This is a genomic window from Vicinamibacterales bacterium, from assembly GCA_041659285.1.
GTDB lineage: Bacteria > Acidobacteriota > Vicinamibacteria > Vicinamibacterales > UBA2999 > 12-FULL-67-14b.
Map to the genome: position 1 here is coordinate 115192 of JBAZYO010000008.1, position 57374 is coordinate 172565.

Consider the following 57374-nt stretch of genomic DNA (forward strand, 5'->3'; position numbering starts at 1 on the left):
GGACTTAGCTCCGCCGGCACGTTCTCGATGAGGCGCACCAGGCGATCGGGATCCTTATAAGGAAGCGGCGTCAACAGCAGCGTGTTGACGACGCTGAAGATCGCGGTGTTTGCGCCGATGCCCAGCGCCAGCGTGAGGACCACCACCGAGCTGAACGTCGGAGCCCGCAACAAGACTCGAACCGAGTACCGCACATCCTGTCGGAGGTTGTCGCCGGCCATGCCGACCAACCCGGTCCGGGTAACGCGGCGCCACTGGCCGCTCCGCGGCCACAAGTTGGCCGGCCGCAAGTGCTCGCCGGGTCCATTGCGGATGGTATCGACGGTGGCACTCGCACACAGCCTGAGCACGCTGATCGCTCCCGATTGGCGATGCGCGTTGCGTGCCCGATCGCGGAAGGCCTCGACCATGGCGTCACCCATCTCGTCGCGGAAGCTCGAGGGGTACGCTCGCACGAGCAATCGGAACCAGCGCTCGGCGAAGACAATGACGGCAGGGTCTTTCGTCACCGCGTCTCTTTGGCGAGCAGTCCGCTCAACCGCGCTGCGCGCATCAGTGTCATCATCCGCTGGGCCTCGGCGCGGGCGAGGCGCAGACCCGTATCGGTGATGCGATAGTAGTTACGGCGCTCGTCACCCGCGTCCGGCGCCGGGCGGCGCGCCGCGGACTCGATCAATCGGTGTTCGACCATCCGCGCTAGCGCGCGGTACATGGTGCCGACGTCGGGGACAGCGGTCTCGCCGCGTTCCTGGATGTCTAGAATGATCCCGTAGCCGTGCCGCTCGCCGGCCGCGAGGCTGATCAAGATATGAAACTCGACGGCGCGAAGGGCGGCGCCCCGGTCTTTATCCATGTAAGGCCTTCTCTGTATGCGTCGCGCATATATATGCACGCCGCATGCATTCGTGTCAATCGATGTTGCGGTTTTTCAGTCTTGAGCAGACTCTGGTACGGCCATCTGCAGTGCGATACGTCGCTCAGGCATCGCTGAGGGCGTCGGTGGAATTGATCTTGAGCGCGCGCCGCGCGGGTTCGACGCAGGCAAGTCCCGCCCCAGCGACGCCTGACTTGCGGGACACCCGCCACCTTCACGCCGCTGTCACCAGCCAGTTGCGAAAATCGTCACCAAACACCCAGCCATCTCAGTTTCAGAAACCCGGTTGGCCGTCGTTGGCTCCGCGCGACAGTAGTAATGAATATGCCTCTGTTCTTTGTTAGTGGGCGTGCCGAGACCCCGTCCTTTACCAAGCGCTAGGCGCCTCGATCTGGTTCAAACCGGGCCGGAAGGTAGAATCGGGACCGAGCCGACGAAGAGCTGCCGCTCAACGGACCGTTGCGGCACCGAAGAACGCCGGGCCGACGATGAGCGACGGCCGGCCCCACGTCCGACGCCCCTACATCGACCAGGTCGTCTTCGGGCTCCCCGCCCGCTGCGCGTTGGATTCCGCGTTCACCACGAACTCCACCCGCCCGACCGTCAGCTTGTCGCCATCGCTCAACGTGGCCTTGATCACCTTGCGGCCGTTTACGAACGTGCCGTTGGTGCTGCCCAGGTCTTCGAGCTCGAGCTCGTTGGCTTCGCTCAGGGTGAAGCGGCAGTGCACGCGCGACACCAGGGCGGCGTCCACGACGAAGTCGGCGCGTGGCGCGCGGCCCATGGTCTTCAACGTGCCGGGCAGCAGGCGAAACGTCAGTTCAACGTCGGCAGGGTCGATGGATTGAAGGGTCCACATGATCGGATGTGGGCTTCAGTGTAAACGACACCGGCCGACTTGTGGTACAAGCTCGAGTAGGCTCGCTCGCCACCTTCAGTGACACCGACCGCCTTACTCACCGACCGGCTTCCCATAACCAGGCCGGTAGTTCTTGTGGCACGAGGTGCAGGACTCCATGAGCTGATCGCTGAGGGCCACGATCCCCTCGACGTTCCTGGCCTTGACCGCTTTCACGGCGGCGGCGCCGGCGTCGAGCATCAGCTTGGCGTCGGTCATCCACTGCTTCCGGTCGCGGGCGCGGCCGGGCAGCATCAGCAGGTTGGCCGACTCGGCGACCATGAGGGCCTGGCCCTCGAGCACCGTCCATTCGGCATCGGTCTTCGGCGTCCGCGACTCGATGTAAAACAGCGCGTCGGAGGCCGGGTAGATGATCTTCACCATGAGGTCGCTCATGGAGCCGACATTGCGAGTCGGCGGGCGATCCGCCGCCGGCTGTTTGGTCGCCGGCTGCCCAGGCGCCGCCGGCGCCTGCGCCAACACTGTTGCGCCAACCAGGAGCACAAGGGCCAGGGTCTTCATGCGGCGGAAGTCTAGCACCATGACCGGAGTGGACAAATACGTGGCCAACGTGCCACGCAGGCCCCACTTGAATTAATATCCGGCGTGCATATGGAGGCTCGCATGTCCCGACGGTTGCTCTCGGTCTTGATCGCGTTCGGCTGCCTGACATCCGGTTCCGTCCGGGCGCAGGTCCCGGCGCCACCGCCCGCCGCGCCGGCCGCGGTGACGGCCAACGATTACACCGACGACAAGTCGTGGCTGTGCCGGCCCGGCCGAAAGGGCGACGCCTGCGACATCGACCTGACGACAACGGTGATCGCGGCTGACGGAACGATGACGCGCGAGACGTGGGCGGCCGACCCGAAGGCGCCGGTTGACTGCTTCTACGTCTATCCCACGATCTCCACCGACCTCACCGACAACAGCGACATGACCGCCGACCCGGCGGAGCTCAACGTGGTGGCGCAGCAATTCGCGCGGTTCGCCTCCAAGTGCCGTCCCTTTGCCCCGCTCTACCGGCAGCTCACGCTCGCCGGCCTGCGCAAGCAGCTGACCGGTCCCCGCTTCGCGTTCGAAAAGGGCCTGCAGTACGACGATGTCCGCGACGCGTGGCGTTCGTACCTGCAGCGCGACAACCAGGGCCGCGGCGTGGTGCTGATCAGCCACTCGCAAGGCTCGTTCATCCTGACGGAGTTGTTGCGCCAGGAGGTTGAAGGCAAGCCGGTTCAGAAGCAGCTCGTCTCGGCGCTGATCCTCGGCGCCACGCTCGAGGTGCCGGCCGGCAAGGACGTGGGCGGCGCGCTCAAGGTGATTCCGCTGTGCCGCAAGCCGGGACAAATCGGGTGCGTCGTGAACTATTCAGCGTTCCGATCCGACGTGCTGCCGCCCGCCAACTCGCGCTTCGGCAAGGCCACCAACACCGGCATGTCCGGCTCGTGCACCAACCCCGCCACGCTGGGTGAGGGCAGCGCGCCGCTCCGGGCTTACCTGTCGGCGTCGGGCCGCACGATCACCGGAACCACCGCCGCGGCGCCGTGGGCCGCCGGAAAGACCGTGGACACGCCATTCGTGAGCGTGCCAGGGTTGCTGACCGCGAAATGCGCGGCCAACGAACACGCGACCTACCTGGAGATCACAGTGCACGGCGACCCGGCCGACCCTCGCGTCGATGACATCGTCGGCGATCTCGGCATGCGGGCCAAGCCGTTGGCGGATTGGGGTCTGCACCTGGTGGACGTCAATCTCGCCATCGGCAACCTGCTCGACCTCGTCGGCCAGCAGACCAAGGCGTATCTGGCACGACGATGACGACTCGCAACAAGGCCGCGGTTGGCCTGACCCTGGTATCCCTCGCCCTGTTGATCCCGGGGCTCGCGCAGCCGGCGCTTACGATCGTGGCGTCGATTCCCATCTTCAACAAGCCAACGGAGATCTACCGCCAGACCCAGAACGTCGTACAGGCCGTGCGCAGCCTGTATGAATCGGGCAACTACTTCGTCTCGGGCCTGGTGCTGCTGTTCAGCATCATCGTGCCGTTCATCAAGGCCGCGCTGCTGGGCGTGATTCTCGCCGCCAAGTCTCCGGCCACGAGGTATCGGCTCTACCTGTTCGTGCGATCGATCAGCAAGTGGGCAATGGCCGACGTGTTCGCCGTCGGTGTGTTCATCGCATTCCTGGCGGCGAAGGCCACCGACAACCTCGACGCGGTCGTCGGCTCAGGCTTCTACTTCTTCGTGTCGTACTGCCTGGTGTCGAACCTGGCGTTCCAGTTCCTGGAAGTGCCGCCGCCCGACCAGGCGCCGACCACCATCGTGACGCCTTAACAGGAGTCCAGGAGTTAACAGGAGTTCTAGTCTCCTGTTACTTCTTCGTCTCGTAGTACTGCTTGTACATTCCCCGCCGGAAGATGAACCCGCCGAGGGGGCCCAGCCAATCGAGCACGTAGTGCATGTAGCCGAGGTCCATCAGCTCGATCAGGTTGCCGTCGCAGTCTTTCGCGAAGAAGAACGTGTGGCCGCGCGGCGACTTCTCGGGCTTCGACACCACTTCCACGCCCTTGCCGACCAGGTAGTCGTACCACTTCTGCGTGTTGCGGACGTTGAGGCTGAAGTGGGTGAGGCCGACCTTGTTCCACGGCCCCGGCACCAGCGGCTGCTGCGGCTGGAATTCGAAGATCTCGAGCACGGCGCCGCCCGGCACGCGGATCCAGCCGATCTTGCAACTCGGGGCGGGAGCGTCCACCCCGAAGAAACTCCGCACGCGGTCCGGCGGCGTGTCGGACACCCCGACGAGCGGGCAGCCGAAGACATCCCAGTAGAAACGGACAAAGGTGTTGAAGTCCCGGACCGTGATGCCGACGTGGCTGAACGAGCGCGCTTTCATGCCTCCTATTATCTCGTCTGTGCCTTCAGATTGGTACGGACTAGCTGCCGGCGCAGCGCGACACGAGCCTGGCCCAGTCCTCCGGATTCGACCGCACCCAGGTGGTGAGCAGATCGACGGCCGCGCGATCCTGGACCACGGTGCCGATCGGCGGCATCTGGGAGGACGGCCGCCGCGAGCGGACGCGTTGGACCAGGGCACTCAATTCCGGCTTGCCAGGATTGATCACGCGCGACTCGTCCGGGCTGGCAGGGACCACCCAGTGGCCCTTCTTGCCGACGGTGGTCGCGAGCGCGGGCGAGCATTCCGCGGCTGTTGCCGCGCTCTGCTTCAGGAACAGGCCGAGCGACGCGATCGTGCTCTCCTGGTTGTGGCAGCTGCCGCAGTTGGTTGACAGGTAGCCAAGTGCGGCGCGCGCTTGCGGCGTGCCGGCCTCGATGCGCGGCGGCGCGGTCATCAACTCGGTGCGCCGCGGGTGGATCAGGCTTTCGCCCACCAGCGTGCGCAGCGTGACCATGTCGGCCGTCAACGGATCGGCGTGAAGGGCGTTGGGGTCGCGGTCGGTCGAGAGCTGCAGGGCGTTGAAGCCGAGGATCTCAGTGCGCGACGAGTCGTGGCACGAACGGCACTCCGTCACCGACGGGATGCTGTGGCGCTTGCCGGGCGCGACCTCGGCGACGTCCGGCCGGCCCGCCTCGGGCACCAGCTCGGCGTCGGTCTGTGCGGTATTCCAAGCGTACGAGGCGAACACCCAGTTGCCTTCGCTCACTTTCCACAAGAACCGCGTTTCCACTTTATGTCCGTCAAATTCAAACTCCTTCCAGAAACGTGTGCCGACCGGGAAATTCCAGCGGTCAACGTTGCTGACGTCGATGCGCGAGCCGGCCGGCAGTTGGACCCATCGCCGCTTGCCGGCGCCGTCACTCCAGAGCGGGTACTGCGGTGCGAAGGCGCGGTTGCGAACGTCCACAACGCGCGTGCTACCGCCCGCATACAGCCCGGTCTGGGACAGCAGACGCGGCGCCACCGGCGCCGGCGTCTCGGTGTGAGAGAGACCGGGTGCCCCCATGAGCGCCACGAGTGCGCCCGCAAACAGCCATCGCGATTTCATGACAACTCTCCGGCGCCACTAAAGTGGCGCCCTACTGGCGGCCCTCGGGCGGATCGATGGGCTGCGGAACGCGGTTCTTCATCGGCGGCACCGACTGCAGGTAGGCGAACATGCTCGCGATGTCTTCATCGCTCAACTTGGCGAGATTGAAGTACGGCATGGGCGGCAGCAGCGCGCGGCCCTTGCCGCGATCCTTGCCGGTCTTCATGGTCGCGATGAACTGCTCGAGCGTCCAGTCGCCGAGTCCGGTCTCCTTGTCGGGCGTGAGGTTCATGGTGTAGCTGACGCCCCAGGGGCCGGCCCACGCGGTCATGGTGGCGGCCGCCGTTGCCATCCACGGTCCGGGCGGTAGCGCGGGCGCCGGCGGCATCACCATCTGTTCCGGGTGGCCCGACAGTGCGCGCGTCATGTCCATCTCTGGGCCCTTGGGTCCCATCTTCCAAGGCGTGTGGCAGTCGTGGCAGCCCATGACGTCCACGAGATACTTGCCGCGAGCGACCGTCGAGGCATTCGCGGGATTCTGTGCGGTGGCGGTCGCGCCCACGGTGGTGGTGGCCAGCACGCTGGTCAGGATGACTGCGGCGGCCATAAGGACGGTGGTCAGGATGAAGTCGGTCTTTTTCATGTGTGTTTCTCTCTCCACACACCTTTGACGGCGGGCCGGCGCCGCGGAACCCTAACCCCTCATTAGCAGATTCTTAAGAAAATCCTAACGGGCTATACTCGGTGGTCTTCACCCCATGATTGACGTGGTTTTGGCCGAATTTCTTCAATCTGGCTTGGGCATCCATTTCGGAACGCGCAACGAGCGGCTGGAGCCCAGTGGATGCCGAGTCACCGCCGTCAAGGTCGAAGACGATGGCCGGCACCTGGTGGCATACGTGCCGAAGGCGGCCTTTCCGCAGGTGTTCGAGAACCTGCGCACCAACGGTCGCGCCGCGGTCTCTTTTGCCCGCCCGGCCGACGATCGGGCCGTCCAGGTCAAGGGCCTGATGCTCTTCTCGTGGGATGCGACGCCGCCTGAAGAGGCGTTCGCGCGCGCGCAGTGGGCCGGCTTTCTCGGTCAGCTCGACACCATTGGCCTGCCCGGCGCCGCGACCACCTCGTGGAAGGTGTTTCCGTGCGTGGCCGTCCGCATCAAGGTCACGGCCGTGTTCAACCAGACCCCGGGCCCCGACGCTGGAGCCGCGCTGTCATGAGCCTCGGCCTCGAGCAGCTCACCTCGTGCTTTCAGGGCATCATCCCGGCGATGCTCTACACGTGCGCCCGGGACGGCACGCCCAACGCCGCGTACTTGAGCCACGTCGAATACGTCGATCCCACGCACGTCGCGCTCTCGTTCCAGTTCTTCAACAAGAGCCGCCGCAACATCGAGGAGAACCCGCACGCCGTCGTGCACGTGGGCGACCCGGACACCGCGCAGGGCTGGGCGCTGCGCCTGACCTACGAGCGATCGCAGACGTCGGGGCCGATCTTCGATCGGATGTTCTGGCGCATCGAGGCGATCGCCTCGTACTGCGGGATGAAGGGCGTCTTCAAGCTGCTCGCCGCCGACATCTACAAGGTGGAGTCGGTCGAACGGGTCCCCGAAGAGGACGGCCAGACCGACCGCTCGGCCCCGCCCCTGCGCGCCCGGCCGCCGGACCCGGTGTTCACGATGAAGGCGCTGCAGGATCTGTCGATGCAGATCAACACTGCCGAGAGCCTGGAGCACCTGCTCGATTCGATCGTCGTCGGGCTCAAGCAGCATTTCAACTTCAGCCATTCGATGATCGCGCTGACCGGCGAGAAGCCGGACACGCTCGTCATGATCGCGAGCCGTGGCTACCAGGAGGGCGGCGCCGGCGCGGAGGTCCACTACGGCGAGGGCATCATCGGCCTGGTCGCTGAAGCGAAGAAGCCGATCCGCATCTCCGGGCTGCTGCGCGGCATGTTGCACGCCCACGCGGCGAGGCGGCGCGCCGAAGAGAAGGGCTGGTGTTCCGACGACCGCCGGGTGCCGCTGCCCGGGCTCGAGAACCCGTCCAGCCAGCTGGGCGTGCCGCTGATGGTGCGCGGGGAACTGATCGGCGTGCTCTGCATCGAGAGCGAAACGCCCTATCGCTTTCACGAGGAAGACAAGACCTCGATCGAGTTGCTCGGGTCGTACCTGGCCATCGCGATCCAGAACATGCAACTTCGGGAGCAGGAAGACGCGCCCGCAGGGACCGGTGTTGAGGTGCCTGTAGGGCCGCACTTTAGTGCGGCCGTTGAGCCGCGCGTCGCAAAGCGCGAAGTGGCGTACTACAGGGGCGAAGAAGTCGTCATGCTCGATGGCGAGTATCTGATCCGCAGCCTCCCGGCGCGCATCCTCTGGAAGCTGCTGCAAGCGTACCAGCAGGACGGCCGCGCCGAATTCACCAACCGCGAGCTGCGGCTCGACAAGTCGCTCAACCTGCCCGACTTCAAGGACAACCTCGAGACGCGCCTGCTGCTCCTGCGGCGGCGCCTCGACCAGAAGGGCGGCGACCTCCGCCTGGTGCCGAGAGGGCGAGGCCGCTTCGCCCTTGAAGTAGCCGGCGAGGTGGAGCTGGTGGAACGAGACTGACGCGGTGAACCCTTCGCGAACAGCGAGGGGTATGATCCGCGCATGACTCACCGCCATCCCCTGGTTGTCGCCGCGCTGGTCACCCTCCTCGGCATCGCGGCCGCGTGCCGGGCGACGCCGGAGACGCCGGCGCCGGGTGGCTCGATCGATTCGGATCTCCTCGATGTCACGGTGCCTGGGCTGCACCGCCTCTACTCAGAGAGGAAATACACCGTGACGCAGGTCGTGCAGTGGCACCTCGATCGCATCGATCGCTACAACGGCGTCTACGGCGCAATCGAAACGGTGTTTCGCAGCGAGGCCCTCGCCGAGGCCGCGCGCCAGGATGCCGATGCCGCGATGGGCGGCGGCACGCGAGGGCCGCTGTGGGGCGTGCCGATCGTGATCAAGGCGAACACCTCGATCAAGGGACAGGTGACATCTGCCGGCTGGGCAGGCTTCACGCGCAAGGGCCACGAACTGGTGGCGCCGCAGGACGCCACGATCGTCGCCAAGTTCAAGGCCGCGGGCGCCATCATCGTCGGTCACACCAACATGCCCGACCTGGCGAACAGCGACACCAATCGCAGCAGCTCGTTCGGCCGGACCGGCAACGCCTACGACGTGCGCTTCTCGCCGGGAGGATCGTCCGGCGGCACCGTGACGGCGGTGGCCGCGAACATGGCGGTGCTGGGCAACGGCACCGACACCGGCAACTCGATTCGCATGCCGGCGGCCACCAGCGCGCTGGTGGGCGTGTTTCCGACGCGTGGCCTCGTGAGCATCGCCGGCATCGCCCCCCTGGATTGGTTGCTCGACAACACCGGACCCATTGCGCGCACGGCCACCGACGCCGCGATTGCGCTGGCGGTGATGGCCGGCGAGGATCCGCTCGACTCGCGGACCGTGGGCGCACCGGGCTCCGCGCAGCGAGCGCCTTTCGAGCCATATCTCAAGGCCGATGCGCTGACCGGCAAGCGGTTCGCCGTGCCGGCCTTCATCCTCGCCGGTGACGGCATTCCATTTCACGGCATTCCCGCGGATGTGCCCGCGGCTGAAGCGGAGAAGCTCCGCGTAGCCGCAAACATGGCGCTGCGGCCCGAGACCCGAGAGGCCTTCATGAAGGCGGTCGAGGCGCTGCGCGCAGCGGGTGCCGAAGTGGTGTTGGACGAGAGCATCTTGCCGGTGGGCTTCGCGAAGGCGGCGAGCCGCGTCGCCACCTACGCGTACATGGAGGACGGCACCAACCGCTTCCTCGCGGCATTCGGTCCAGCCTCGTATCACTCGGCGGCGGAGTATCTGAAGGCAGTTGGCGCACCGCTGTTCACCTCGTCGATTGGCACGGAGGACGGCTTCCGGAACATGGGCGGCGTCCGGATCACGCAACGGCCACTCGACGGCGATCGCGACGCCGAGCGCCTTTACCATGGGCCGCGGCGCGCGATGCTGTCGGCGTATCTCGAGCCGCTCGATCGCCTGAAGCTCGACGGCTACGTCTACCCGGCGATCCAGATGCCGCCGCCCGACGAGACCATGCCGCAGGACGGTGGCGTCAGCGGCGGGCCGCATTCGAACACCAGCTGGGTCAACATGATCGGCGTGCCCGCCGTCGTCGTTCCAGCGGGTTTCTACGCGAGCGGCCTGCCATTCGGCCTGGAGTTCTCGGCGCGCCCATGGACCGACGGCGATCTGCTGGCCATTGCCTATGCGTGGGAGCAGGCGACGCGCCTGCGCAGGCCGCCAACGCTGGTGGAGCAGGGGTTGCTCCCTGTGACGCCGGCGCGGGCATCGCGGCGCGACTGAGCCGTTCGCGCCCAGGCTAGCCCGGAGGTCGGCGCGTCAGCGGCGAGGGCCGTAGATCGGCAACGGTTGACCGGCTTCCAGCGCTCCGAGATCGGGCGCCTTCCCCGCAAATCCGTCGTTGATGTTCGGCAGCGCCACGCCGCGATCGATCGCCCTCGAGCTGGGCCGCAGGCGGAAGTCGAGGTCCTTGAAGTCGTATAGGCGCTGCACGCTCTTCGGATCTCGATCGAGCTTGGGCACCTTCACGAACACGTCGTAGTCGAGCGTGACGCTGTTCAGGTCCTGGCGGGTTGTCCTGATGTAATCCGTGAACGTCGCAAACCCTGGGGTGACGGCCCGGGCGGCCGCCGGACCTCGACCTGCAGCCGCGGCGGCTGGTGGTGCCGGGGCCACCAATGGCGCCACGTTCCACTGGAACGACACCGCGGCGCCTGGATTCGGCCGGAAGCCGTTGTAGTTCGACGAGCTGTAGCTGGTCATGGTGTTCACACTGAAGATGGCCGGCGCGGTGTCCTGGCCGAGCATCAGGTTGTTGCGCCAGTGGGCGTTCGCGGACGACCCCGCGCTGGTCTCGGTGGTCACCGTGTTGTGGTAGAAGAGCACCCCCGGCGACCCCGCCGTCATCCGGGTTGATCCGCCGGGTGCGTGGTAGACGATGTTGCGAATCCAGTAGATTGGCCCGCCGGCCGACGGCTGCGTCGACATCGGGTGCGACGCCGAGTTGATCAGCACGTTCCGCATGATGCGGATGTTGTGCATGCTGCCGTCCATCTCGATCGAGTTGTCGTGCGCATTGGTGATGTAGTTGTTGTAGATGTCAATCGACACCGGCCGCCGATCCCAGAACTCGCGCGGCGGATACTCCGGGCCTTCGTTGGCGTGCGAGCCGTCGGGCATGCCGTACATCTCGGTGTCGATGCCGTCGTGGAAATCCGCCACGTAGTTGTGCGCCACGACGTGGCCGGGGCCGTAGAGCCTGATCGCGGTGTACGACGCCATGACCGGCGGAAAGGTCGGCCCGTCGACGCCGTTGAACTGTTCCCAGAAGGCGCCGTTCCATCCCGTGAGGTGCCTGGAGTCGTTGCGGCCGAGGAACACGCTGTCGGCAATGTAGAAGTTGCTCGAGCCCGAGTAGTTCGAGAACACGCCCATGCCGACCTGTTCGAACCGGCAGTGCTTGACCGTCAGCCCTTTCGAGCCGGCGATGAACTGCGTGCCCGCCCAGATCGCGATGTCGGTGTTCCTGAAAGTGATGTCTTCGAAGTAGTTGTGGTCGGCGGCCTTGACGTTGAACAGGTTGAAGTTGCCGCGTCCGTCGATGACGACCTCGCCGTCGCCCGCCGCCTTGATCACGATCGGCTTCTCGGGCGTGCCGTCGGCGGTGAGGTAGTAGGTCCCTTCGAACGTGGTGGTGGCGTTGATGGTGGTCTGGTTGGCGTAGATCTCGTAGCGATACGCGTAGGTGCCGGCATGGACCAGGATGGTGTCGCCCGGCTTCACGCGCGGCCGTCCGCCCGGCGCGGTGTCGCCGGCGCCGCAGTAGTAGTTGTAGGCGCACATGATGCCGGTGAACGCCGGTTCGGTCTTGGCGCCAGTGTAGCCGACCGGATAGACGTGATAGACCTTGCCGCCCTCCTTCGCTGAAGCTTCTGAGGGTGAACCCTTCCAGGGCATCGGTTCGGGTCGAGTGCGGACGGTGACCGTCTTCGTCGCGTTCGCGGCCGGACCGCTGACGCCGTCCGGATCGGTGAGCACGAAGCGCGCCTCGTAGGCGGTGTCGGGCTCGAGGTCGAGGATGCTGCCGGCGAACATGTTCGGCGAGACCAGGTTGAACACGTTCGGTTGCGTCACCCGCTCACCTTGCAGCCGCAGCAGCGGCATGCCGGTCTTCCACGCGCCGTCCCCTGTCTTCCGGTACGACACGTCCACCTTCGCGTTGCGATTGGCATCGCCGTCGATCAGCCACTCGAAGCCCAGGTTGATCAGCGTCGGCGGATCGACGATGAACTCGCCGGGGGTGACCCCGGGAGTGGTCACCGCCGGCGGCGCCTGCTGGGCGGAACCGATGCCGCCGAGCAGGACTGCGAGGCACGCCGTGGCAATTCGATGCATGGCTGACATGGGGGGATTCTAGTTCCATCCAGCCTGCGCGGCGAAGCGGCGCGCCGAAGAGAAAGGCTGGTCTACCGGCCGGCCAGACGAACCGTCTTGTCGTCGCGCTCGCCATCGAAGTACGTGTCGAGCAACCGCTCGAACACCGACCCGGACGGCGACACCAACGCGAAGAGAGTTGCGCACGATCGCAGCTTGATGTCGTCCGGAAACCCGAACATCTCGGCGGCCGACCGGCCCTCGACGGCCAGGGCCGCCTCCGCACACTCCAGCAACCGCGGCCCGAGAACGGGATGACGCAGGTATGCTTCCGCTTCCGCGAGGCTCTTGATGGCGTAATGCCTGGCGGTCGCGCTCGATCCCAACCCGTCGTACTGCGGAAAGATGTACCACATCCAGTGCGACCGCTTCCGGCCGCTTCGAATCTCCGACAGCGCTTGCGCGTAGTCATCCGCTTGCGCCTGGACGAAACGACTCAGGAAATGGGGATCCGGCAACGTCACCTACGGGACCCTCTTTCCCTCCGCGTCGAACACCTGCAGCCGTCTGGTCCAAGTGGACGCGGTCATAGAGGATCCTTCGCGGTAAGACTGCATCCTACACCCGCGACGATTTCTCTCCCCGCCGGTGCCGGGAATTCCCTGCAGCGGTCCGTCTACCCCACCAGACGCAACGCACCAACCCGAAAGGACCCCCGATGCCCACGCTCGTACGGTTGCTGACCCTTGTATTAGGTCTGGCCCTCCCGGCCCTCGTTTCAGCACAGACCTTCACGCCCACCGGCAGCATGGCCACCGGACGATACATGCACCAGGCGACCAAGCTCGCTGATGGCCGTGTCTTGATCACCGGTGGCGCTGATGAGAGTGCCGCCCCTGCCACCTGCCGGAGTTCCGCGGAGATCTACGACCCTGCGACCGGCGCCTTCTCGCTGACAGGTTCGATGGTGAAGGCCCGTTACGGCCACCGGGCCACGTTGTTGGCGAGCGGCAAGGTCTTGATCACCGGGGGATATGGTTGCCCCGGCTACGTGCTGGCGTCGGAGTTGTTCGATCCCGTCACGGATACCTTCACGCTGATTGGCAACCTCACCGTGCAACGGCACATGCACACCAGCACCTTGTTGCCCAACGGCAAAGTGCTGCTGACGGGTGGGGTCTACCAGGTGAGTCTGTCGGTGACCGCGGAACTCTACGACCCGATCGCCAATGCGTTCACCGCGACCGGCAACATGAACGTGAGCCGCATGGGTCACCGGGCGACAGCACTTGCCAATGGCTCGATCCTGATCACCGGGGGCTACGGCCCATCGCCCGCGCTGGCGTCCGCCGAGATGTACAACCCGGCGACCGGGGTCTTCTCATCGACCGGGAGCATGGGGGGCGCGCGCCGGGACCACCTCACCGCCCTGTTGACTGATGGGCGCGTGCTTGTCGCCGGCGGCTCATCAGACCAGTTGGGCGGGGCCGTTCTCGCCAGTGCCGAGACTTATGACTCGTCCACTGGCCTGTTCACGCCGACGGGCAGCCTGGTGACGGCGCGGTACGACGTGAACGACAGCATCGCGACCGTGCTTGGCGACGGCACTGTGCTGGTCACGGCAGCCGGGTTTGCCGCCTATGGAACGACACTGGCATCGGCGGAGATCTACGATCCGTTAGCCGGCAACTTTTCTGCCGTCGCGAACCTCGTGACGTCGCGAATGGGCCACACATCCACGCGCTTGCCGAGCGGTGACGTGCTCATCGTCGGCGGGTGGTTGTCGCCAAACTCCCTCAAGAGCGCTGAGATCTACGACGGTCCGATCGTGCCGGTCGGGATCCCGGGACCTCCGGGGCCACAGGGTCCTGCCGGTCCGCAGGGACCTCAGGGCGTTCAAGGTCCCGCGGGTCCTCAGGGGCCGCAAGGGCCAATCGGCTTGACTGGCGGGGACGGCGCGGCCGGCCCGCAAGGAACGACTGGTCCGACGGGCCCACAGGGGCCACAAGGATTGCCGGGTGCAGACGGTGCTGCGGGTCCGCAAGGCGTTGCTGGCCAGACGGGTTCCGCAGGTGCGCAAGGCCCCACCGGCAACGACGGCGCGACCGGCTCGCAGGGCCCGACCGGTCCTGCCGGTCCGCAAGGTCCCATGGGATTGACTGGCGCGGACGGTGCGGGTGGCCCCCAAGGAGCGACTGGTCCGACAGGCCCACAGGGAACCCAGGGCCTGCCCGGCGCGGATGGTGCTGCCGGTTTGCAGGGCGTCGCAGGCCCAACCGGTCCTCAAGGTGCCGCCGGTCCGCAAGGCCCGATGGGTCCACAAGGCGTTGCGGGCCCGGGCTCGCCCGCAGGCTCGTATCTCTACTTGCCTGTCGGCGTTCCAGCTCCGGCCGGATACGCGTTGGTGGGAACGTTCGTGGAAGAGCGGATCGATCCACCTGGCGCGCGCAATCGGCGGTTCCGGCTTGTGATTGCGTTGTGGCAGAAGCCGTAGCGGTGCTACGCGATCGACCGCTTGATGTGCTCCGCGGCGCGTAGCGCCTGCGCCACGATCGTCAGCCCCGGGTTCACCGCGGCAGACGAGGGGAAGAACGACGCGTCCACGACGAACAGGTTGTCGACGTCGTGGGCGCGGCAATAGGTGTCGAGCACCGACTCGCGCGGGTCGGTGCCGAACACCAGCGTGCCGCACTGGTGCGTGGTGTTCTTCGCCTTGTGCGAGTGCGTCATCACCACCCAAAAACCCAGCTTGCGCAGGATGCGCCTGGCCTCGGCAACCAGTTGCTCGTGCGCGCGCAGGTTATTCGGCTTGTACTGCAGCCGGATCTTGCCGTTCGGCTCCACCGTCACCCGGTTCTCGACGCGTGGCAGGTCCTCGGTCATTGCCAGCCAGTCGACGCCGCGAGCGACCCACGCTTCGTACGCCCAGAGCGGAATCGCCGGCGCCACCGTCTGCGCCATCACGCCGTGCGTGCGGCCCTGCGACTGGATCTGGCCGAGAGGGAAGCGGCTGCTCGGGCCCTTCAGGTAGAAGTCGTTAATCGCCACCGTCTTTTGGAACACGGTGTCGTTGACGCGGAACGGGTGAAACCCCTGCATCATGGTCGCGAGGTGCGCCATGTAGCGCTTGCCGACCAGGCCCGACGAGTTGGCCAGGCCGTCGGGATGCTTGTCGTTGGCCGAACGCAGAAGAAGGGCCGCCGAGTTCACGGCACCGCACGACACGATCACCAGCGGCGCCGACACGCGGAGGGTTTCGCCCGCTCGTTCGACCTCCACGGCCTCGATCCGCTTGCCGCTGGCATCCGTGATCAGCCGGCGCGCCGTCGCCTTGGTCCACAACTCGACGTTGGGCCGCGCCAGGGCCGGCCGCACGCCGCAGATCTCGGCATCGCTCTTCGCGTGGATCTTGCACGGGAACGAGTTGCAGGTGTTGCAGAGAATGCAGTGCTCCTGCAGCCCGAGCGGCAGCGGCGACGGGTGCAGGCCCTGCCGTTTCAGTCGTTCGACAATCTCGTCCACGACGCGGGCGTGGGGGACAGGCGGATAGGGATACGGCCCCCGCGGCGCTTCGGTCGGGTCCACGCCGTGCTGGCCGTGCACTCCGTACAATTCCTCCGCACGGTCGTAGTACGGCGCCAGCGTGTCGTAGTCGATCGGCCACGCCGGCGAGACGCCGTCCATGTGCTCGAGGGCCTTGAAGTCCTGCGGACGCAGCCGGTACATCACCGTGCCCCAGAACTTGGTGTTCCCGCCGACGCAGTAGTGCGTGTAGGGGCGGAACGGCGCGCCGCTTTCATCCAGCCAGGTTTCCGTGGTGCGGTAGCGCAGTTCCCGCCACACCGCGTCGGGGTTCCAGTTCTGGTCTTCCTGCGGGATGGCGTCGCCGCGCTCGAGCACGAGGATCTTCGCGCCGGTGTCGGCCAGCGCCCTGGCCACGGTGCCGCCGCCGGCGCCGCTACCAATGATGATGATGTCGAACTGTTGCATGGACGGTCGGACTACTGCGCGCGCTTCACTTGGGGCCGCAGATGACGCAGATGACGCAGATGCGGGCCCGACTTACGCTGCCAGGCTTTGCCTGGCAGCTCGCAGACCAGGACGTCGCTCAGGGGAATGAGCCCAGCCCCAACTGACACCCCCAACGGTTCGGCTCTTTCCCCTGAGCGACGTTCTGGTCTACGGCCGGCCATCGGCCGGCGGGCGTCGGGCCCCGGTCGTCGGCGCGCCAGTCCGTTACCCATCTGCGTCATCTGTGTCATCTGCGGCCCTGGTAAATCTCGTCCATCAATCGCTGATCGTCCATCGCCCGCTCGAGACTCATCTGAGGCGCCGTGCAAGTCAGGATCGACTGGCGGAAGTCGCGATACATCGCCTGGTAGCCGCGGATGTCGCGGAAGCCGGGGAAGATGATGCGCGGGAAGCCCGTGCCGCGCACGAGCAGCCCGAGACCGTTGGATTCGAACGTGATGATGCCGTGGCGCCCGTACAGCTTCGACAGGCGCAGACCCCTCAGCAACGACGGAATCTCGCGCGAGTAGTAGAGCGCGCCGACGGCGCCGTTGTCGTAGTTGAAGGCCACCAGCATGCTCTTCGCGCGGCGATCGGGGCCTTCGTGCGACGGCGCCGGCTTGAAGCCGGTGATGCTGGTAATGTTCGGACCGAGGCTGGCGGCGAGGTGCAGCCAGTGGATGCCTTCCTCGAAGAACGCGTCGCCGCCGGCTATGGTCTCGTCGTTACGCCAGTCGTCCGCGGTCTTCAGGCGCTTGACGATGCTGCTGAAGTGGCCGAACACCATCTCGCCGATCACGCCGTCGGCGAGCAGCTTGCGGAGGGTGATGGCGAGTGGCTTGTAGTGGTCGTTCTCGCCCACCAGCACCACGCGGCCGGCGCGGTCGCGCGCCTCTCGCACCACCTCGTAATCCGCCATGGTCGGGAAGGCCGGCTTCTCGACCAGCACGTGCTTGCCGGCCGCGAGCGCCTGCAGGGTGAGGTTCAGGTGATAGGTGGGTGGAACCGCGACCACCACCGCGTCGATGTTCGGGTCGGCGATGGCCTCGGCGTAGTCGGCGTAGCTGCCGGTGCCGCGGTACTTGCCGCAGAACTCCTCGGCCTTGGCCTTGTCGCGGCTGGCGTAGCCGCAGACGATTTCGCTCCTGAACCGTCGCAGGTTCCGGCTGTGCACTCGGGTGATGAAGCCGCAGCCGAGGAAGGCGATGCGGAGGGGTTCGGGCATCGGAGGAATCAATCATACCCGGCCTTGCCACTGCCGCCGCGCTACTGCCGGGAGACGACGATGATGACGTCGACCGTGGCTGCGGCTGCAACGTCCACACCGGCTGAGATGACGTCAGTGCGTCCATGACGCACGGCTTGAACTCGCCACTCGGGCGACAGCCCGCTGATCTGAAGTATCCGCGTGCCAAATAGCCGGTCGATTTCGAAGTGCCCGTCCGGACCGACGTCAACCTCGTCTCGTCCCAGCGGTTCGACACTCACGCCGTCGTAAACCCAGACTGCCTCGACCCGCAAGCCGTCAACTGGAGGAATGCCGCCGCGTTCAGCCACGATCCTGCCAGTGATGCGCCCGATGGGCGCCAACCGCAGCGCCACGTCGTAGCCGCCCTCGACGAGGTCGACCACCTCGAACGCGGCCACGGTGCCTCGTGGCGTCTGTGCCCTTGCGTAGACGAAGTAACGACCCTCGCGCAGTCCGTCAATCGTGCCTGTGCCTTCGGCCGACAAGTCGAGTCGCCGCGACATTCGCGGTGTCGCGGACGCCACCATCGCGGTGACGTCTGTGATGTCAGATGTCGAGGACGAGACATTCGCCGTGATGGAACTGAAGGCAATATACGGCAACACAATCGTGACGCCGGTAATCCGCTCGCCAGACGCGACCTCGAGGAATTGCCCACCCAGCGGATAGAACGCCAGCGGTGGTTGAGATGCACCAGGTGTCGCCGGTGGCTGCACCGCCAGCCGGTCTTCGCCGGGCATGAGGTTAGTCAACTCGAAGGACCCATCGCGCGCTGTGACCGCTCGATTGCCGGACGCAATGCCAAGTTGGCTGGCGACACCGGCACCGGCAACGGGGCGGCCTTCGTGATCGAGCACCACGCCCCTGATACTGGCGCCGCGCGGCATCCGAAAGTCGACTGCGGACAGCCGCTGATCGCGGACGACCGAGACGCTCACGCATTGCATCCGATATCGATCGACGGCGCCGTAACAGCTGCGTCCGTGGGTCTCGCTCGACGCGGTCACCGTGTATGAGCCATCCGCGATGCCGGCAAACTCGTAAGTGCCTTCGCTCGTGGTCTTCCGCTCGGCTGCGCGCATCGACCGCGGATCGAATAGACGCACGACGACCGCGCCCAGCGGCTCAGCGGACGCGGCATCGATCACCCTGCCTCGGATAGCGGAGGACCCGGGACCAATCGGTCCAGGCCCAGCGGTTTGCGCGGAAAGACCGGCGGTCAGGATTGCCGCGGCCATCACGATGTCAACGAGTAGGACGTGACGCATTTGGTTCGTTCGATGGACGGGGAATGGTATAACACGCGCCATGCGGCAAATCATTTGCGGGGTAGTGGTGGCGATCGGGGTTGGCTGGTCCGTGGTGGCGGCGCAGAACGCGCCCCAGGCGGCGCCTGTGGCTCCCGCGCCGGGCTCGCCCGCCACCTACAAGCCGGCGAACGAGCTCGCCGACGTGCTCAAGGCGGCGGTGGCGAACGCCGGTGGGATGACGACCTCGCCGGTGTCGAATACGGACCAGTACCGCGTCAACGTGGTCCACCGCGTGAAGCCCGCGGGAGCGCTCGCCCACGCCGGCAATACCGAACTGCACTACATCATCGATGGTTCCGCGACCGTCGTCACCGGCGGCACCATCGTGCGTGGCACGGGCGGCGCGGCGTCGGCCACCATCGCGAACGGCGTCACGCAGAAGGTGTCGAAGGGCGACGTGATCATCGTTCCCGCCAACTCCCCGCACTGGTATTCCGCCGTCGACGGTTCGGTCACCTACCTCGAAGTCCGCTGGCTCGTCCCGAAATAGGGGTCGGGGGTCGTTTTCAGGGCCGGTAGATCGTCGGCGCGGAACCGTACTCGTCCTGCCACACGCGTACCATCTCGCCGATGGTGGCCCACACGATGTCGCGCTGCGCGACGCCGTCGGCCAGTTGATCGAGAACGGTGGCGACGCTGGTCAGCAGCGTGGCGTCGTCATCCAGTTCGCACTGCTCGACCATGATGGTCGCGGTATACATGCCCGGCGCCAGCGTGCCGGCGCGCAGCCGCGCCAGCAGGTCCAGCACCCCGTCCGCCGAGAGGTGCTCGCCGGCGCCGGGGAAGTTGCCGACGTTGATCAATGGCTGCGCGGCATCGTGGGTGTGGAAGTCGGTGGCGCTCTTCGGCCGCCAGATGCCGGAGGCATTGGAGTCGCTGCGGTGACCCGCCGACGCCGCGCCCCATAGCACGCGCGCGTTCCACGTGTAGGCGTAGCGCGCCGCCGCCATCGGCTCCATCATGCGGGTCCAACTCTGGTTGGCCGTCGGGAACCACGTGAAGCCGCCGACAATGCCGCTGTCGGCGACGTTGAGGGCGGCAAGCGTGGCGGCCACGTCGGCGTAGTTGTAGCCGCGCTTCTCGTGCGAGTGCGCGTCCACCTGGATGTGCGCGGGCGACACGCGCGACAGGTATTCGAGGATGTTGAGGCCGCTGGTGGTGGCCCGGGCCGAGGCGCTGTCCCAGTCGGCCACGCGGAGCTGGTATTCCCACTCCGACTGCATGTTCCAGGCGGCGCCCCGCTCGACGATGAGGCGGGCCATGGCGAGCGTGGCCTCGCGATTGCGCAGGTAGCGGGCCTGGTCGGTGACTACCGGCTGGCAGTTCGGGTTCGAGATCGACTCTTCGTTGTGCGTGACGAAGGCGGCGTAGATGCGGGTGCGCACCGCCGCAGACTGGGCCTGCGCCGCGATTACGGTGACGCCGGCGAGCGTGGCTACGAGGGCAAGGGTGCGCATATTTCCTCCTGCCCTCTATGACCGCTGCCGCCGCGCAAAGGTTTAGAATCTACCCGTTGGCTCCCCAAACCCTGTGGTCGATGTTTGCCGATACCGTTGCGCGTTTCGGCAAGCGCACGGCCATCGAGATTCAGCGCCCCGACCGCGTTGACCGCTTCACCTACCGGCAACTGCACGACCTGGCGGTGGCGCACGGGTCGTGGCTGGTGTCGAACGGCGTCCAACCCGGCGACCGCTGCGCCATCCTCGCCCACAACGACGCGCACTGGTGCGCGGTCTACCTGGGGATCCTCCGAGCCGGCGCGACGGCCGTGCCGCTCGACACCAACTACTCGGCCAAGCAGGTCGCCACCATCCTCCGCGACTCTGGCTCGCGACTGCTGTTCGTCAGCGAGCGCCTCCGCCCGGTTGTGGCCGAGGCCCTGAACGATGGGCTGATCGACTCGGGGATCGACATCGTCGACCTGCACTCGGCACCCGGCACCAGTGCACCCCTCGCACCCGAGGCACAGTACGCACCCGAGGCACCGGCGGTGATTTTGTACACCTCGGGAACGACCTCCGATCCGAAAGGCGTGGTGTTGTCCCACGCCAACCTGCTGGCGGAGCGGGACGCGGCGTTCAAGGTCGTCACCGTCACCCATCAGGACGGGCTGCTCGGCGTGCTGCCGCTGTTCCACTCGCTGGCGCAGCTGGCCAACTTGCTGCTCCCCTTCGCCGTCGGCGCGCGCGTCGTCTACCTGGAGACCATCAACTCGACGGATCTGGTGCGGGCGCTGTCGGAGCGGCAGATCACGATCTTCTGCTGCGTGCCGCAGTTCTTCTACCTGATTCACCAGCGGGTGATGAAGCAGGTTGAGACCTCCGGTTTCGTGACGCGGCTGGTGTTCCGGGTCCTGCTGGAGTCGAGCTTCCGGTTGCGCCGGATGGGCATCAATGCCGGGCCGCTCTTCTTCGGCAAGGTCCACAAGATCATGGGCCGCAAGATGCGCCTGTTCGTGACCGGCGGATCGAAGTTCGACCCGGCGATTGGCCGCGACTTGTATGCGTTGGGTTTCACCATTCTCCAGGCCTACGGTCTCACCGAGACCAGCGCCGCCGCCAGCATCAGCATGCCGGGCGAGGCGCACATCGACACCGTGGGCCGGCCGCTGCCGGGCGTGCAGATCAAAATCCTGCCGCCCGAGGCGTCCGGTCAGGATGGCGAGATCGCCATTTGCGGACCCATCGTGATGCAGGGTTACTTCAATCGCCCTGACGCCACCGCGCAGGTGATGAAGGACGGCTGGTTCCTGACCGGCGACCTGGGCCGGTTCGACGCCGAGGGCCGCCTGCAGATCACCGGCCGCAAGAAGGAGATGATCGTGCTGGCGTCGGGGAAGAATATCTACCCCGAAGAGATCGAGGCGCACTACCGCCAGTCACCGTACGTGAAGGAGATTTGCGTGATGGGGGTGGTGGAGCCGGGCCGGCCCACCACCGAGCGGCTCCATGCCGTGGTGGTGCCGGATCTCGACCTGATGCGCGAGCGGAAGATCGTCAACGCCGGCGACATCATTCGGTTCGAGGTCGAAGGGCTCGCGGTCGGCCTGCCGGCGCACAAGCGCGTGCTGGGCTACGACATCTGGTTCGAGCCGCTGCCGCGCACCACCACGCAAAAAATCCAGCGGCACGAGGTCGAGCGGCGGGTGCGCGAGCGCCAGGCATCGGCCGCTCAGGGCGACGCGGCGCCGTTGTCGGAAGCGGACAGCTCCTGGCTGAACGACGCGCACGTGTCATCGGCGGCAGGAATGATTCAGGCGCGGCTGCGCGGCCGGGCGCGCGTGCGTCCGGACGCCAACCTCGAGCTGGATCTCGGGCTCGACTCCATGGAGCGGGTCGAGTTGCTCACCGAACTCGAGCAGCGCTTCAACGTGAAGGTGCCGCAGTCGGCCACCCACGAGATCTTCACGGTGCAGCAGTTGGTGGAGGCGGTGCGGCCCGGGTCCAACAACGACCGCCTCGTCGCCTTCGCGCAGGGCGCGGGACCCTCTGACGAATCCTGGGCGGTGATGTTGCGCGATCTTCCGCCCACCAGCGACCCGGCGCTTGGCGGATTGCTGGAGCGACGGCCCATCGCGACGCCGATCATGTTTGCGCTGTCAAAGGTCGTTCGCGTGGCGCTCGGCCGGGTGCGCGTGTCCGGACTCGACCAGCTGCCGAAAGACGGCGCCTTCATCATCAGCCCGAATCACCAAAGCTATCTCGACCCGCTCTTCGTGGTCGGCGTGTTGCCGTACCGCGTCTGGCGCAACCTGTTCTACGTCGGCGCGGTCGAGTACTTCGAGAGCCCGTTCACGCGCTGGGTGGCGCGGACCATCAACCTGGTGCCGGTCGATGCCGACTCGAACCTGGTGCCGGCGATGAAGGCCGGCGCGTTCGGCCTGGCGCACGGCAAGACCCTGGTGCTGTTTCCGGAAGGCGAGCGGTCGATCGACGGCACCGTGAAGCGGTTCAAGAAAGGGTCGCCGATCCTGGCGCAGCACCTCGGTGTGCCGATCGTGCCGGTGGCGATCAAGGGGATCTACGAACTGTGGCCGCGCAACCGGCCATTGAACTGGAAGCTCCTGCTGCCGTGGAGCGGCCACCGCGTCACCGTCGCGTTCGGCGAGCCGATGACGTTCGCGGAAGGGGAGAACTACGGCGAGGGCGCCATGCGACTCCGCGAGCGCGTCGCCGGGATGTGGAACCGGGAGTCCTGATCGGGTCGCGCCTCGCTACGTCGACCGCTGATGCGCTTCGGCGGCGCCCCCGAATCGAGTGCAGAAGGCCGCGAGGCCCGTCGAGTTCGGATTGATGAACTCCACGCCGGCCCGGTACTGGACGGTTCCGCCGGCCGGCACCGCGATCGACCACGCGACGGTCCCCTGGCACCGCATCTCGCCGCCCTCATCCGGCAACACCACGCGCACGACCTGAGAGGGGCGGAGGCGCGTCGATACCTGCACCTGCGCACCCGTCACCGACAGGTCGACGAGATGCCCCGACTCGCCGTTGACGACAACGGCGCGGCGGTTCATCGGGTAGCGCGCGGCCTGGCGCGTGCCGGCGCGATCGAGCGGGCGTGACGTCTCGAGCAGGGCGTCTTCTCCGGACAGCGTCGTCTGCGCCAGCATCAACGGCGCCCGGTCCTCGTCTTCGATCAGGACGCGAACCGCAGTGCCGATCCCGGGTTTGGACTTGAGCCCGGCGACGAGCGAGGCGCCGCGCGACGAGGCGGCGAACGTCTGGTGGATGACCAGGATCTCCGGGGGGTGGGTCTCGATCGCGGCCAGCACATGGAGTGAATCGGCGTCCGAATACACGGCCACGCGCGACGTGCTCCCCAGGCGCGCTCGCACGAGCGTCAGGTGCTCGGACCTGACAATGATGGCGGCAGTTGGAAAGTCCATGGGACGGAATCGCGGCACATCCGCCGCCAACGTGGCGTGGTAGTTACAGCATAGACGAGTTCCGTCCCAAGACGAAGATCCAGTGGGCGGCGAAATCATCTTTCTGGACTGATGTCCCGATCGCGCACGCCGATCAGATAGAGAATCCCGTCGAGCCCCAGCGACGAGATCGACTGCCCGGCGCTCGAGCGCACGAGCGGCTTGGCGCGGAACGCAATCCCCAGGCCGGCGAGCCTGAGCATCGGCAGATCGTTGGCGCCGTCGCCGACGGCGATGCATTGCTCGAGACTCAGGCCCTCGCTCGCCGCAATCACCTGCAGCATCTCCGCCTTGCGGGCGCCGTCAACAATGGGCGGCACGACGTTGCCGGTGACGACCCCGTCGCGAAGTTCGAGCGTGTTGGCGTGCAGGTGGTCGATGCCGAGGCGCTTCTGCAGCACGCTCCCGAAGAACGTGAAGCCGCCGGACAGGATGGCGGTCTTGTAGCCCAGCCGGCGCAGCGTGCTCACCAGGCGTTCCGCGCCATCGGTCAGCGGAATGCGCTCGATCACCTGCTGCAACGCCGATTCAGGGAGGCCCTTGAGCAGTCCCACGCGGCGGCGGAACGAGGCCTGGAAGTCCAGCTCGCCCCTCATCGCCGCCTCGGTGATCGCCCGCACCTGGGCGCCGACCCCGGCCAGCGCGGCCAACTCGTCGATCACCTCACCCTGGATCAGGGTCGAGTCCATGTCGAACGCGACCAGCCGCCGGTTGCGGCGGAAGATCGAATCGTGCTGGAATGCCACATCGACGTCCCCGGCCGCGGTCATCGTCGCCAGGCCGGTGCGCACGGCATCCTCGTCGACGAGGGTGGCGGCATCGGGCGAGGTGGCCGTGAACTCGACGCAGAAGCGCGGATGGCTGTCGTCCGGCAGCAGCGGCACGCGCGACGACAGTCGATCGATGCGGTCGATGTTCAGCCCGGCCGACGCCAGCACGCCCGACACCTGCGCGATGTGCGAGGCGCCAATCGCCGGTCCGAGTAGCGTGATGATGAACCGCCGGCGCGCCTGCGCATTCACCCAGGCCGCGTACTCATCCGACGTGGAAGCCGAGAACTTCACCTCCACCCCGAGACGATGGGATTCGAGGAGGAGGTCGGTGAGCAGCGCCGACGAACGCAGCTCCTCGCGGAGTTCGATCAGGATGCCGAACGCCAGCCCGTCGTGAATCACCGCCTGGCCGATGTCCAGCACGCGCACGTCGTAGCGCGCGAGGATCGAGGTGAGGGCGTGGGTGAGCCCGGGCCGATCGTGGCCCGTCACCCGAATCAGGAGGGCGCTCGCGTTGATCAATACCGTAGCGCCTTGGTCATGAAGGCGGCAATGGCCGCGCCGGCCTGAGGCGTGACCTTCGCATCGGACCCGAGCGACGGATACTCCGCGACCTCGCCGGTCTTTGCGGCCACGAACAGGTGGTTCACGCCCGGGACCTTCACCACCTCGACCTCCGCCTTGGTGTTGCGCGCCCGCGCGAACTCAGCGAGCTTGTCGGCGTGGTACGGCTTCACCTGCGTGTCCAGCTCACCTTGCAGGATCAGCACGGGCTGGCGGGTGTCGCGCATCGCCCGTTCCGGGTCGAAGGTCAGGAAGCTGTAGAACCATGGCGTGTCGGCCACTTTGCGGGCGGCCTCAGGCAGGTCCTGCCAGCCGCGGCCCGAAATCACCGCGGCGTTGATTTTCTCCTGCAGCGCCACCTTCTCCGCGCGCTGCGCGTCGTCCATCTGCATCTGCGCCAGCAGGTGCTTCTGCTGTTCGAGCACGATGGTCGAGCCGTTGGTGGCGGGTCCCGCCAGCAACGCCATGGCGCCGACCTTGCCGCGCTCGCGGGCGGCCGTGAGCATGGCCACGGCCGCGCCCTCGCTGTGCCCGACCAGTCCGATGCGCTTCTTGTCCACGCCGTCCTGCTTCTCGAGCCACACCACGACGGCGCGCGCGTCTTCGGCGTAGTCGGCGATCGCCACCGATTCGGCGCGTCCGCCGCTCTGGCCCACGCCGCGCTTGTCGTAACGAACCACGATGAAGCCGGCGTTCACGAGGTCGCGGGCAAGTTGCCCGAACACCGGGATCCCCGCCACCGTTTCATCGCGATCGGTCGGGCCCGACCCACCGATGAGCACCAGCGCCGGGAGCGGGCCCTTGGCATTCGGCGGTCGCGTGATGGTGCCGGCGAGGTTGAAGCCGAGCGCCGGGATCTTCACGGACTCGTCACCGGGAACGGAGAACGACGCGGTCCGCGACGCCGCCGAGGCGATGTCTTCGCGCGCCATCTCCAGCGTCTGCGACGGGATGCTCAACCGCAGCAGGCGGCCGTTGGGATCGGCCCACAAGCTCACCGGCAGTTCCGGCGCCGGCGGCGGGTTGACGAAGACCAGCGAGTAGCGGCTGGCATTGATCGCCGCGCGCGGCGTGTCGATGCGTTCGGTCGCCACCGCCATCAGCTTGACCGTGACTTCCGCCTGCGGCGCGATGTAGGCCTTCAGCTCCGCGCCGGGCTTCAGGCCCTGGAGCCGCATGGCCAGCGCGCTGTACGACCCGAGAAACGAATTGGGCAGCACCACCGGATCGGCCGACACCGCGTCCGCCTTCGACTGCGGCGCGCCCTGCACGGCAATGACGTTGGCGGCCTTGCCGTCGCCGAACGTGGTCTTCAGCGTGACGTCCTGCCCGCGCACGACCCCGTCCACCAGCAACGACCTGGGCCGCCACTGCGCGTCGTAGATCACTTCCGCCGTGCGCGTGGTGATGTCGATGGGCGGGCCCAGCCGGCTGGAGCCGCGGACAATCCAGCCGTCCGCCTGGCGGACCACGGTGACGTCTTCCCGCCCGATTGGCTGGGAACGGAAAAACACCAGAAACGACGTGCCCGGGTCATTGGGCGGCGGCGGCGGCAGGGCGGCCTGGGCGGCGGCCCCGGTGGCCGTGAACAGGAGCGCAAGCACAACGCCGGTAAGATGGGTGAGGGTCACACAACAGCTTAAAACATGTTTTCCCTCGACGGCTACCGGGCTCTCCGGACGGAAGGCGGCGTGGTCAGGCGCACTGACCGTGCCGTGTTGGCAATAACCGGGAAGGATCGCGCCGACTGGCTGCAGGGCCTGGTGACCAACGACGTCGCCTCGCTGGCACCGGGCGAGGCGCGTTATGCGGCCTATCTGACGCCCCAGGGCCGCATGATCACCGACATGATCGTCGTTGCCCGCGCCGACCGGTTGCTCCTCGATGTGCCGGCCTCCCTGGCATCGTCACTGCGTGATCGGCTGGACGGCTTGATCTTCGTCGAAGACGTCCAGGTGCTCGATCAAAGCGGGGCGTTGGAGGTTTGGACGGCGATAGCTCCCGGCGATCCGTCTGGAGGCGCCCTGGCCGACATGATCGTCGGCGCTGGCGAGCCCCATGGCTTCCACTATCCGGAGATCAGCCTCGACACGTTCGAGGTGGTGCGCATCGAGCGCGGTATCCCCCGGTTCCTCGTGGACATGGACACCGAGACCATTCCGCTCGAGGCCGGCATCGAGGACCGCGCCATTTCGTTCACCAAGGGCTGCTACGTCGGCCAGGAAGTCATTGTCCGCGTGACGCACCGCGGCGGCGGCCGCGTGGCGAAAAAGCTGGTGCGCTGGATGGGCGACGGGTCGCCCGCCACGGTCCCGGCGCCGGGCTCGCGCATCTTCTCGGCAGGCCGCGCCATTGGCCGCGTCACCAGCGCCGCGTTCTCGCCGGGGCGAAACGCCGTGGTCGGCCTCGGCTACGTCCACCGCGACTTCGTCGAACGAGGTACCGAAGTCACAGTGGTATGGAATGATGCGCCCATGAGGGTGGCTGTCGAATGATGTCGAGACCCCGGCTCCTGTTGCTTGCCTCCGCGCTTTTGGCCGCCGTGGCGGTCGCCGTACCCGTCGCCCAGGCCCCAAGCCCCAAGCCCCAAGCCCTTTGGTACAAGGGCAACCTGCACACCCACACCGTGAACAGCGACGGCGACTCGACGCCGGATGACGTGGTGCGCTGGTATCGCGAGCGCGCCTACCAGTTCCTGGTCCTCACCGATCACAACTACCTGACGAGCGTGGACGGCCTGAACGCCGTGCACGGCGCCGACGACAAGTTCCTGGTCGTGAAGGGCGAGGAGGTCACGGACCGGTTTGGCGACAAGCCGATTCACATCAACGGCCTGGATGTCGGTCGATTGGTGGCGCCGCCCGGCGGAACGTCCGTGCTCGACATGATGCAGCGGATGGTGGACGCGATTCGCGGCGCGGGCGGCGTGCCGAGCATCAACCACCCCAACTTCGGCTGGGCGATTTCTCCGGATGAACTCGGCCAGTTGCAGCGCACGAAGCTGTTCGAGGTGTTCAACGGCCATCCCACCGTGAACAACCTGGGCGGCGGTGGCGTGCCCGGCCTCGAAGAGACGTGGGATCGCATCCTGTCGAGCGGCAAGATGCTCTACGGCATTGCCGTGGACGATGCGCATTACTTCAAGCGGCCGGAAGATCCGGCGGCGCCGCGGCCCGGCAAGGGATGGGTCTACGTCCGGGCGCCGAGGCTCGAGCCGCGCGCGCTCCTGGAGGCGCTCGAGCGCGGCGACTTCTATTCGTCCACCGGCGTGCAGATGTCGAGGGTCGAGGCGAGCGCGTCTTCGCTCACGCTGGCGGTGAAGACCGAGCCGGCCAGCAGGTATCGCATCCAGTTTATTGGCCGCCAGGGCCGCATCCTGAGCGAGGCCGCCACGCCGGTGGCGACCTACACGTTCACTGGTGACGAAGGCTACGTGCGCGCGAAGGTGATGGAGTCCAACGGCAAGGTGGCGTGGATTCAGCCGGTGCCAGTGGGCCCCTCCGGACCGAAATGACGCCGATCGTCGTGGTGGCGGCGGTCATCGAGCAGGATAACCAGTTCCTGCTGACGCTGCGGCCGGCGGGGACGCACCTCGCCGACCACTGGGAGTTTCCCGGCGGCAAGGTCGACGAGAGCGAGAACCACGAGGAAGCGCTGCGGCGCGAGCTGCTGGAAGAACTCGACATCACCGCCCGTGTCGGCACGCTCGTCCATTCCGTCACGCACGCGTATCCGGAGAAGACCGTCGAGTTGTTCTTCTATCGCTGTGAATTCGACGGCATGCCCAAGCCGATGATGGGGCAGGGCATGCGCTGGGTCCCGCGCGCCGAGCTTGCCGGCCTGCCGTTCCCCGAAGCCGATCGCGCCCTCATCGCCCTGCTAACTTACTGACTTACAGAATCCCTTCATCGGGCACGTCGCGCACTTCGGCTTGCGCGCGCTGCAGTGCGTCGCGCCGAAGTCCATCAACGCCTGGTTGAAGTCGAACACGTGCTTGTGGGGCAGCACCGCTTCGCTGTGCGCCCACAGCCGCTTTTTCATCGCATGGCTCTTCGGGTCGCCCCTGCCGATGAAGATGCGAAATAACACGCGGGCGACGTTGGTGTCGAGAATGGCGGCGCGCTCGCGGAACGCGAAGCTGCGGATGGCGCCGGCGGTGTAGGCGCCGATGCCCTTGAACGACAGCAGCGTGTCGTGATCGGAGGGCAGCTGCCCATCGTGTTTCTCCATGGCCTGCTGCGCAATCGACTGCAACCGCTTGGGGCGGATGTTGTAGCCGAGCGGATACCAGGTCTTGGTCACCTCGGCCGGCGTCGCCTCCGCCAGCACCGCGAAGCTCGGGTACTTGCCGAGCCACTCGTGGTACTTGGGCAGCACGCGATCCACCTGCGTCTGCTGCAGCATGATCTCCGACACCAGGATGTGGTACGGGTCGCTGGTGTTCCGCCAAGGTAGGTCACGGCCGTTCTTGCGATACCAGGCGAGCAGGTTGCGCCGGAAGCGTTGCCGCAAGGGCGGCGCGGGCAGGGGAAGCGTTCGTGTGGGCGGCAAGTGTGGTGATCAGTAAGCCGCGATGTAGCCTCCGGCTTTAGCCGGAGCGGCTGCGACCGCGCCTATAATCCTACCAGTGTCCATCTACACGAAGACCGGCGATAGCGGCGACACCAGCCTGTTCGACGGCACCCGCGTCCCCAAGACCCACCCGCGCGTGGTGGCTTACGGCGACGTGGACGAAGTGCAGGCCTGCCTGGGCATGGTCCGCGCCGCGGGGCTGCCGCAGGACCTCGACGACATGTGCGTGTCGCTGCAACGCGACCTGTTCGCGCTCGGGGCGCGGCTCGCCGACCCCTCCCACAAGATCGCGACGCGGGTCGAGAAGATCGTGATCAACGACGACAGCATTGCCCGGCTCGAGGGCTGGATCGACCAGCTCGACGAAGAGATTGCGCCGCTCCGTCACTTCATCCTGTCGGACGGCTGCCAGGCCGGCGCCGCCCTGCACTACACGCGTACGGTGTGCCGGCGCGCCGAGCGGTCGGTGCTGCTTCTCGGCGCCGACGCCGTCGAGCCCGTCGTCATTGTCTACTTGAACCGCCTGTCGGACCTGCTGTTCACCATTGCGAGGGCCGCCAACCACCGGGCCGGCGTCCCCGAAACCAAGTGGTAAACACTGCGCTCCAACCAGCCTATGCGGCTTGTCAGGCGCTGGCTCAATCGCACTACGAGAATTTTCCCGTCGCGTCCCGGCTGATGCCGGCGCGGTTGCGCCCGCACGTCGCGGCGATCTACGCGTTTGCGCGCACCGCCGACGATTTCGCAGACGAGCCTGGGCGCGATGCTGATGAGCGACTCCGTTTGCTGGACGAATGGGGGCGCCGGCTGCACGGCGAGCACTTTCCCGACAAGCAGTTTCCTCCCGACCAGAAGTGCCCTCCCGACCTGATCTTCGCGGCCCTCTTCGACACCATCGCGCAATTTCAGCTCCCGACTGAGCTTCTGGATGACCTGTTGAGCGCGTTCAAGCAGGACGTGGTGACGACCCGCTACGCGTCGTGGGACGACGTGCTCGACTATTGCCGGCGATCGGCCAACCCGGTGGGCCGGCTGGTGTTGCGGCTGAGCGGCTATCGCGACCCGGCGCTCGACCGCGCGTCCGACGCGGTGTGCACGGCGCTGCAGCTCACCAACTTCTGGCAGGACCTGGCCATCGACTGGCCGCGCGGGCGTTTGTACGTGCCGGAAGAAACCTGGCGGGCCGCGGGAGCCGATCCGGCCGCGCTCGATCGGAAGGCGATGTCGCCCGAGTGGTCCGCGACGATGCGAATCTGCGGGGAGCGAACGCGGCAGCTGTTCAACGAGGGCCGGCCGGTCTGCGACGGTGTGCGCGGACGGCTGCGCTACGAGCTGCGCGCCACGTGGCTCGGCGGCAGGCGCATCCTCGACCGCCTTGAATCGGTGAACTTCGACGTGTTCACGTCACGGCCCTCGCTCGGCACCACCGATGCGTTAGTGATAGCTTCTAAAGTGCTGCTGTGGCCCGCGACACCTCATTCTCCTATTCGTTCCTAGTCCTGCCCGCCGATCAGCGGCAGGCCATCGGCCTGGTGTGGGATTTCTGCCGCGCCGTGGATGACGCCGTCGACGAAGCGGCCAACGAAGCCGCGGCCGCGTTGGAGATTCCGAAGTGGCGCGAGGAAGTCGGGCGGCTCTTTGGCGACCAGGCGCCGCTCACCCCGCAGGGCCGGCAACTGAAGCCGGTGGTGGCCCGCTTCACTCTGTCGCGCCAGCCGTTCGACGACCTCGTGGACGGCGTGGAGATGGACCTCCGCCACACCCGCTACCAGACCTTCGACGAGTTGGCCGGCTACTGCCGTCGCGTGGCTTCGACCGTGGGCCTGATCTGCATCGAAATTTTCGGCTGCCGTGATTCGCGGTCGCGCGACTACGCCTTCAACCTGGGGATCGCGCTGCAGCTCACCAACATCATTCGCGATGTCGCGGTTGATCTGGCGAATGGCCGCATCTACCTGCCGCAAGAGGAACTCTCGCAGTTTGGCGTGACCGAAGCCGACTTGCGCGCGGGCCAGGTGACCGTCCCGATTCGCCGGCTGCTGTCGCACCAATGCCAGCGGGCCCGGCGTTTCTATACAGCCGCCGCGCAGGCCATGCCCCGCGCCGAAGCGCACCGGCTGATCGCGGCGGAGATCATGGGCGGCATCTACTTCGACATCCTCGAGCGCATCGAGCGCCGCGGTTTCGACGTGTTTACCGAGGTGATCCGCGTGCCGAAAGCGGCCCGCGCCAGGATTGCGCTTGCCATCTGGGCCCGCGGCCGGCTTTCAGCGCTCGGCTACCGGCTGACGGCACGGGCGTGACCGCCGACGTCATTGTCATCGGCGGCGGCGTGGCCGGGTTCAGCGCGGCCACCGCGCTGGCAGAGGCCGGCGCGCGCGTGTTGGTGGTCGAAGCGCGTCCGGGACTGGGCGGACGGGCCACCGCCTTCCGCGATCCGGAAACCGGCGAGCGCGTGGACAACGGACAGCACATCCTGATGGGGTGTTACGTGGACACCCTGGCGCTGCTCGCCCGCATCGGCGCGTCCGATCGGGTGCGATGGCAGGCCGGGCTGGCGCTGTCGATGACCGACCAGCGCGGGCACCAGTCGGTGCTGAAGCTGCCGCCGGTGCCGTCGCCGCTGCATTTGCTCGGTGGCGTGCTGGCGTGGGACGCGCTCAACTGGCGCGAGCGGATGTCGATCCTTCGAGTGGGCGCGGCTCTTGGTCCGGCTAACCGCCTTCGCCAAGGCTACGGCGGTCAAGAGGGCGGTGAAACCGTCCGCGAGTGGCTCACCCGCCACGGCCAGGCGCCGCGGCTCTGCGAGCTCTTCTGGGAACCGCTCGCGCTGGCGGCCCTCAACCAATCAATCGATCAAGCCGCCGCGCCGTATTTCGTCCGCGTACTCGAGCAGATGTTCGGGCCCGACCCCTTGTCGGCCGCGCTGGTGATGCCGGCGGTCCCGCTCGATGAGCTCTACGCCGAACCGGCCCGGGCGTGGCTGGAGGCGCGCGGACACGAGGTGCGCGTGAATGCGCCGGCGAAAGTGGAAGTGGCCGGTGATCGGGTGACCGGCGTGCGCGTGCGCGGCGAGCACATCCCGGCGGCGGCCGTCATCTCCACGGTGCCGTGGCATGGCCTGGGCAGCCTGTTCGACTCGCCGCCCGCGGTGTTGGCCGGCACCATCGCCGACGCCTCGGCGCTGGCCAGCCTGCCGATCGTGACCGTCAACTTGTGGTTCGATCGGCCCGTGATGCACGAGCCGCTGCTCGGCCTGCCGGGTCGCGCCTTCCAGTGGGTATTCGATCGCCGCGCCATTGTCGGCGGCTCGGGCTCGCACCTCTCGATGATCTCGAGCGGGGCTGAGGCGATCGTGTCGATGCCGAACGACGCGTTGATTGCCACCGCGCTGGCGGATGTCCGCGCCGCCGTGCCGGCGGCCCGCTCGGCGGCATTCCGCAAGGGGCTCGCCGTTCGCGAGAAGCGGTCAACGTTCTCGCTCGCGCCCGACGCCCCGCCGCGCCCGCAGACCGAGACCGCCATCCGCGGCTTCCTTCTCGCCGGCGACTGGATCGACACCGGACTGCCGGCGACCATCGAGTCAGCCGCGGTGTCGGGACACCGCGCGGCGTCCTTCGTGGTTGCCCTTTAATGACATCAATCCTCGCCCACTACTCGGAAGTCGCCCTCAAGGGGAAGAACCGCCCGTGGTTCGTCGGCCGGCTGGTCCGCAACATCCACATGGCCCTGGCCGGGCTCAGCGTCAAGGAGGTGCGGACGCCGATGGGTCGCATCGAGATCGTGCTGGGGCGCGAGGCGACGGCCGACGAGATCCGCGACCGCATGGGCCGCGTCTTTGGCATTGCCAACTACTCGGTGGCGACGCGTATCCCGCTGGCCTTCGAGGGCATGGCCGAGGCGATCGTGTCGCGCCTGCCACCGCGCGAGAGCGTGTCGAGCTTTCGTGTTTACGTCCGCCGTGCGGATCAGCAGTTCGCCGTGCCGTCGCCGGACCTGGCGCGCGACTTGGGGTCGCGCGTGTGGCATGCCCGCGGGTGGAAGGTGGATCTCGATCGCGCCGAGCTCGTGATCAGCGTGGAGATCGTGCCCGGTAACGCCTTCCTCTACATGAACAAGGAAGCCGGTCCCGGCGGCCTGCCTACGGGCACCGCCGGCCGCGTCGCCGCGCTCCTCTCCGGCGGCATCGACTCGCCGGTGGCGGCCTGGCGCCTGATGAAGCGCGGCTGTCATGTCACGCTCATCCACTTCCACAGCGCGCCGTTCCTGTCGAACACCTCGCAGGAAAAAGCGCGCCGGCTGGCGGCGGTGCTGACGCGATATCAACTGCGGTCGCGGCTCTATCTGGTGCCGTTCGGCGAGCTGCAGCGGCAGGTCACGCTCAGTGTGCCCGGCGACCTGCGCGTGGTCATCTACCGCCGGTTCATGCTGCGGATTGCGGAACGCATCGCCCGCGACGTCCGCGCCCGCGCGCTGGTGACCGGCGACGTCATTGGCCAGGTCGCCTCGCAAACGCTCGACAACATCGTCGCCGCCGACAGCGCAACGCGGCTGCCCATCTTCCGGCCGCTGATCGGGATGGACAAGGAAGAGATCGTCACGCAGGCGCAACGCCTGGGCACCTTTGACATCTCGATCATTCCGGACGAGGACACCTGCACCCTGTTCACGCCGCGGCACCCGGAGACGCATGCCCGCCGGCATCAGATCGACGAGGTGGAGGGGACCCTGCCGGTTGGCGAGATGGTGAAGGCCGCCGCCGCCCAGGCCGTCGTCGAGCACCTGGCCTACCCCCAGCCTGCGTCGCTGGCGGCCCCGGTGATAAAGTAAAACGCCATGCCTACCGTCGAAGAGATTCTCGGAGCCGACGCCAGCACCCTCCTGAAGCACCAGTGCAAGATCCCGAAAGAGACCCTGCACCTGCCAGGCCCTGACTTCGTGGAGCGCATCCACCTCGCGTCGAACCGGCCGGTGCCGGTGCTCGGGCGCCTGCAGTCGCTGTTCGATCACGGCCGGCTGGGCGGCACCGGCTACGTCTCGATCCTGCCGGTGGATCAAGGTATTGAACACTCCGCGGGCGCCTCGTTCGCGCCCAACCCGCAGTACTTCGACCCCGAGAACATCGTCAAGCTGGCCATCGACGGCGGCTGCAACGGTGTTGCCTCGACGCTGGGCGTGCTCGGCATGGTGTCGCGGAAGTACGCGCACAAGATTCCGTTCATCCTGAAGTTGAACCACAACGAGTTCCTCTCGTATCCCAACACCTTCGATCAGATCCGCTTCGCGAGCGTGAAGCAGGGCTTCGACATGGGCGCGGCCGGCGTCGGCGCCACGATCTACTTCGGCTCGGAAGAGTCGAAGCGGCAGATCCAGGAAGTGGCGGAGATGTTCCAGCACGCGCACGAGCTCGGCATGTTCACCGTGCTGTGGTGCTACCTCCGCAATCCCGCCTTCAAGACCAAGGACGTCGATTACCACCTCGCGGCGGACCTCACCGGCCAGGCCAACCACCTGGGCGTGACCCTCGAGGCCGACATCATCAAGCAGAAGCTGCCCGAATGTAATGGCGGCTACAACGCCGTCAACTTCGGCAAGACGCACAAGAAGGTCTACACCGACCTGAGCAGCGAACACCCGATCGACCTCACGCGCTACCAGCTCGCCAACTGCTACATGGGCCGCGCCGGCCTGATCAACTCGGGCGGCGCCTCGGTGGGTGAGAGCGACCTCAAGGAAGCCGTGAAGACGGCGGTGATCAACAAGCGGGCCGGCGGCACGGGCTTGATCTCGGGCCGCAAGGCGTTCCAGCGCCCCATGACGGAGGGCATCGGCCTGCTCAACGCGATCCAGGACGTTTACCTGAGCAAGGACGTCACCATCGCGTGACGCGGCCCTCGACCTGGGTCGCGCTCCTCGCTGCACTGGTCTTGTTGGCCGGCGCGTCGCAGCTGACGCGCGCCGGCTACTCCGTTGATGAAGAGTTCACGGCGTTCGCCGTCCGCGGCATCCAGGCCGACCGGCTGCCGCTGCTGCCGTCCGGCCTGCTCTACGACCGCGGCCTCGCCTATTCCTACGCCAGCTGGATCGCCGGCGGTGTGTCCGGTTCGACGCTTCCCGCCTATCGCGCGCTCAGCCTGGTCTGCGGGCTGATCTCCGTCGCGCTGGCCTTCGCGATTCTCCGCCGCCTGACCACCGGCCGCGCCGCACTCCTCGCCGCGATCTTGATCTCAGCCTCGCTGCCATTCTGGGCCACCGCCACCACCGGCCGCTTCTACGCGCCCTTCCTCGCCTCGTATCTGGTCGTCTTGTGGGCAATCGGCACTCTTGGCCCGCCTTCGCTCGCGCAAGCTTTGCGGGCGAGCTTCGGCGAGGTCCCGCCGAAGCGGCCTTCGGCCGCGAAGGCGGACACCCTACGCACCGTACGCACCTTAGGCACCTTGCTCGGCCTGGGCTTGTTAGCGGCCCTCTGCCGTTGGACCCATGAGCTGGCCTTCACACTAGCTGCCGTCCCGGCGCTGTGTGTCGTGCTCGGTCCGAAGGCCGAGCGGCGGAAATGGCTTGCCGCGACCGCGGCGGTGATCGCCGGGCTGGTCGTGGCACAAGCGGGGATCTTCGTTCTGCACTACCTCGCGCCGTCGAGCGGCGAGACCATGGTCCGGCGGTTCTTTCTCTGGCAGGTGCTGAACCTGTTCGAGGTGCCCGCGCCTCGACAGTACGGCGTCGTGCTCACCGCGATGGTGCTGGCCTGGCTGATCGTGCCGCGGCGCGCCACGCTGGCAACGGTGCTGGCGCTGTGCGGAACCGCGATGGTGCTGGCGTTCTCGCTGGCGCGGGCCACGAACCTTGGCCCTCTCAACCTGCCGCTGGTGACTGCCGTCTTGTCCGAGGGCGCGCAGTATCCGCTCGACATGTTCCGGCACATGGCCGCCGCGCATCCCGTTGCCACCAGCCTCGCCTTGGCCGGATTGGTGGCCCGCCTGGCGGGCAGCGGCGGTGAGTGGACGCTGCGCGAGCGCGCCGCGCACCTGCTCTGGGTCGCCTGGGTGCTCTGGTTTGGCGCCATCGACTCGGGGATCACGATCAACTACCTGCTGTTGCCGATGTCGTTCATGCTCGCGGCGACTGCCGTCGATGTGGATGCCATTGTCCGGCATAGCCTGCCGGCGTCTGCCGCCGGGCGCCGGATGGGCATCGCCGTGATCGGGCTGATCGTGGCCGGTGTGGTGGTCGATCAGTGGCGCGGCACGGGTCCAGTGACCGAGCGTCTCGAAGTGGCGCGGCCCACCATCCACATCCAGGGCATCGACGAGGTGCGCGCGGCGATTCAGCCGTCCGACCGCGTGGCGTGCACCGACGAACTGGGATGCCTGATGCTGGTCGGGCGCATCGACCGCTGGCTCGCGCTCGATGATTTCGTGCGCGAGCGCTTTCTCGTGAAGCTGGGCGATGACAATCTGGCCGGCGTCTACACCGGCGCGCCCGCGGTGTTTCGTCCCGGCGAGCTGTTTTCGCCCAACCCCGACGGCACCCTGCCCGACCGCGTGATCGTGGTGGATGTGTTCAAGGAGTACCCGATCGGCAACTCGCGCTCGTGGCTGCCGCGTGCCATCGAACTGGACGGACTGCAGGTGACGCCGCTCCTTGAAACTCCCCAGGCGCGCGTCCTCCAGATTTCACCCCCGGAAAGAAACGCGGCCCTGCAACCCTAGCGAGGGCCGTTCCCGCTGAGGTAGTCCCGCAAGGCTTCCCGTGTGCTTCGAAACGCGAGATCATCCCACGGGATCGCGTCGAGGTCGAACTCGCGGGCCTCGAGGCCTTCGTCATCCACCGCGAGCGCGCCGGACACCTTGGTGGCGGCGTAGACGATGATCACGGGCGTGCGTCCGGCATAGGAGTAGATTCCGATCAGGTGGTCCAGCCGCACGTCGAGTCCGACTTCCTCGCGAGCCTCGCGGATGGCGGCGAGCGTGATCTCCTCCCCGCGGTCCACGTAGCCGCCCGGAAACACCCACTTGCCGTATCCCGGCTCGATGGCCCGCCTGACCAGCACGAGCTGGCGCCCCTGGTTCGCCCGGATGACGGTGCCGACGGCGATTTTCGGATCCAGGTAGAACACGAATCCGCACGTCGCGCCCGTGCACACCAGCCGCTTCGGCTCGGTGACCTTCAGCACGCGCGGCTCGAGCGGACTGCCGCAGACGGGGCAGAACTTGTAGGGCGGGTTCACTTCATGGGAATGCACTTGGCACCCAGTATAAGATCCAGATATGTCGATCCTTAAAGTCGCCAAAATGGGCCACCCCGTCCTGAGGACCAAGACGCGGACCGTCGACAAGAACGAGCTCAAGTCCCAGACCGTGCAGGACTTCATCGACAGCATGGTTGACACGATGTTCGAGTACTCGGGCGTCGGCCTGGCGGCGCCGCAGGTGCACGAAAGCCTGCGGCTCTTCGTGGCCATGCTCGACTCCGACGGCCGCGGCGAGGGCGATGCCGTGATCTTCGTCAACCCCGAGATCACCGTGATTGGCGATCAGACGGTGGAAGGCTGGGAGGGGTGCCTGAGCATCCCGGACGTGCGCGGCCGCGTGCCGCGGGCCCACCACATCAAGGTGTCGGCGCTCGACCGCAACGCCAAGCGGTTTGAAATCGACCTCAAGGACTTCCCGGCTCGCGTGGTCCAGCACGAGACCGACCACCTCGATGGCGTGTTGTTCTTCGACCGGATGAAGTCGCTCGAAACGTTGACCTACCTCGAGGAGTACTCGCGCTACCACGCCCGCCGCGACAAGGACGACGACAAGGACGACGACGAGGACGACAACGACGAAGAGTAGGGTGCTCCCGGCGAGGGTGCGCTCCCGCCGGGAGGTGCCCTTATTTCTTCTTTTCGCCGGTCCCGTTCATCGAGAACTGGCCGCCGTTGATGTCGAACATCACCTTGGCCTTATCGGTGCCATCGGGCGTCAGCGTGATCACGGCATCGAACGGGTTGCCCTGGAAGTTGCCCGCGAACTTGAGCACCAGGCTTTCCTTGTCCTTCGAGACGTCGGTCACCTTCTGCACGTCGGGCTGCATCTGGTTGGAGATCTCGGCGACGACCTTGCCGCCATCATCTTTCAGGACCAGGCTCTGCTCGAAGGCGCCCTGTGGGCTGTCGAGCATGAGCGACCAGGTGCCCATGAAGCCGCCGGCGGCCGCGGGCGAAAGGCCCTGGGCCGAAACCACGAGCGGTGAGAGAGCGAGCGCCAAAGCGACGGTTGCGATCAGGCGTGCCATCGTAACTATCCTTGTTGGGTCCGCCAGGGAACTCCGGCGGGTGAATGCGGATTTTAGCACCAGCTCGGCCGGGTGAAACCACGGGTGAGCGCGTATAATTGCGGGCATTCCCCCTTCGCGCTTCGCGCTACGGTGGACAGGCCCTTTCCTAATGCCAGCTGTTGCCCTCGACACCGCTCCGCCGAAGGTCACCCTGCTGTCGTCGCCGTCGGTCCCTTACGACGGCGCGATTGCGGCGGCCCGCACCTGCTATTCGCCGCGCGTGATCCAGCGGAGCGAAATCACCGATAAGCAGCGGGATTCCATCGGGCCGCTGACCTTCGAGGGCGGCCACCACACCGTGTTCCAGCACGCGCACTTCGAGTTCGGCCTCGAAAATATCTCGCGCCAGCTGGTGTGGAGCGTCCTTCACTCTTACCCGTTCTACAACTCGGAGCAGTCCAGCCAGCGCTACGTGAAGCTGAACGAGCCGCGCGCGTTCGTGCCGCCCATCACCGGCGAGGCGCTGGATGTCTACGAGCAGGCCGTGTTGCGCGCCTGGGTCGCCTACGCCAAGCTCTCGGCGCTGCTCAAGGACGATGCCTGGGCCGTCCTGAAGGAACTGCGCTACGTGCGGCCCACCAATTCCGCGGCGCGGCTCAAGACGGTGGAGCGCGAGGCCGAGAAGAAGGCGATCGAAACGGCGCGCTACGTCATTCCCATCGGCGCCTTCACCTCGATGGTGCACACCGTGTCGGGCATCGTGCTGCACCGCCTGCACCGCATGCTCAACGCCGGCGACGTGCCGTACGAAGCGGCCATGGTGATTGGCGCGATGGTGGACCTCGTCACGGAGGTCGATCCGATGTTCTTCGAGAAGATCGGCCTCGACACCTTCGCGCGCGAGTCGATGCCCGAGTTGCAGTTTCCCAACACGCGCGCGTCTGGCGACGCGTTCGCCGCCGAGTTCGACCGCCGCCTGCACGGCCGCGTCTCGCGCCTGCGCGACTGGTCGGCGGGCGCCGAGCGCGTGGTCGCCGACGCGGTGCGCGCCACCTTCGGCATCACCACCGCGGAAATGGACGACGAGGAGGCGATCGATCGGGTGATGAACCCGGCGCGCAACCCTTACCGCGTGGACATGCTCGACGTCGCGTATCACTCGCCGATGATGCGCACGCTCAACCACGCCTTCTACGTGTTCGAGAAGCGTTTGAGCCACACCGCCGACTCGCAGGACCAGCGGCACCGCATGGTGCCGGCCTCGCGGCCGATGATGACGCTGGCCGACACCTCGGCGCCCGACTACATCACGCCGCGGCTGATTCGCCAGAACCCCGAGGCCCTGGCCGTTTACGAGCAGGCGATGGCCGACGCGTGGGCGGCGAAGAACCGGCTGCTCGCGCTGGGCGTGCCGCTCGAGTACGCGCTCTACGTCGTCCCCAACTCCAAGGCCCTGCGGCTGGTGGAGTCGGGCTCGTTCATCGCGCTGCAGCACAAGTGGACGCTGCGCACCTGCTTCAACGCCCAGGAAGAGATCTACCTGGCGTCGATGGACGAGATCAGCCAGGTCAAGGCCATCCATCCGCAGCTGGGCCGGCACCTCGGCCCGCCGTGCGTGCTGCGCAACCAGATCGTGTCGCCGCGCTGCACCGAAGGCACGCATTTCTGCGGCGTGCCGGTGTGGAATTCCTTTCCGCACGCCGAGCGTCGCCTCTGACCGCGTGGTGATCCTCCCCTGGGTCGCGCACGCCTACACGGCCACGGGAGCCGTGATTGCCCTGCTCGCGACCGGCGTCACCTTCGCGCACAACTTCCGCGCGGCGTTCATCTACCTTGTGGTCGCCACCCTCGTCGATGCCACCGATGGCGTGCTGGCGCGGGCGTTGAAGGCCAAGGAGCGCCTGCCGCATTACGACGGCGCCCGTCTCGACGACATCGTTGACTACCTGACCTACGTCTTCGTGCCGGTGCTGATCGTGTGGCAGGCCGAACTGGTGCCGGTGGCGTTTCCGGTGTGCGCGGCGATGCTGATCGCGAGCGCCTATGGGTTCGGCCAGGCGCATGCCAAGGCCCATCAGGGCGATCACTTCTTCACCGGCTTCCCCTCCTACTGGAACATCGCGGTCGTGTATCTCTACGTGTGGCAGCTGGCGCCGATGGTCAATGCCATCGTGCTGCTCGGGCTGGCGCTGCTGGTGTTCGTGCCGATTCGCTACGTCTACCCCTCGCGCACGACAGCGTTGAAGGTGCCGACGCTGGTGCTTGGCACGATCTGGGCCGCGCTGTTCACGTGGATGGTGTGGCGCCTGCCGGCCACCGACGGCCCGTGGATGGTGCTCTCGCTGGTGTTTCCCGTTTACTACTTCGGGTTGTCGTTCTGGTTACATGCTGGTGCCAGGGTGCCGGCCTCCAGGTAGTCGCGCATGTCGCCGCTGGTCATCATCTTCCTCACGGTCTTCATTGACCTGCTCGGTTTCGGGATCATCATCCCGCTGCTGCCGTTCTATGCCGAGTCGTTCGGCGCGTCGGCCTTCACCATTGGCCTGCTCGGCACCAGCTTCTCGCTGATGCAGTTCCTGTTCTCGCCGATCTGGGGCCGCTGGTCCGACAAGATCGGGCGCAAGCCAATCATCATGCTCGGACTGATGGGATCGTGCCTGTCGTACCTGGCGCTCGCGCTGGCCACCTCCTTGCCGATGATCTTCTTCGCCCGCATCATCGGCGGCATTGCCGGCGCCAACATTCCGACCGCGCAGGCCTACATCGCCGACGTGACGACGCCCGAGAACCGCGCGCGGGGCATGGGGATGGTCGGCGCGGCGTTCGGGCTGGGCTTCATCTTCGGCCCGGCGATTGGCGGCCTGCTGAGCCGCATCAGCCCCGAAGCGCCGATGTGGTTCGCGTCGGCGTTGTGCCTGGGCAACTTCACCGCCGCCTGGTTCCTGCTGCCGGAATCGCGGCGGGTGTCGTCGGCGACCATGACCCTGGGCCGCCTCGAAGCCTTCAAGCACGCGCTGACCAAGCCGGCGCTGGTGCTGCTGCTGGCGCTCTATTTCCTCGTGACGGCGGCCTTCTCCGGCTTCGAAGCCACCTTCGCGCTGTTCAGCGAGGCGCGCTACGGCTTCACCGCGGCGTCGATTGGCTTCTTGTTCGCGTTCATCGGCGTGGTGCTGGCGACCATCCAGGGCGTGCTCGTCCACAAGGTGGTGAAGCGGGTCGGCGAGGCGCGGCTGATCCCGGCGGCCATCTTCTGCATTGCACTTGGCATTGGCATGGTGCCGTTTGCCTGGAGCGTGCCGACGCTGCTGGTGGCGCTGTTCGTGCTGGCCGTGGGCATGGGCTTCAACAACCCGTCGCTGACGTCGATGGTGTCGCGGCTGTCGGATGCCAACGACCAGGGCGGCACCCTGGGGCTCGCCTCGTCGCTCGCCAGCCTCGGCCGCGTCGTCGGCCCGGCGTGGGGCGGGTTCCTCTACGACGCCTACGGCATGACCACGCCCTACCTGAGCGCGTCGGGGCTGATGCTGGTCGCGTTTGCCGTGTCGTTCTTCGGACTGTCGCGGGTGCGCCATGAATCCGACGCTGCTGCACGCGGGTAATCCCGGCCCGTTCACCGGCGAGGGTAACTGGACGTATCTGATTCCGGGTGACCGCGCGATCCTGATTGATGCCGGCGTTGGGGAGCAGGCGCATCTCGACGCCATTGCCGTGGCGGCTCCGGCGGGTCCGGCCGACGTCCTCGTGACGCACGCGCACAGTGATCACGCGGCCGGCGCGCCGGCCGTCCAGGCGCGATGGCCGTCGGCGCGTTTCTCCAAGTTTCCGTGGCCGGAGCGCGATCGCGACTTGCCGTGGCAGCCGCTGGTGGAAGGCGCCAGCGTGATCACCGGCGAGGGCCTGCTCGAGGTGCTGCACACGCCCGGGCATTCACCGGACCACGTGGCGTTCTGGCACGCGCATTCGCGGACCTTGTTTGTCGGCGACCTGCTGGTGCTGGGCGGCACGGTGTTCATCCCCGCGTCCGCGGGAGGCAACCTCGCCGACTACCTGGCGTCGCTCGAGCGGCTGCGGCAGTTGTCGCCGCTGCGGGCGTGGCCCGCGCACGGGCCGGTGATCGAGGATCCGGTCTCGTTGATCACGCAGTACCTCGAGCATCGCCGACAGCGCGAGGAGCAGGTGCAGGCCGCGCTCGCCGCGGGGCTCGCGACCGTGGACGCGATCACCGCGCGCATCTACGCCACCCTCGTCCCCGCGCTGGCCCCCATGGCGCGCGAGAGCGTGCTGGCGCATCTCATCAAGCTGGAAGGCGAGGGCAGGGCACGGCGCGATGATGCCCACTGGGCCAACCTGCCGTAGCAGTTTCTTTACGCTCCTCGAGGACGTGAAGCGACGTCACCAACGCGACCTGGCGGCTGGGTTCGGCAGGGTGACGATGCCGGATGCGTAGAGTGACGTGACTAATCGGCGGGCAGCGAAGGCCCTGGAGGTGGGCGAACCATCTCGATGCTATCATCCGCGCGAGCAGGGGGTTGCCGAGGGGCCAAGATCCAGACGCCGCATCCTTCGGCCTTCGCACTGTGCGGCAACCTCAGGAGTGTGCTCGTGTTCACAAGACCGTTGATGGCTGCTGCAGTAGGCGCGCTGACTCTGACACTGCCTCACGTCTCAGCACGGGCGGCCGAAGTGAAGGTGCTCAGCGCGATCGGCATGCGCCAAGTGATGCTCGATTTGGGCCCCAAATTCGAACGTGCGACTGGCTACAAGTTGGCGATCGCCTTTGACAGTACGGGTTTGATGGCGAAGCGAGTCGCCTCCGGTGAGCAAGTCGATGTCGTGTTGATCAATCGGTCGGCCATCGGAATACTGGAAAAGGACGGTAAGGTGATTGCGAGTTCGGTCACGCCGATTGCAGCGTCCGTCGCGGCTGTGGCCGTTCGCAGGGGTGCAGCCAGGCCAGACATTTCCTCACCCGAGGCCTTTAGGCGCATGCTGCTTTCGGCCAAATCGGTCGCACGGCCCTCTCCCTCGGTTGGAGGTTCGAGCGGAGATCACATCGCGAGGGTGCTGGAGCACCTCGGGATCTCCGACCAGGTGAACGCCAAGTCCGTCATCGTGATGACGGGCACCGCCAACCAGATTGCGGACTCGCCGGGCGAGGCTGTCACGAAAGGCAAGGCCGACGTTGCCCTGCACCAGCTTCAGGAACTCATGGTTGTGCCCGGCCTCGAGATTGTCGGCCCGTTTCCAGGCGAGCTCCAGGGGAGCTTTGCTTTTTCGGCGGCACTTGGCACCAACGCCAGGGAGGCGCAGGGCGGAAGAGCGTTGATCGAGTTCCTCCTGACGCCCGCCGCCCGGGGTGTGATCAAAGCGAAGGGAATGGAACCCATCACGCCGTGATTCCTGGTCCGCCATATTCGAGTCTCAACGAAAGCTGAGCGGCCGGCAAGATTAGGTAACAGTTCAGTCAGGGGACATAGGCATCAGGAGTAGTATCGGCCCATGCCACACCGCATCACTGGCGAGCGGACGAAACGATGGCACACCCTGATTCTCACGTAACGATCCACATGGCGGCGAGCCTCGATGGCTTCATCGCGCGAAAGGACGGGCGCGTCGACTGGCTCGAAACCTCAGACGAATTCGCAGGCGGGAACACCATGGACCCAGGATTCGTCGAGGCGTTCCTCAAGACGATCGACTGCTACGTCATGGGGTCGCGAACCTATGAGACCGCGCTTGGTTTTGAAGCCCAGGGGTTGGGGTGGTCGTACGGCGACAAACCCACTTTCGTCCTCACTAGTCGCGAACTGCCGCGGACCCGGGATACCGTCGAGTTCCACTCAGGCGATCTCGCGCAGTTCGTGAATGGGCGCCTGCGGCCCACCTTCCGTACCATCTGGTTCGTTGGAGGCGGGGTGGTCTCCGCCGAATGCCTGCGTCTCGGGCTAGCCGACGAAGTTCGCTATTCGATCCTGCCGATCTTGATTGGTGACGGGATCCCGTTCTTCGAGAAGTTCGACACCGACATCGCCCTCCATCTGGCGGAGGTCACCGCCTACAAGAGCGGCATGGTGGAGCTTCGTTACGATGTGCGAAGACATGACGGCGAGTCACGGAACGCCCCCTGACAACAGCATGCTTCGAGCGGAAGAACCAGGCGATTCGCCTGGCGGAGTAGACTGTGAGAAGTCGGCCAGCTCCGTCGTTCGGCAACCGCTCGACCTGCAATTGGGAGTCGTCGCCATGAGAACGAAACCGCCCGTGATCGGCGTCGTGATTGCCCTCAGCCTGTTGACGGCTGTTTCCACGGGTGTTCTCGCCCAACAACCCACCATTCCTGAGTACGTGGCCGAGCTGACGGGGGCATTCGGCGAGGGCATACTCGCCCCCACGCCCGTGCTCGACGCGCCCTTCTCGGCAGAGGCCGAGACGGTGTGGCAGCCGCGGGTCGACAGCGGGAAGCCCAAACAGCGTGCCACCGCCCGTTATTACCGCGATCGCGAGGGTCGCGTCCGGGTGGAACAGATGTTCGTTGGCGTCGCGAGTGATCAGAGTCCGCAACGAGTCATCGTGTTGCCAGACCGGCAGAGCCTGCCGGTGTATCTGCTGGATCCTGCCGCACGAACGGCAAGCAAGATCCCGCGGGGGCATGCCTTGATGACCGTCGGCGGCGCCAACAGCCTGGTGATGCCCTTTGCAATGAATCGCTTCATCGACTTTCCCCTGCCTCAGCGACTCCACTGGCATTCCCAGGTGGCGATCGAGCAGGAACCGCTCGGGCAGCGGGCGATGGCCGGGGTCCAAGTTGCGGGAACGCGCTTCGCAGCGACGTGGCCGTTCGGCCCGGCGGCCCGCGTAATCCAGACGACGGAGGAACGGTGGGCCTCACCGGAGCTGAAGCTGGTGGTGTATGACCGGGTTGAGGACTCCGAAATCGGCAGCGTCGAGTACCGCCTGACCAGGATCACCCGCGTCGAGCCGACGCCAGCACTCTTCGAGGTGCCCGCGAACTACGAAGTGAACGACGTGATTCAACCGGCGTTGTGGGGTAACCCGTATCTGCCGGAGACGTGGCCCGCCGGGCGTGGCCCGGGCCGGCGGTAGGTGATCGCTACTGCAATGGACAAGTCAGCGAACGAGACTGACGCGCATCCGCCACGCGAGATCGCCCGCATGGTCGAGCGCCTCGGCGTGGCGAAGGCGCAGACCGATGCCGTCACGCTGGTCGTGCTGGCCACGCTCGCCGGCGCGTTCATCTCGCTCGGCGCCCTTTTCTTCACCGTGGTGGTCACGGGGTCGAACCTTGGCTTCGGTGTCACCCGGTTACTGGGCGGTGTGAGCTTCTCCCTCGGACTGATTCTTGTCGTGGTCGCCGGCGCCGAGCTGTTCACCGGGAACAATCTTCTGGCGATGGCCTGGGCCAGTGGCCTGATTGGCACCAGAGACGTCGTGCGGAACTGGCTGCTGGTCTACCTTGGCAACGTGATCGGTTGCCTGGGGACGGTCCTGTTCGTCGTCTGGGCCGGCACCGGCAGCCTCGGCGGCGGCGCCGTCGCCGAAATGGCCATCCAGATCGCTCGCACGAAGGCAGACCTCTCGCTCGGCGAGGCCTTCGCGCGCGGGCTCCTGTGTAATGCCCTCGTCTGCCTGGCGGTGTGGCTCGCCATGGGCGGGCGCAGCGTGGCCGACAAGATTCTGGCGATCCTCCTCCCCATAACCGCCTTCGTCGCGATTGGCCTCGAGCATTCGATCGCCAACTGGTTCTTTCTGCCCTTCGGCCTGGCGCTGGACACGCAAGGCGCGGTGTCGGTGGCGGGCGCCGCCAGGAACCTCGCCGTCGTGAGCGTGGGCAACCTTATTGGTGGAACCCTGCTGGTCGCCGGTGTCTACTGGGTCGCGTACTTGCGAGGCGGGCGCAAGCAGGAAGGCCGAACGTGATCGCCGGACGTTCTGGGCGGAACGATATACTGTCATCGCAATGATTCGCACGGTGGGCCTCGCGGGGGCGGGCTTCATCCTCGTCTATATCGTCCTGTCGGTCGTGACCGGCCAAAGCGTCGTGGCACTCGGCGATCTGGCCCAGCTCGTTCCACCACTCGCGTACGCCGGCCTGACCCTCGCGCTTGCCCAACGGTGCCGCGGGCAGGTCCGCATCTTCTGGAACCTGAACGCCGCCCACGCTGTGATCTGGGCCATCGGCCAGGCGGTGTGGACCTACCACGACCTCTTCGGCGGCGGCGTGCCGGTGATCTCGCCGACCGACCCGATCTTCTTCGTGTCCAGCCTTCCGCTGGCGGCCGCCCTTTACGGCCGGCCCGAGCGTGACCGTCCCCGCTGGTTGTTCGACATCGTCCTGCTCGACCTGGTCCTGATCGCGCTGTTCTCGGCGTTCGTCTACATCTACTTCGTGGTGTCGATCGCGATTACCGACGGCAACCAGGAGCTGTACCGCACCAACCTCACGCAACTGCTGAACGCGCGCAACCTGCTGCTGGCCCTGTGGGGCATCTGGGTGTGGCGGACGGCGGCCACGCCCGCGTGGCGGCGCATGCTCGGCGTTTACGCGACGGGGCTGGCGGTGACGTTCTTCGGCGGGCTGATTTACGACATGTTGGACCTGACCGGCGTCTACCTCGCCGGCGCGTTGTGGGACGTCTCGTTCATGCTGCCCTATGCCGTGCTGGCCGTGGCTGCGGCGGTGGCCTACGACGAGAAGTTGTTCGAGCCAGAGGAAGAAGCGCCGCCCCTCGCCCGCCTGCCGGTCGTGTCGCTGATCGCCATCACGCTGCTGGTCGCCATTCCGGCGATCGACGAGATCGCGCGCCGGCTCACGAACGTGTCGCCGGCGACGGAAACGCTGCGGACCCGCCTCGCCCTGGCCATGCTGATCCCCTTCGGCATTGTCGTGGTGGTGCGCGAGTTTCTGTCGCGTCGCGCGCTGCTCCGGGCCGGGCAGGAGCTGGTGTCAACCCGCGAGCAACTGGTGCAGAAGGAGAAGCTGGCCGCCGTGGGGCAGCTGGTGTCCGGTGTCGCCCACGAGCTGAACAACCCGCTGCAGGGTGTGCTCGGCTACGCCGAGCTGATGCTCGCGGCCCGGCCGGCGTCGGCCGATACCGAGGAACTGCGCGCCATCCGCGACAATGCCAACCGCGCCGCCGGCATTGTCCGCAACCTGCTGACGTTCGCGGGCCGGACCGCGTCGGCGCGCGGCTGGCAGCAGATCAACCGCATTGTCCGTGATGCGGTGGCCGTTCGCGAGCCGCACCTGCAGGCATCCGGCATCGACCTGCGGCTCGAGGCGGCGGACCGGTTGCCGCTGGTCTACGTCGATCACGCGCGGCTCGAAGACGTGCTCGTCAACCTGATCCAGAATGCCGAGGCCGCCATTGCCACGCGGCGGGAAGGCAAGACGCGGCCGTCCACCGTGCCGGCGCGGGCCCGCGGCGAGATTGTCATCACCACGAAGTGGCAGGGCAATCCGGACCGCATCCTCGTCGAAGTGGCCGACAACGGCAGCGGCCTGCGCGAAGAAGACGTGTCGCGGGTCTTCGATCCCTTCTTCACCACCCGCGAGGTCGGCCAGGGCACCGGACTCGGCCTGTCGGTCTGCTACGGCATTATCCGCGAGCACGGCGGCCAGATCACGGCCCGCAACGCCGACGTCGGCGGCGCGGTGTTCACGGTCGAACTGCCGGTGATGGCGGAGTCGCTGGCCTCGGCGACGGCCGCCGCTTCACTGCCGGTCATGGCGCCGCGGCCGGTGATCCCGACGCCGTCGTATGCGATGGTCCAGCCCGTGGACGACGGCCTCGACCGCACGCCGCGGCGCCGCAAGGCGCTGGTGGTGGATGACGAGGAATCCAATGCCGCGCTGGTCCGCCGCGTGCTGGCCGGCGCCGGCTACGACGTCGAGAGCACCACGCTGTCGCGGCGGGCCCTCGTCATGATCGAGCGGACGGCCTACGATGCCGTGATTGCCGACGTGAAGATGCCCGAACTCAGCGGCCAGGAGCTCTACGGACGGGTCTGCCAGATCCGGCCGGAAATGGCCCGGCGGTTCATCTTCATCACCGGTGACATCGACGGCGAAGACACCCGCGAGTTTCTCGACCAGTCGCGCTGCAGCTATTTCATGAAACCCTTCAACCTCGAGCGGCTCACCGCCGCCGTGGACATGCTGACGGGCACGCGTGCTCCGGATACGATCGGATAAGACGGATAAGCCATGGACAAGATTGTCGACTTCATCAACGTGAACCGCGACCGCCACATCGACGAGATGAAGCGGTACCTCGCCATCCCGAGCATCAGCGCGCTCCCCGAGCACAAGGGCGACGTCCGCGCCTGCGCCGAGTGGACCGCCGACGAGATGCGGCGGATCGGCCTCCACAACGTCCGCCTCGAGGAGACCCCCGGCCATCCGTGCGTCTACGGCGAGTGGCTCGGCGCCCCCGGCGCGCCCACCATCCTGTTCTACGGCCACTACGACGTGCAGCCGGTGGACCCGGTCAACTTGTGGACGTCGCCGCCCTTCGAGGCCACCATCCGCGACGGCGAGATCTACGCCCGCGGCGCCGCCGACGACAAGGGGCAGGTCTTCATGCACTTCAAGGCCGTCGAAGCGCACTTGAAGCAGCACGGCAGCCTCCCCGTGAACATGAAGTTCCTGATCGAGGGCGAAGAGGAAGTCGGCAGCGCCAACCTCGACAACTTCATCCGCGCGCACAAGGACCTGCTGAAGGCCGACGTCGTGGTGATCTCCGATTCGCCGATGTTCGACCGTGGCATCCCGTCGATTTGCTACGGCCTGCGCGGCCTGACCTACTTCCAGATCGACCTGCGCGGCAGCAAGTCGGACCTGCACTCCGGGTCGTTCGGCGGCGCCGTCGCCAACCCCGCCATGGTGCTGGCGCAAATGCTCGCGCAGATGAAAGACAAGGGCGGGCGCGTCAAGATCGACGGCTTCTACGACGACGTCGTGGCGCTGCGCGACGAGGAGCGCGCCGAGTGGGCGCGCTTGCCGTTCAACGAGAAGAAATACAGGCAGGAGCTGGGCGCGCCGAAGCTGTTCGGCGAAACCGGCTACACCACCCTCGAGCGCACGTGGGCGCGGCCGACCTTCGAGGTGAACGGCCTGCTCTCCGGCTTCACCGGCGAGGGCGCCAAGACCGTGCTCCCGGCCGTGGCCATGGCCAAGGTCAGCATGCGCCTCGTGCCCAACCAGGACCCGCAGAAGATCGGCGACCTCTTCGAGGAATACGTGAAGAAGGTCGCGCCGAAGACCGTGGAGTTGAAGATCACGCGCATGCACGGCGGCAAGCCGTGGATGACCGCGTTCGACAACCCGTTCGTGCAGGCCGCCGGCCGCGCCATCGAGCAGGGCTTCGGCCAGCGCCCGGTGTTCAACCGCGAAGGCGGCTCCATCCCGGTGGTGTCAACCTTCCAGGAGGAGCTCGGCGTGCCGTGCGTGCTGTTCGGGGTCGGCTTGCCCGACGAGAACGCCCACGCCCCCAACGAGAAGCTCGACCTCGGGAACTTCCACAGCGGCGTGATCGCGTCGGCGTACCTCTACAAGGAGATCGGCGCCCTCAAGCTCTAGTTGAGTTGCGCGACCCGGCGGCGGAGCGTCTTGACGTGCTCCCAGACCTGCTCGGTCTCCTTGCGCTCGTCGTCATCGTCCTGCTCGGCCAGGCGCGCCAGCTTGAGGTACTCCTCGAAGTCCCTGAGCGCGTGCGAGAAGTCGTTCATGTTGTAGGCGAGCAGGCCGCGGTCCTTGAGGTCGATGAGTGACGACGGCTGCAGGGCGAGCAGCACGTCGGTGGTGGCCCGCGCCTGCGGGAACGAGTGCATCTTCACGTAGAGCCGCTTCAGGTTGTTCAGCATCCGGATCAGCACCTGCCGCCGGGTGGCGCGCGCCAGCAGCGACGGCTCGAACGCCGAGCCTTCGCCGGCGCGGCTGAGCAACTGCCGGCAATCGGCCTCGTCCAGGATGGCGCCGCCGTGGAACGGATCGACGATCAGCCCTGCATGCGGGTCGCCCTTGTGATGGTCCGGCATCACGCGAACCAGGAAATGGCCCGGGAAGTTCACGCCCTCGGCGCGCAGGCCGGCGCGCCTGGCCACCTCGATGTAGATCAGGGCCATCGTGATCGGGATGCCCTTCTTCCGATCCATCACCTCGTTCAGGCAGCTGTTGCGCGGATCGTCGTATTGCTCGCGGTTGCCGGTGAACCCGAGCTCCCCGAAGACGTAGCGGTTCACGGCATCAATGCGGGCGGCAATCGGCGCGTCATGCCCCGGGTCCTTCGCCACGAAATGGAAGGCCGCGTCGCCCATCTGGTCCAGCCGATCCAGATACGGCCTGGGGTCCAACCGCGGATACTCGATGCGCGCCACGAGGAGGGCGGGCCCGGCCAGGTCGGGGCCCGGCTGGTCGGCGGCGTCGGCGATCAGGTCCGCCAGCGTCTTGGCGAGGGGCTCAGTCGGCACAGAGGGCATCCAGGTCGGCGATGGTGAGCGCGTGCAGGCCGGGCACGACCAGCTCGGCGTCGGCGCGGAGTTCGGCGGCGGTGTAGGTGTTGGTCACGGCGACGCAGCGAAGGTCGGCGCCGCGAGCGGAGACGAGGCCCCACTTCGAGTCTTCGATCGCCACCGACCGCCACGGCACCAGGTCGAGGCCCGACCTGGCGCGGAGCTGCGCGAACGCGGTGAGGTAGGGCTCGGGGTTCGGCTTGCTGCGCTCGGTCTGATCGGCGCCCACCACGACGGCGAACAGGGACCGCAACCCGGCGCGCTCGAGCACGTGGTCGATCTCGTGCGTCAGGGCGCCGGAGGCGACGGCGATGGGGACCACCGCGGCGGCCGCGCGGATGAAATCCGCCGCCCCGGGATAGAGCATTTCACCGGCGGCGGCGAGCGTCTCGTAGCGCTCGCTCTTGCGCTCGATCAGCGTGCGCACGCGCCCCTCGTCCATCGGCACGCCCTGGTCTTTCCCCAGCGCCTTGAACACACCGACGTCGTCGTAGCCGAGATACCGGGCGTAGTAGTCCTCGGTGGAAATGGTGAGGCCTTCGGGGGCGAGAGTGTCCTGGTACGACTTGAGGTGCAGGCGTTCGCTGTCGGCGATGACGCCGTCGAAGTCGAACACGATCGCCTGGAGCGCACCAGTTCGACTGCCGACTCCCGACTCCCGGCTCCCGGCAGGTTCGTTGATCATGGAGCGCTCGATGCCGACTTCGGGAGCCGCTCGCCGGCGCGGATCGGAATATCCAGCCGGTTTTCTTTCGGCGGATACGGGCAGTCGAATTCGGAGTTGTAGTAGCAATACGGGTGGTACGCGACGTTGAAGTCGATCACGTAGATGCCCGTCGGCGTGGGGTCCAGCTCCATGTAGCGGCCGGCGGAGTAGGTCTCCGCGCCGTTGGTGAAATCCGAGAACGGCACGAACAGGCGGCTCACCAGCGGCTGATCCATCTCGTGGAAGGCGGTGAGTCGCAGTGTGTGTCCCTTGACCGTGAATTTCAGGGTGCCGATACGCTCGATGTCGCGAATCTTGCCCGTTGAGGTGGGCACCTGCAGCCGGGTGCGCTCGGCGGCCGGCTCCAGGGACGCCGGCACGGCGTACATCTCGTCGATGGGGAAGTAGGCGAGCGGCACGAGGGCGGCCATCTTGTCGGCCGGTACCGGCGAACCGGGATTCGCCTTGAACGCTTCGTCTTTCGCCGTGCGTTGTGCCGCGATCTGCGACGGGTAGTCCTCTGGCTCGGAACACGCCGTCGCCAAGGTCATCACCGCCACGGCCATTAGCGCTCGAATTTCCCGCTGCACATGCCAACTATAACCCTGCTTTTCGGGCCAAATCACGAGATCGCCAAATCACCAAATCACCAAACCGCAAGCCCTGAGGTATCCTGAAGGGCTATGTTACGAGCCGGAATCGTCGGTCTGCCCAACGTCGGCAAGTCCACTTTGTTCAACGCGGTCACCCGTACCCGGAAGGCCGAGGCCGCCAACTACCCCTTCTGCACCATCGACCCCAACGTGGGCATCGTCATCGTGCCCGACGCGCGGCTGGCCGTGCTGCAGGGCATTGCCAAGACCGGCGTCGTGATCCCGGCGGCCGTCGAGTTCGTCGACATCGCCGGCCTGGTCAAGGGCGCCAGCGACGGCGAAGGGCTGGGGAACAAGTTCCTCACCCACATCCGCGACGTGGACGCCATCGTCCAGGTGGTCCGCTGCTTTGACGATGAGGATGTGCTGCACGTATCGGGGTCGGTGGATCCCGTCCGCGACATCGAAGTGATCAACACCGAGCTGATGCTGGCCGACCTCGAAACGGTGCGCAAGCGCCGCGAGCGCGTCGCCAAGGAAGTCAAGCGTGGCGACAAGAACGCCGCCGCCGAAGACGCGGTGCTGCTGAAGATCGAGACCTCGCTCGACGCCGGCAAGCCCGCCCTGACCGTGTCGCTGACGCCGGAAGAGCACGTGCTGTCGGCGCAGTTCTTCCTGTTGAGCGACAAGCCGACCATTTTCGCCTGCAACGTGAAAGAGTCGGACCTGGCGACCGCCGACACCAATTCCTACGTCGTCAAGGTCCGCGACTACGTCAATACCCACCTGTCGTGCGAGGCGGTGGTGATCAGCGCGCAGATCGAGAGCGACCTGGTGGACCTGGAGCCGGCGGAGGCGCAGGAGTTCCTGAAGGCCCTCGGCGTGGAAGAAAGCGGCATCGGCGCGCTGATCCGCTCGACCTACCACCTGCTCGGCCTGCAGACCTACTTCACCGCCGGTGAGAAGGAAGTGCGGGCCTGGACCATCCACCAGGGCGACACCGCGCCGAAGGCGGCCGGCGTCATCCACTCGGACTTCGAGCGCGGCTTCATCAAGGCCGAGACGGTGGCTTACGACGACCTGGTGGCCTGCGGATCCGTGGCGGCGGCCCGCGACAAGGGCCTCTATCGGATGGAAGGCAAGGAGTACGTCGTCAGGGACGGCGACGTCCTGCTGTTCAAGTTCAACGTGTAAGAACCAGGCAGAAGATCAGGCGCCCTGGACCCCCGAAGTTCCCGCATGTGTAGCGCGATGTAGCATCCGCCTTTAGGCGGATTGTCCGGCTGAAGCCGGACGCCACATCAGAACACCGACTGTACGAAGACGAGCACGGCCGCCGCGGCCGACAACTGCAGCGCCAGCGCCACGCGATCGCGCAGGAACAGGATCCCCAGGGCGATCAGCACACCGGCGGCGAACAGGAAGTTCCAGTACAGCTCCTGCACCCCTTCCTGCACGCCGGTGGTGCCGGCGCGCCGGCGTGTCTGCTCGATCACCGCGTTGGCGATGTCGCGATCGCTGTCGCGATCGATCTCGAAGTAGCGGCCGCCCCCGGCGGTGGCCAGCCGGGTCAGCTCCGCGCGATTGAGCGCCGAGCGCAGCAGCGGCTGATCGGGCTGGCGCTTCGGGTCCGGAATCAGCCCGCCCGCGGTGGTGCCGATGCCGACCACGTTGAGCGGCACGCCGCGCTCCTGCGCCAGCGCGAGCGACTTCGCCACCTCGCCGCTCCACGCCTGGCCGTCGGAGATCAGCAGGAAGGCCCTGGCGTTGCTGTTTTCGCCGAGGGTTTCGGCCACACCGGACGCGCGCCGGATCTCCTCATCCTTCTCGATCAGCCGCAGCCCCCAGTAGATCCCGCGTTCGATGTTGGTGTCCCAGGTGCCGTCGTCTTCCAGGCGGAAGGGCGACTTGTCTTCGAGGTGATCGAGAAAGAAGAAGTAGGTGTTGGGGTCCTTGGTCAGGCGGATCTGCGGCGTGGCCATGTGGGCGAACAGCGCCATGGCGACCCGGTCGTTGTCCCAGCGCAGCGATTCGCCGAGCGTGCGGAGGAAGCGCATCGAGCGCTGCCAGCGATTGCCGCGCACGTCCTGCACGTGCATCGAGGCCGAGCCGTCCTGGAGGATGACAAGGTCCACGCCGGCGGTGCGCACGAGCGAGGTCACCGCCTGCGGCCGGGCCACGGCGAGCGTGCCGGCGATCGCGGCCAGCAGCAGGCAGAGCCAGAACAGCAGCTCACCAAAGAACGGGACCCGCTCCCGGACCGGCACGTGCCGCTGTCTCACAAACGCGTGCACGTCCGTGCGCCGGCGCCAGACCTGCCACACCCAGAGCAGCAGGAGCAGCGCCGGGACGGCGAGCAGCGGCAAGAATCCTGGAGCGCCGAACTTCATCCAGTTACCAAATCACCAAATCACCAAGTCACGAGATCGCGAAATTCGCTATCCCTTTCGTACCTTCGTGGTGCCTTTACCGGCCTTTTCGGCTTCGAGCCGCTCGTCGGGACGCATCGGCACGATCATCTTGAACTTCTTCATGTCCGACTCCTCGGGCGGCGCGCCCTCGAAGCCGTGGATGGTGACGTTGGCGGCCGCGTCGAACGGCGCCACCGGCTGCTTGCGGGCGGCGAACACCGCGCGCAGGCGCACCGTGTATTCGTAGTTGAACGCGGCCTCGGCGTTGTCGGGCTGCTCGCGCAGGATCTCGGCGTAGCTCTTCACCACCGAGTCCATCTTGCCGACCACCGACTGCCACGTGCCGCCGGCCTTGCGCAGCGTGCGGTAGGCGGCGTTGGCGGCCAGCAGCTTGGCCTCGGCGTTCGACGCCACCGTGTCGTAGTCGCCCTGCCAGTAGGCCGCGGTGGCGCCGAGCCGCCTGGCATCGATCGCCAGGCGGTCGTTGCCGGGCAGCAGGCTGGCGATCCGGCCCGGCCCCTGCGCCTGCGCGCCGGCGCTGTCGTAGCGCAACGTGACCAGGTCGCGCTCGGCGGCGGCAAGGCGATGCTCCGCTTCCGATGTCCGCCACAGGATGGCGCCGGCGGCCACCAGGACCACCGCGATCAGCAACTGCCCGAACCACGATGACGATTTCATACTCGCTCCTTCACGGCACCCCATAAAGGGGTGCCCTACCTGTCACTTCACGGAAATGTCTGGAATGCCGGAATCGTGAACCGCAACAGCAATGCGGCGCACCACAGGCCCACGGCGGTCAGCGCGAAGGGCGCATACCGCGGACGCTCGGTGCTGTACTGCTTCATCTCGATGGTGCCGGCCGAGGCGCGATCGATCGCCTGGATGGCCTGGATGATCGTCGCCTCGTCGCCGCCCGAGAAAAACTGCCCGCCGGTCTTCTTCACGGCGCCAATCCACAACTCGTCGGCGACGCTCCGCTTGTTCTGGATGTTGCCGCCGATCTTGATCAGGTAGACCGGGATCTTCGCCTTGGTCGCATCCGTCAGCACGTCGTCCACGGTCTTGCCGTTCTCGAGCACGTCGGCGTCAGCGCCGTCGGTGAACACCACCATCAGGTTGCCCGCCGCGTCGAGAAAGTCGAAGGCCTGGAACAGACCGACGGCCTGCTCGACGGCCCGCGCCACGACCGTGCCTTGGTCGGGGAACGCCATGAACTCGTTCCAGTCGCCGATCAGCGCAGTGCTCAGCAGGATGTTCTCGTAGTCGGTGGTGAACGGAGTGATCACGTAGGCGTCGTCGCCGAACTCGATCAGCGCCATCAGGTCGCGGTACTTGCCGGCCATGCGGCGCTCGATGAAGTAGCGCGCGGCGCCCACCGTGGTGAAGAAGGCGGCGTTGTTCGGCGCACCCTTGGCCAGCGTCGTCGAGGGCAACGCCGACAGCATGCTGGACGACGCGTCGATCAGCAGGCTGATGCGGCGGCCGGGGTAGCGCGTTTCGGATCGCGTCAGCGACGTGCGCGGATCGGCCAGCGCCAGGATGAAGAAGGGCAGGCCGGCCAGGGCCAGGATCAACGCCCCGTGGCGGGTCAGCGAGGCCCGCGACCATCCGGGACTGGTGACAATGGCCGGTAGTGCCAGGCGATGATGGCCGGGGTTCCGGCTGCCGAACGACCGGATCACCATGAAGACCGCGGCGAGCCCGATGAGGGCGATCACCAGTTGCCGCGCGGTGTTGCCTTCGGAAAACAACAGGCGCTCGAGACGCAGCTCTCCCCACTCGGCCCACGTGGCCATGACGAGCTCACTGATGTCTCGAAAGGCCTGCATTTACGCCCAGACTTTTTTCCGCATGTCGACGAGCGAGCGAACGACGGCCGCCGACCATTCCGACACCATCGAATGCGCCGACTGCTGTTGCTTCGTGATCCGGATGACCGTCTGCACCGCCTCGTCGGCGTCGGTGAACTTGCCGTCGCGGCCGTAGCGCGCCACCGTCAACGTCTTCAGCGCGTCGGCCAGCGTCGGGTCGGTCGCCGATTCCGCGGTCACCGATCCGGACACGTACATCTTCGCCCGGCCCATGCCGCGGCCGACCAGCAACTGGCCGTCGACCTGGGGATCGTCGGCGGCAACGAGCCGCTGGCCCACGCTGCGGCCCGAGGCGTAGCTGCCGGCAATGCGCGCCGCCGACAGCGCGCGGCCGGCCAGTTCGGGCGTCCAGCCGCCGCGGCCCGC

The 57374-nt window shown here is 66.7% G+C and carries 56 protein-coding genes (2 of these 56 only partly in view); 30 read left to right on the forward strand and 26 right to left on the reverse strand.

The annotated features are described in order from the left end of the window. The 4 genes from WC815_14640 to WC815_14655 all read right to left on the reverse strand — a co-directional run. Positions 1-410, reverse strand: the 5' portion of a protein-coding gene (locus tag WC815_14640) for an ABC transporter permease (protein MFA5910015.1). Its footprint begins 2284 nt before the window's first position; only the first 410 of its 2694 coding nucleotides appear in the window; its start codon is at positions 408-410; its stop codon lies off the left edge, out of view. Between the two features lie 95 nt (positions 411-505). Continuing rightward, positions 506-853, reverse strand: a complete 348-nt coding sequence (locus WC815_14645) for a helix-turn-helix transcriptional regulator (protein ID MFA5910016.1) — start codon at positions 851-853, stop codon at positions 506-508. Between the two features lie 541 nt (positions 854-1394). Continuing rightward, a complete protein-coding gene (locus tag WC815_14650) occupies positions 1395-1733 on the reverse strand; it encodes an FHA domain-containing protein (GenBank protein MFA5910017.1) in 339 nt (112 codons plus the stop codon). Between the two features lie 93 nt (positions 1734-1826). Next, positions 1827-2294: a hypothetical protein gene (locus tag WC815_14655; protein ID MFA5910018.1), complete on the reverse strand. Its 468-nt coding sequence runs from the start codon at positions 2292-2294 to the stop codon at positions 1827-1829. A gap of 102 nt (positions 2295-2396) precedes the next feature. Here WC815_14655 and WC815_14660 point away from each other — a divergent pair, with 102 nt between their 5' ends. Together WC815_14660 and WC815_14665 are read left to right on the forward strand one after the other, a co-directional pair. Next, complete coding sequence (locus WC815_14660; protein MFA5910019.1) at positions 2397-3584, forward strand: DUF3089 domain-containing protein; 1188 nt, start codon at positions 2397-2399, stop codon at positions 3582-3584. Then, a complete protein-coding gene (locus WC815_14665; GenBank protein MFA5910020.1) occupies positions 3581-4099 on the forward strand; it encodes a paraquat-inducible protein A in 519 nt (172 codons plus the stop codon). Before WC815_14660 ends, WC815_14665 begins: the two co-directional genes overlap by 4 nt. A gap of 37 nt (positions 4100-4136) precedes the next feature. Here the strand turns inward: WC815_14665 and WC815_14670 are convergent, their stop codons facing one another. From WC815_14670 to WC815_14680, 3 genes are read right to left on the reverse strand one after another with little or no spacing between them, the layout of a single operon-like run. Next, the gene (locus WC815_14670) at positions 4137-4658 is read right to left on the reverse strand and encodes a VOC family protein (protein MFA5910021.1); all 522 of its coding nucleotides are present in this window, start codon (positions 4656-4658) and stop codon (positions 4137-4139) included. A gap of 40 nt (positions 4659-4698) precedes the next feature. Beyond that, positions 4699-5769 carry a hypothetical protein gene (locus WC815_14675; protein ID MFA5910022.1) on the reverse strand — a complete coding sequence of 357 codons (1071 nt, stop codon included), beginning with the start codon at positions 5767-5769 and terminating at the stop codon, positions 4699-4701. Positions 5770-5800: 31 nt separating this feature from the next. After that, positions 5801-6394, reverse strand: a complete 594-nt coding sequence (locus WC815_14680) for a hypothetical protein (GenBank protein ID MFA5910023.1) — start codon at positions 6392-6394, stop codon at positions 5801-5803. 154 nt (positions 6395-6548) lie between these two features. On the opposite strand from WC815_14680, the gene WC815_14685 reads away from it, so the two are divergent. The 3 genes from WC815_14685 to WC815_14695 are packed head-to-tail and all read left to right on the forward strand — an operon-like array spanning position 6549 to position 10138. Then, positions 6549-6968, forward strand: a complete 420-nt coding sequence (locus WC815_14685) for a pyridoxamine 5'-phosphate oxidase family protein (GenBank protein ID MFA5910024.1) — start codon at positions 6549-6551, stop codon at positions 6966-6968. Further along, positions 6965-8356 carry a GAF domain-containing protein gene (locus tag WC815_14690; GenBank protein MFA5910025.1) on the forward strand — a complete coding sequence of 464 codons (1392 nt, stop codon included), beginning with the start codon at positions 6965-6967 and terminating at the stop codon, positions 8354-8356. The genes WC815_14685 and WC815_14690 overlap by 4 nt, the downstream gene beginning before the upstream one ends. Positions 8357-8398: 42 nt before the next feature. Next, complete coding sequence (locus WC815_14695) at positions 8399-10138, forward strand: amidase (protein MFA5910026.1); 1740 nt, start codon at positions 8399-8401, stop codon at positions 10136-10138. A 36-nt stretch (positions 10139-10174) separates the two neighbouring features. Here the strand turns inward: WC815_14695 and WC815_14700 are convergent, their stop codons facing one another. Beyond that, complete coding sequence (locus WC815_14700) at positions 10175-12259, reverse strand: hypothetical protein (GenBank protein ID MFA5910027.1); 2085 nt, start codon at positions 12257-12259, stop codon at positions 10175-10177. A 62-nt stretch (positions 12260-12321) separates the two neighbouring features. Beyond that, the gene (locus WC815_14705; protein MFA5910028.1) at positions 12322-12753 is read right to left on the reverse strand and encodes a DUF1810 domain-containing protein; all 432 of its coding nucleotides are present in this window, start codon (positions 12751-12753) and stop codon (positions 12322-12324) included. 194 nt (positions 12754-12947) lie between these two features. On the opposite strand from WC815_14705, the gene WC815_14710 reads away from it, so the two are divergent. Further along, positions 12948-14723 carry a kelch repeat-containing protein gene (locus tag WC815_14710; GenBank protein ID MFA5910029.1) on the forward strand — a complete coding sequence of 592 codons (1776 nt, stop codon included), beginning with the start codon at positions 12948-12950 and terminating at the stop codon, positions 14721-14723. A 5-nt stretch (positions 14724-14728) separates the two neighbouring features. On the opposite strand, the gene WC815_14715 is transcribed toward WC815_14710, so the two are convergent. The 3 genes from WC815_14715 to WC815_14725 form a co-directional block, all read right to left on the reverse strand. Then, positions 14729-16219, reverse strand: coding sequence for a GMC family oxidoreductase (locus WC815_14715; GenBank protein ID MFA5910030.1), 1491 nt, complete (start codon positions 16217-16219; stop codon positions 14729-14731). 268 nt (positions 16220-16487) lie between these two features. Continuing rightward, entirely contained in the window at positions 16488-17465 is a 978-nt protein-coding gene (locus WC815_14720; protein MFA5910031.1) for a Gfo/Idh/MocA family oxidoreductase, read from the reverse strand. Positions 17466-17506: 41 nt separating this feature from the next. After that, positions 17507-18637, reverse strand: coding sequence for a carboxypeptidase-like regulatory domain-containing protein (locus WC815_14725; protein MFA5910032.1), 1131 nt, complete (start codon positions 18635-18637; stop codon positions 17507-17509). 160 nt (positions 18638-18797) lie between these two features. On the opposite strand from WC815_14725, the gene WC815_14730 reads away from it, so the two are divergent. Further along, a complete protein-coding gene (locus WC815_14730) occupies positions 18798-19289 on the forward strand; it encodes a cupin domain-containing protein (GenBank protein MFA5910033.1) in 492 nt (163 codons plus the stop codon). A gap of 16 nt (positions 19290-19305) precedes the next feature. On the opposite strand, the gene WC815_14735 is transcribed toward WC815_14730, so the two are convergent. Continuing rightward, entirely contained in the window at positions 19306-20256 is a 951-nt protein-coding gene (locus WC815_14735; GenBank protein ID MFA5910034.1) for a hypothetical protein, read from the reverse strand. A 56-nt stretch (positions 20257-20312) separates the two neighbouring features. Here WC815_14735 and WC815_14740 point away from each other — a divergent pair, with 56 nt between their 5' ends. Continuing rightward, a complete protein-coding gene (locus WC815_14740; protein ID MFA5910035.1) occupies positions 20313-22997 on the forward strand; it encodes an AMP-binding protein in 2685 nt (894 codons plus the stop codon). Positions 22998-23012: 15 nt separating this feature from the next. On the opposite strand, the gene WC815_14745 is transcribed toward WC815_14740, so the two are convergent. The 3 genes from WC815_14745 to WC815_14755 form a co-directional block, all read right to left on the reverse strand. Continuing rightward, positions 23013-23687 carry a PilZ domain-containing protein gene (locus WC815_14745; protein MFA5910036.1) on the reverse strand — a complete coding sequence of 225 codons (675 nt, stop codon included), beginning with the start codon at positions 23685-23687 and terminating at the stop codon, positions 23013-23015. A 95-nt stretch (positions 23688-23782) separates the two neighbouring features. After that, complete coding sequence (gene serB / locus WC815_14750) at positions 23783-25021, reverse strand: phosphoserine phosphatase SerB (GenBank protein ID MFA5910037.1); 1239 nt, start codon at positions 25019-25021, stop codon at positions 23783-23785. Then, positions 25018-26694, reverse strand: a complete 1677-nt coding sequence (locus tag WC815_14755; GenBank protein MFA5910038.1) for an alpha/beta fold hydrolase — start codon at positions 26692-26694, stop codon at positions 25018-25020. Before WC815_14755 ends, serB begins: the two co-directional genes overlap by 4 nt. Positions 26695-26709: 15 nt before the next feature. Between WC815_14755 and WC815_14760 the strand changes: the two genes are divergently transcribed. The 3 genes from WC815_14760 to WC815_14770 are packed head-to-tail and all read left to right on the forward strand — an operon-like array spanning position 26710 to position 28954. Continuing rightward, positions 26710-27558 carry a glycine cleavage T C-terminal barrel domain-containing protein gene (locus WC815_14760; protein ID MFA5910039.1) on the forward strand — a complete coding sequence of 283 codons (849 nt, stop codon included), beginning with the start codon at positions 26710-26712 and terminating at the stop codon, positions 27556-27558. Next, complete coding sequence (locus tag WC815_14765) at positions 27555-28577, forward strand: CehA/McbA family metallohydrolase (protein MFA5910040.1); 1023 nt, start codon at positions 27555-27557, stop codon at positions 28575-28577. Before WC815_14760 ends, WC815_14765 begins: the two co-directional genes overlap by 4 nt. Further along, positions 28574-28954: a (deoxy)nucleoside triphosphate pyrophosphohydrolase gene (locus WC815_14770; protein ID MFA5910041.1), complete on the forward strand. Its 381-nt coding sequence runs from the start codon at positions 28574-28576 to the stop codon at positions 28952-28954. Before WC815_14765 ends, WC815_14770 begins: the two co-directional genes overlap by 4 nt. Here WC815_14770 and WC815_14775 read toward each other — a convergent pair. After that, positions 28943-29614: a hypothetical protein gene (locus tag WC815_14775; protein MFA5910042.1), complete on the reverse strand. Its 672-nt coding sequence runs from the start codon at positions 29612-29614 to the stop codon at positions 28943-28945. The two genes, WC815_14770 and WC815_14775, sit on opposite strands and share 12 nt — an antisense overlap. Before the next feature lie 76 nt (positions 29615-29690). Here WC815_14775 and WC815_14780 point away from each other — a divergent pair, with 76 nt between their 5' ends. The 7 genes from WC815_14780 to WC815_14810 are packed head-to-tail and all read left to right on the forward strand — an operon-like array spanning position 29691 to position 37344. Continuing rightward, the gene (locus tag WC815_14780) at positions 29691-30230 is read left to right on the forward strand and encodes a cob(I)yrinic acid a,c-diamide adenosyltransferase (GenBank protein MFA5910043.1); all 540 of its coding nucleotides are present in this window, start codon (positions 29691-29693) and stop codon (positions 30228-30230) included. Next, complete coding sequence (gene hpnC / locus WC815_14785) at positions 30224-31132, forward strand: squalene synthase HpnC (GenBank protein MFA5910044.1); 909 nt, start codon at positions 30224-30226, stop codon at positions 31130-31132. The genes WC815_14780 and hpnC overlap by 7 nt, the downstream gene beginning before the upstream one ends. Continuing rightward, on the forward strand, positions 31096-31938 hold the full coding sequence (locus tag WC815_14790; protein ID MFA5910045.1) for a squalene/phytoene synthase family protein: 843 nt from the start codon (positions 31096-31098) through the stop codon (positions 31936-31938). The genes hpnC and WC815_14790 overlap by 37 nt, the downstream gene beginning before the upstream one ends. Further along, a complete protein-coding gene (hpnE, locus tag WC815_14795; GenBank protein ID MFA5910046.1) occupies positions 31935-33269 on the forward strand; it encodes a hydroxysqualene dehydroxylase HpnE in 1335 nt (444 codons plus the stop codon). Before WC815_14790 ends, hpnE begins: the two co-directional genes overlap by 4 nt. After that, positions 33269-34465 (forward strand): tRNA uracil 4-sulfurtransferase ThiI, encoded by a 1197-nt coding sequence (gene thiI, locus WC815_14800; protein MFA5910047.1) that lies wholly within the window; start codon positions 33269-33271, stop codon positions 34463-34465. Before hpnE ends, thiI begins: the two co-directional genes overlap by 1 nt. 6 nt (positions 34466-34471) lie before the next feature. Beyond that, a complete protein-coding gene (locus tag WC815_14805; protein ID MFA5910048.1) occupies positions 34472-35521 on the forward strand; it encodes a class I fructose-bisphosphate aldolase in 1050 nt (349 codons plus the stop codon). Continuing rightward, the gene (locus tag WC815_14810) at positions 35518-37344 is read left to right on the forward strand and encodes a glycosyltransferase family 39 protein (protein ID MFA5910049.1); all 1827 of its coding nucleotides are present in this window, start codon (positions 35518-35520) and stop codon (positions 37342-37344) included. The genes WC815_14805 and WC815_14810 overlap by 4 nt, the downstream gene beginning before the upstream one ends. On the opposite strand, the gene WC815_14815 is transcribed toward WC815_14810, so the two are convergent. Continuing rightward, positions 37341-37877: an NUDIX hydrolase gene (locus WC815_14815; GenBank protein ID MFA5910050.1), complete on the reverse strand. Its 537-nt coding sequence runs from the start codon at positions 37875-37877 to the stop codon at positions 37341-37343. The two genes, WC815_14810 and WC815_14815, sit on opposite strands and share 4 nt — an antisense overlap. A gap of 25 nt (positions 37878-37902) precedes the next feature. Here WC815_14815 and def point away from each other — a divergent pair, with 25 nt between their 5' ends. After that, positions 37903-38472 (forward strand): peptide deformylase, encoded by a 570-nt coding sequence (gene def / locus WC815_14820; protein MFA5910051.1) that lies wholly within the window; start codon positions 37903-37905, stop codon positions 38470-38472. A 40-nt stretch (positions 38473-38512) separates the two neighbouring features. Here the strand turns inward: def and WC815_14825 are convergent, their stop codons facing one another. Beyond that, the gene (locus tag WC815_14825) at positions 38513-38914 is read right to left on the reverse strand and encodes a hypothetical protein (GenBank protein MFA5910052.1); all 402 of its coding nucleotides are present in this window, start codon (positions 38912-38914) and stop codon (positions 38513-38515) included. 151 nt (positions 38915-39065) lie between these two features. Between WC815_14825 and WC815_14830 the strand changes: the two genes are divergently transcribed. The 10 genes from WC815_14830 to WC815_14875 all read left to right on the forward strand — a co-directional run bounded on the left by WC815_14830 (position 39066) and on the right by WC815_14875 (position 50495). Beyond that, positions 39066-40613 (forward strand): FAD-dependent thymidylate synthase, encoded by a 1548-nt coding sequence (locus WC815_14830; protein ID MFA5910053.1) that lies wholly within the window; start codon positions 39066-39068, stop codon positions 40611-40613. 4 nt (positions 40614-40617) lie between these two features. Next, entirely contained in the window at positions 40618-41313 is a 696-nt protein-coding gene (locus WC815_14835; protein MFA5910054.1) for a CDP-alcohol phosphatidyltransferase family protein, read from the forward strand. A gap of 6 nt (positions 41314-41319) precedes the next feature. Further along, complete coding sequence (locus tag WC815_14840) at positions 41320-42495, forward strand: MFS transporter (protein MFA5910055.1); 1176 nt, start codon at positions 41320-41322, stop codon at positions 42493-42495. Further along, a complete protein-coding gene (locus tag WC815_14845) occupies positions 42467-43252 on the forward strand; it encodes an MBL fold metallo-hydrolase (GenBank protein ID MFA5910056.1) in 786 nt (261 codons plus the stop codon). The genes WC815_14840 and WC815_14845 overlap by 29 nt, the downstream gene beginning before the upstream one ends. 264 nt (positions 43253-43516) lie before the next feature. Continuing rightward, on the forward strand, positions 43517-44293 hold the full coding sequence (locus WC815_14850; GenBank protein MFA5910057.1) for a substrate-binding domain-containing protein: 777 nt from the start codon (positions 43517-43519) through the stop codon (positions 44291-44293). 170 nt (positions 44294-44463) lie between these two features. Continuing rightward, positions 44464-45024: a dihydrofolate reductase family protein gene (locus tag WC815_14855; GenBank protein ID MFA5910058.1), complete on the forward strand. Its 561-nt coding sequence runs from the start codon at positions 44464-44466 to the stop codon at positions 45022-45024. Between the two features lie 133 nt (positions 45025-45157). Continuing rightward, positions 45158-46000 carry a hypothetical protein gene (locus WC815_14860; protein ID MFA5910059.1) on the forward strand — a complete coding sequence of 281 codons (843 nt, stop codon included), beginning with the start codon at positions 45158-45160 and terminating at the stop codon, positions 45998-46000. Positions 46001-46015: 15 nt separating this feature from the next. Next, a complete protein-coding gene (locus WC815_14865) occupies positions 46016-46834 on the forward strand; it encodes a formate/nitrite transporter family protein (protein MFA5910060.1) in 819 nt (272 codons plus the stop codon). Between the two features lie 40 nt (positions 46835-46874). Beyond that, a complete protein-coding gene (locus WC815_14870) occupies positions 46875-49109 on the forward strand; it encodes an ATP-binding protein (protein ID MFA5910061.1) in 2235 nt (744 codons plus the stop codon). 12 nt (positions 49110-49121) lie between these two features. Then, positions 49122-50495 carry a dipeptidase gene (locus tag WC815_14875; GenBank protein MFA5910062.1) on the forward strand — a complete coding sequence of 458 codons (1374 nt, stop codon included), beginning with the start codon at positions 49122-49124 and terminating at the stop codon, positions 50493-50495. On the opposite strand, the gene WC815_14880 is transcribed toward WC815_14875, so the two are convergent. Genes WC815_14880 through WC815_14890 form a run of 3 tightly spaced genes read right to left on the reverse strand, consistent with a single transcriptional unit; the run spans position 50492 to position 52723 of the window. Next, the gene (locus WC815_14880) at positions 50492-51385 is read right to left on the reverse strand and encodes a transglutaminase-like domain-containing protein (protein ID MFA5910063.1); all 894 of its coding nucleotides are present in this window, start codon (positions 51383-51385) and stop codon (positions 50492-50494) included. The two genes, WC815_14875 and WC815_14880, sit on opposite strands and share 4 nt — an antisense overlap. Continuing rightward, positions 51375-52112 carry an HAD family phosphatase gene (locus WC815_14885; protein ID MFA5910064.1) on the reverse strand — a complete coding sequence of 246 codons (738 nt, stop codon included), beginning with the start codon at positions 52110-52112 and terminating at the stop codon, positions 51375-51377. The genes WC815_14880 and WC815_14885 overlap by 11 nt, the downstream gene beginning before the upstream one ends. Continuing rightward, a complete protein-coding gene (locus WC815_14890; GenBank protein ID MFA5910065.1) occupies positions 52109-52723 on the reverse strand; it encodes a DUF1684 domain-containing protein in 615 nt (204 codons plus the stop codon). The genes WC815_14885 and WC815_14890 overlap by 4 nt, the downstream gene beginning before the upstream one ends. Before the next feature lie 93 nt (positions 52724-52816). Here WC815_14890 and ychF point away from each other — a divergent pair, with 93 nt between their 5' ends. Next, positions 52817-53920 carry a redox-regulated ATPase YchF gene (gene ychF, locus WC815_14895; GenBank protein MFA5910066.1) on the forward strand — a complete coding sequence of 368 codons (1104 nt, stop codon included), beginning with the start codon at positions 52817-52819 and terminating at the stop codon, positions 53918-53920. Positions 53921-54027: 107 nt separating this feature from the next. Here the strand turns inward: ychF and WC815_14900 are convergent, their stop codons facing one another. The 4 genes in view from WC815_14900 to WC815_14915 are tightly spaced (at most 48 nt apart) and all read right to left on the reverse strand, a layout consistent with a single transcriptional unit that may run on beyond the window. After that, the gene (locus tag WC815_14900) at positions 54028-55116 is read right to left on the reverse strand and encodes a VWA domain-containing protein (GenBank protein ID MFA5910067.1); all 1089 of its coding nucleotides are present in this window, start codon (positions 55114-55116) and stop codon (positions 54028-54030) included. A gap of 48 nt (positions 55117-55164) precedes the next feature. After that, complete coding sequence (locus WC815_14905) at positions 55165-55815, reverse strand: hypothetical protein (GenBank protein ID MFA5910068.1); 651 nt, start codon at positions 55813-55815, stop codon at positions 55165-55167. Positions 55816-55862: 47 nt separating this feature from the next. Continuing rightward, positions 55863-56966: a VWA domain-containing protein gene (locus WC815_14910; GenBank protein ID MFA5910069.1), complete on the reverse strand. Its 1104-nt coding sequence runs from the start codon at positions 56964-56966 to the stop codon at positions 55863-55865. Next, on the reverse strand, positions 56967-57374 hold the 3' portion of the coding sequence (locus WC815_14915; GenBank protein MFA5910070.1) for a hypothetical protein. 735 nt of this gene lie beyond the right edge of the window; the window shows 408 of its 1143 coding nt (coding positions 736-1143); its start codon lies beyond the right edge, outside the window — the gene reads right to left on this strand; the stop codon is at positions 56967-56969.

Coding starts and splice junctions, on each gene's coding strand:
- WC815_14645 (MFA5910016.1), bottom strand. CDS start 853: ATGGATAAAGACCGGGGCGCCGCCCTTCGCGCCGTCGAGTTTCATATC.
- WC815_14650 (MFA5910017.1), bottom strand. CDS start 1,733: ATGTGGACCCTTCAATCCATCGACCCTGCCGACGTTGAACTGACGTTT.
- WC815_14655 (MFA5910018.1), bottom strand. CDS start 2,294: ATGAAGACCCTGGCCCTTGTGCTCCTGGTTGGCGCAACAGTGTTGGCG.
- WC815_14660 (MFA5910019.1), top strand. CDS start 2,397: ATGTCCCGACGGTTGCTCTCGGTCTTGATCGCGTTCGGCTGCCTGACA.
- WC815_14665 (MFA5910020.1), top strand. CDS start 3,581: ATGACGACTCGCAACAAGGCCGCGGTTGGCCTGACCCTGGTATCCCTC.
- WC815_14670 (MFA5910021.1), bottom strand. CDS start 4,658: ATGAAAGCGCGCTCGTTCAGCCACGTCGGCATCACGGTCCGGGACTTC.
- WC815_14675 (MFA5910022.1), bottom strand. CDS start 5,769: ATGAAATCGCGATGGCTGTTTGCGGGCGCACTCGTGGCGCTCATGGGG.
- WC815_14680 (MFA5910023.1), bottom strand. CDS start 6,394: ATGAAAAAGACCGACTTCATCCTGACCACCGTCCTTATGGCCGCCGCA.
- WC815_14690 (MFA5910025.1), top strand. CDS start 6,965: ATGAGCCTCGGCCTCGAGCAGCTCACCTCGTGCTTTCAGGGCATCATC.
- WC815_14695 (MFA5910026.1), top strand. CDS start 8,399: ATGACTCACCGCCATCCCCTGGTTGTCGCCGCGCTGGTCACCCTCCTC.
- WC815_14700 (MFA5910027.1), bottom strand. CDS start 12,259: ATGTCAGCCATGCATCGAATTGCCACGGCGTGCCTCGCAGTCCTGCTC.
- WC815_14710 (MFA5910029.1), top strand. CDS start 12,948: ATGCCCACGCTCGTACGGTTGCTGACCCTTGTATTAGGTCTGGCCCTC.
- WC815_14715 (MFA5910030.1), bottom strand. CDS start 16,219: ATGCAACAGTTCGACATCATCATCATTGGTAGCGGCGCCGGCGGCGGC.
- WC815_14720 (MFA5910031.1), bottom strand. CDS start 17,465: ATGCCCGAACCCCTCCGCATCGCCTTCCTCGGCTGCGGCTTCATCACC.
- WC815_14730 (MFA5910033.1), top strand. CDS start 18,798: ATGCGGCAAATCATTTGCGGGGTAGTGGTGGCGATCGGGGTTGGCTGG.
- WC815_14735 (MFA5910034.1), bottom strand. CDS start 20,256: ATGCGCACCCTTGCCCTCGTAGCCACGCTCGCCGGCGTCACCGTAATC.
- WC815_14745 (MFA5910036.1), bottom strand. CDS start 23,687: ATGGACTTTCCAACTGCCGCCATCATTGTCAGGTCCGAGCACCTGACG.
- WC815_14760 (MFA5910039.1), top strand. CDS start 26,710: ATGTTTTCCCTCGACGGCTACCGGGCTCTCCGGACGGAAGGCGGCGTG.
- WC815_14765 (MFA5910040.1), top strand. CDS start 27,555: ATGATGTCGAGACCCCGGCTCCTGTTGCTTGCCTCCGCGCTTTTGGCC.
- WC815_14770 (MFA5910041.1), top strand. CDS start 28,574: ATGACGCCGATCGTCGTGGTGGCGGCGGTCATCGAGCAGGATAACCAG.
- thiI (MFA5910047.1), top strand. CDS start 33,269: ATGACATCAATCCTCGCCCACTACTCGGAAGTCGCCCTCAAGGGGAAG.
- WC815_14805 (MFA5910048.1), top strand. CDS start 34,472: ATGCCTACCGTCGAAGAGATTCTCGGAGCCGACGCCAGCACCCTCCTG.
- def (MFA5910051.1), top strand. CDS start 37,903: ATGTCGATCCTTAAAGTCGCCAAAATGGGCCACCCCGTCCTGAGGACC.
- WC815_14825 (MFA5910052.1), bottom strand. CDS start 38,914: ATGGCACGCCTGATCGCAACCGTCGCTTTGGCGCTCGCTCTCTCACCG.
- WC815_14830 (MFA5910053.1), top strand. CDS start 39,066: ATGCCAGCTGTTGCCCTCGACACCGCTCCGCCGAAGGTCACCCTGCTG.
- WC815_14840 (MFA5910055.1), top strand. CDS start 41,320: ATGTCGCCGCTGGTCATCATCTTCCTCACGGTCTTCATTGACCTGCTC.
- WC815_14845 (MFA5910056.1), top strand. CDS start 42,467: ATGAATCCGACGCTGCTGCACGCGGGTAATCCCGGCCCGTTCACCGGC.
- WC815_14850 (MFA5910057.1), top strand. CDS start 43,517: ATGGCTGCTGCAGTAGGCGCGCTGACTCTGACACTGCCTCACGTCTCA.
- WC815_14855 (MFA5910058.1), top strand. CDS start 44,464: ATGGCGGCGAGCCTCGATGGCTTCATCGCGCGAAAGGACGGGCGCGTC.
- WC815_14865 (MFA5910060.1), top strand. CDS start 46,016: ATGGACAAGTCAGCGAACGAGACTGACGCGCATCCGCCACGCGAGATC.
- WC815_14870 (MFA5910061.1), top strand. CDS start 46,875: ATGATTCGCACGGTGGGCCTCGCGGGGGCGGGCTTCATCCTCGTCTAT.
- WC815_14875 (MFA5910062.1), top strand. CDS start 49,122: ATGGACAAGATTGTCGACTTCATCAACGTGAACCGCGACCGCCACATC.
- WC815_14885 (MFA5910064.1), bottom strand. CDS start 52,112: ATGATCAACGAACCTGCCGGGAGCCGGGAGTCGGGAGTCGGCAGTCGA.
- ychF (MFA5910066.1), top strand. CDS start 52,817: ATGTTACGAGCCGGAATCGTCGGTCTGCCCAACGTCGGCAAGTCCACT.
- WC815_14900 (MFA5910067.1), bottom strand. CDS start 55,116: ATGAAGTTCGGCGCTCCAGGATTCTTGCCGCTGCTCGCCGTCCCGGCG.
- WC815_14905 (MFA5910068.1), bottom strand. CDS start 55,815: ATGAAATCGTCATCGTGGTTCGGGCAGTTGCTGATCGCGGTGGTCCTG.
- WC815_14910 (MFA5910069.1), bottom strand. CDS start 56,966: ATGCAGGCCTTTCGAGACATCAGTGAGCTCGTCATGGCCACGTGGGCC.